This is a genomic window from Acinetobacter sp. YH16038 (assembly GCF_013417275.1).
Classification (GTDB): domain Bacteria; phylum Pseudomonadota; class Gammaproteobacteria; order Pseudomonadales; family Moraxellaceae; genus Acinetobacter.
Genome location: NZ_VPEG01000019.1, coordinates 1 through 57,671 on the forward strand (window position 1 = coordinate 1; position 57,671 = coordinate 57,671).

Below are 57,671 nucleotides of genomic sequence, written 5' to 3' on the forward strand. Positions count from 1 at the left end.
GAGAATTGAGACATCAATATGGCAATAAACTGATCCCACCGGGAAGCCGCTCTAAATTTCTGTCCAACATGGTGTACTTTAGCAAGTTGTTCAAAATCCTGTCGCACAACAGGTTTAATTAGCTCATGAAATACGGTATTCTGATGTGACAAAACCTGAATTCTGGTCGTTAAAGTGTTTGTTTGCACTCATATTTTAACTGTTAGGACTCAGGTTTTTTTATTTAAAGCAAACTATGGGACAGCAGTGAGCTTAAAGCTCCCTTTTTCGACTTCATATAACGTGTATTATGTCAATTTTAGGGAAATTAAAGAGCAGAAATGAACTTAAATCTAAATAATAAAAAATTTGTAAATGCTAAAAATACATCTAATGGAGAAGTATCTCACGAGACTATTTTTAATTATTACCAAGTAGGTGAGCGTATAGAAGCTACCTATTCTGGTGGCAGTATTACCAATGGACATTTACTAGGTTTCATGACTTCTGAAAAAACTTTCACTATGGCATACCACCACATCAATGAGATGAATGAATTACGTATAGGTGAATGTAATACTGAGATTGAGATCCAAGCCAATGGAAAAATTAAGTTAATTGAAAATTGGCAATGGCGTAATGGAGACTGTTCTACAGGCGAATCAATACTTGTTGAAATGTAAGGTAGAAATAAATAAAGCCCAGATCTTAGATCGGGTGTTATTCACCAATTAAAACGGACACCTTTAATTAAGCCCTAGTGCTAAAGCCAGGGTTAAGGAGTGTCTTATGAGTCATATCGAAGTTATCACATTCAACCAGCGCCGCCGTCGCTATACTGCCGAACAAAAAGCCCAGTGTGTTGCCTTGAGCATGCAGGCGGGCTCATCGGTATCAGCAGTTGCACGGCAATATGGTATTGCCCCAAGTTTGTACTAGCTCAAACCTGATCTGACAGTTACCCATTTTTTATTGTGCCTGTCAGGTTAAATTTGAGCTAAATTCTTCTCAGCCCAAATCCGTTTTCCATCAAGTAAAGTTTCAAGTGGTGTACGACCACAGCACATTTTTCCTTGATGAGTCCGTTCAGTATTATAGAATTTCAGCCAATCGTCTAGATCAACTTGTAATTCTTCCAATGAGCTATAAAGCTTCTTCCTAAACGTAATTTGATAGAACTCCTGCAAAATCGTCTTATGGAAACGCTCACATATACCATTTGTTTGCGGGGAAGCTGCTTTTGTCTTCGTGTGATCAATATCATTGACTGCCAAATACAACTCATAGTCATGTTGTTCTACCTTACCGCAATACTCAGTACCTCTGTCTGTGAGAATGCGAAGCATTGGTAAGTCCTGAGATTGATAGAATGGCAACACACGATCATTGAGTAAATCAGCCGCTGTAATCGGTGTTTTTGTTGTATAGAGCTTGCAATGAACGACCTTGTTATAAGTGTCGATGAATGTTTGTTGGTAGATTCGTCCAACACCTTTGAGATTCCCGACATAAAAGGTGTCTTGCGCGCCTAAATAGCCTGGATGAGCTGTTTCGATTTCACCACAAGCAACGTCATCCTCATGCTTACGTTCAAGTGCCGCAATCTGCTGATCATTTAATTCAATACCATCCTGTGCTACTTTAGCCTCAAGTGCTTTTAAACGCTTCTTAAAGTTTTCTAAATCATGACGAAGCCATATAGAGCGAACCCCACTCCCTGAAACGAATACACCCTTCTTGCGTAATTCATTACTAGTACGGTGCTAACCATATGCGGGATATTGAATTGCGAAATCAATAACAGCCTGTTCAGTAGCATCATCTACACGGTTTTTTAAATTTGGTACTCGACGGGACTTATTAATCAGTGCGTCAATATCACCAGACTTCACTAATTCCTGATAGCGATAAAATGTATCTCTTGAAACGCCCATCACTTTGCATGCTCTGGATACATTCTGAAGCTCTTCAGCTAAATTAAGCAGACCTACTTTGTGTTTAATGATTTGATTGTTAGTATGCAACATAAGAAAGTTACCTTTGTTTGATTAAGATTTCGACACCTTTATCAAAACGGGTAACTTTCTCTTTTTCAAGAAGAATGTACGATCAAGTCTGAACTAATACATTTCAGCAGTTTGGATTAATTTGTTAAATGGTTCATCCCATGCATGATTTGCTAGTGAAAAACGCCCAATGTGCATTGGCATCATGGCTTTAGCTTTTAAATCCACCGCAGCCTTTATAGCCTCTTCGGCACTGTTGCAAATATAGATTTGAGCCGATGATGTTCTCGTTAAAAGTGCTTAGAGACCGAAAACTCTATTCACTAGATACACTTCACCCTGAGGTTGACCATAATAAAATAATGAAGCCTGACCTTTACGGAGGAGGGCACGCATCACTTCAATACCTTTGATTGTGGCATAAGCCGTCTTCATCGATTTGAAGCCTAAGGTCGCCTTGATAATTCGCTTTAACTTGCCATGATCACATTCGATCACGTTATTTTTGTATTTAATCTGCCTGTGCTCAAGATCCGGTGGACATTTTCCTTCCCGTTTTAACCGTGACAAAGCACGTCCGTATGTGGGTGCTTTATCCGTATTGATCACTTGTGGCATTTGCCATTTCTTCACATTATTTAAAATTTTTCCAAGAAAACAATAGGCTGATTTGGTATTACGTCTAGAAGAGAGATAAAAATCAATGGTATAGCCACGTTGGTCGACTGCACGATACAGATAAGACCATTGTCCATTCACTTTTACATAAGTTTCATCAATATGCCATGAGCTTAGCTCTTTAGGATTACGCCAATACCAACGTAAACGTTTTTCTATTTCAGGAGCATAACGTTGAACCCAACGATAAATCGTCGTGTGATCAACATTTACACCACGTTCAGCAAGCATTTCCTGAAGTTCACGGTAGCTAATGCCATATTTACAGTACCAACGCACAGCCCAAAGAATAATTTCACCCTGAAAATGCCGACCATGGAAAGGATTCATATACTGAACTTTTAGCTAGAAGGATATTAAGCTTATCATCTATAGCTATTTGCAACAGTGCCGAGCAAGCATTGCACGATCGAGGCATGCCAAAGAATGTGATTCACCATTCCCACAGAGGTATGCAATATCTTTCCATTCGCTATACCAATCGTTTAGAAGCAGCAAATTTACGAGCATCAGTCGGTACGACTGGTGATTCATACGATAATGCTTTGGCTGAAACAGTGAATGGCTTATACAAAACAGAGATGATTGAATATTTAAAAGCAGATTGGCAAAGTTTAGCAGATGTACAACTTGCGACATTAAATTGGGTAGATTGGTTTAATAAAAAGCATGTACACAGTGCACTAGGTTATGTATCGCCTTTTGAGTTTGAAGCAATGTACTATGATAAGATTAACCCGTTAGGTCAGGTGGCCTAACTTAAATAAAAAAATCTCCGATAAATCCGGTAAGGTTCAAAATGCGATTTATGGCTTTTTTATGTAAAAAAAAAGTAATATCTGTTTTATTGTTAAATTATAACAATTAGTATAAATACACCTATGATTTACAGATGAAAAAGGTAGTTAAATGAAATATTTTCTAAGTTTAACTTTGTTAGTTTTAGCAATGACTGGGTGTACTTCGAGTCCAAAGACTGAAACTTTACAAGATAAGGCTACAAGCAATACTTCAGCTGATACGCAGGTCCTTAAATTTTCTGGTCCAAATGGTTTATTAATTTTTCTGAAATCATCGGATAACTTTGAAACTGCTTTAATGACTGATAACTCAGGCATGGTATATCGTTTAAAGCAAACAGTTGCTGGTAGTGGTATTCGTTTAGCTAATAATAATGGAGTTTCAATTCACTTTAAACGTGGTGAAGGGGTTGTTGAATTTGTAAAAGACCAGCCAATCAGCATTACTGAAGTAAAATAATAAGGTTTAAACTTTAAGAGAACCCCACACCATAATCTACATACCGAAAGTTGGACACTATTCCTTGAAATGTGGTCAAACATGATCAAGGACTAATTCGCACTCTGTTAATGGGTGAATTCAAACATGAGGTGCGACAGTTGCAAAAGCCTTATGATAATCTGTGTGATTCATAGACATCACTTCAATATAATGGGTGTCTATGAACAGAGAAATTCAACAAAGACTCGTATGGGTTAAATTATTTGAAGAGACCAATAATGCTGGCCTGGTTTGTCGAAGATGTGGTATTTCTAGACCAACTTTACGCAAGTGGTGGAAATGATATTCTGAACAAGGTATTGATGGATTAAGTAGTCATAGTAAATGTCCCTTGAAATCGCCAAATACTAAAATCAATGCTGAGCTAGAAGCTTTAATATTGGAAATGCGCTCAGCTAGAAATCTTGGTGCTCGACGTTTGCAAACCGAATTAATGAGCTGCACGGAGTCTCGTTGTCCTTGGCGACTATCCATAAAGTACTATCCACCCATTAAGTCAAACCGATTAAAAAATTCCGTCGTAAAGTAGATTACATTTGTTATGAACGTCCATTACCAGGCGATAGAATTCAAATGGATACCTGTAAACTGGGTCCTGGACTATATCAGTACACATCTATCGATGACTGCACACGATATCGCATTTTAAGGATATATAAACGCCGAACAGCTGCGAATACACTCGACTTTTTAACTGTGTAATTGAATAAATGCCTTTTCCCATACAGCGAATACGGACCGATCGTGGACGAGAATTCTTTGCTGAAAAAGTACAGAAAAAATGATGCAGTATGGGATCAAATTTAGGCCGAATAAACCGGGTTCACCTCATCTGAATGGCAAGGTAGCGCTCACAAAAGACTGATGAATCTGAGTTCTACGCTACTGTAGATATCGATTCAGAGGAAATTCAGAGCAAACTGGCAGAATGGCAGCATTACTATAACTGGATGAGACCACATTCAGCTTTGAAAGATAAAACACCGATGGAAAGGTACTTGAATTATGTGAAGAAACTCCTTTCTTAGGTGAAGTCCAGAAGCAATACGACCCCTCAAATGAACGGATTCAACATGCCAATGACAAGATGTATTTAGAGATTGTTAAATTGAAACGATCTCTATGAGTTACGTATCTATATCATTTTTACTAATATAAAAACATATGAATAAAAATCACGCCCCGTTTAACTGGCAATAGTTTTTGAACCCTGTTATAAAAGCTTAAAAAAATCTAGCAAGTCTTTATTTAATGTCAATACTCATCCAGTATTGAGGTTTTTTATCTTTTCTTGCCTGTGATCTAGGTTGTAATACTCTAATTTCATACTCACCTGAAGCAGGTAAAATATAAATACCATTATCATCAAGCTCTGGAGAATATTCTCCAAGATTGATGGAGTCTTTTAATTGATTACCCCATAAGTAAGCTTCAACATTTCCTCCAGTCAACTTCACTTTTAACTTTTGCCCTTTTTTAGCATAAAATTTGTAGGAATCATACTTGTATCCATCTATCCTTCCGTAATAATTTGCAGAGTAAGCTTTTTTAGCAAACTTAACTACAATAGTCTTCCGTATATCATTGTTATCATTTGCAAGTACGACAGGGCTAACTATAGTTAAAGTTAGGGCTATCAAAGCGCCAGCTAGTAATTTCGTATTCGCTATTTCCATAATAAGGTTACCCTAATTCTTGTATCGCTCTTGACATAATAACATAACTAATAAGTAACCATGAATCATGGAGCAGAAATGTGAATAGTCATAACATGGGGTTGCACTTCAAATGCCAATTTAAGACTTGCAAAATCAATGGTTAATTAATTGGTTACTAAGGACTAGCCAATCTAAATATAAATTTTATTTAACAATTACTTATAAAAATATGTGATGCGTATGATACGCATCATATGAATATCGCTTAAATTTGCTATAATTGAATTGAGCAGTGCCATTTGTGGTTAGGTTAAAAATTCATGAGTCTTACTGAAATTAAGGTACGTCAAGCTAAACCAAAGGAAAAAATCTATTTTCTGGCAGATGATGATGGCTTAAGTTTGAAAGTAGAACCAAACGGGCGTAAATCTTGGAGTTACCGCTATTCACTTACAGGGACAAATAAACGTCCTCGCATGAAGTTGGGTGAATATCCTGTAATGTCCTTGAAAGAGGCCAGATCAGTCCGGGATGAATATAAATTTAATAATTATGAAAATAAACCACTGCATAAAAAATACATCAAAACTTTTCAGGATATTTGTGAAGAATGGTTAGAATTTAAAATTAAAAATTCCTTTGAAGATGAACCACGATGCGGTGTAATTCAGCTCGCAAAAAAATGTTTAGATCAGGATGTTTATCCAAATATTGGACTAATGCCATTTATTGAAGTTAAAAGATATGATCTAGTTAAGATTATTAAAAATATAGAATCTAGAAATGTAAAAGAACCTGTAAAGAAAGCCTATAGTTATTTAAATCAGATTTATGATTATGCTGTAGCAATGGGTTACTGCGAATATAATATTGCCCATGGTCTTCATAAAATATTAATCAATAATAAAATTAAAAAAAATTATCCGTATTTAAACTCAGATGAACTATCTAGATTCTTAGCTAGATTAAAGCAGGTTAATACAGATCCTATTATTAAAAAAGCCCTATTATTTAAATTATATACAGGCGTCCGTGGTGGAGAATTATTGCTTTGCGAACCACATCACTTCGATCTAGATAAAAAAATATGGAAAATACCAGCCTTACATATTAAACAATATAGAAGAAAGGTTATTTTAGGTCATGATATCCCTGATTTTTTTGTTCCACTATCTGATCAAGCACTTGAAGTTGTGAAATCAGCACTCGTTTGGTCTCATGGCGAAAAATATGTGTTTTCTAGCCCCCGAAATAATAATAAACCTATTCATTTTAATACCCTGAACTTGATTATCAGAAAAATGGGATATACTAAAAATGAATTAACTTCTCATGGGTTACGATCGACATTTAGTACCATATTAAATGAATCCGGTTTATTTCAATCAAATTGGATTGAAGCACAGCTATCTCATACTGATAAAAATAAAACCCGTGCAAGTTATAATCATGCAGAATATTTTAATCAGCGTATGGAAATGATGCAATGGTGGGGCGATTTTATTGATAGTTGTACTGTAAATTAATGGTTATGAAATCCAAGTTTTAATTAGAATAGGCTTTGTTGCACAAACCTATTCACCGCCATAAATCATTATCTAAAATTGCATCTCGTGGTAAAAGCTCAATGGGCCGGTTCTATGGCTATAAATTACATGTTGTGATGAATCAACTTAGAGAAATAGTCTGTTCACAATAATGATTTCTCTTAACTCGTAAAGTTTATGACGGTGTTGAACGTGTTCGATTGAATCTTAAGCAAGGTAAATGGATAGAAGAGAACTTCATTAAGTCGTATCAAATATTCTTGAAAAATAGGCATTTCATTTCACATTAGAGCGAGAATCTCATGAGAAAGTTGCCTGATTGAATGTAGTGAATAGATTCATTGCATAATTGTTGACTAAAATTTTCTATATCAGCCTGTTTAAGATTAATCGGGCTGATTCTGTTAGGTCGAATATAATAGCGACCTGCTTTAATCATTTTTATTTGAACTTTATTTTATGTCACAGCTTGCTTCCCATTTTAAGCACAATCAGTTTTGTATTTTGTTGGAATATTTAAGTTCTGCTAAGGGCATTGCTGTACCAATGTCTTTAGCAGAATTTCCATGTGCGATCACTTTGGCAGATCGAGTGCATGCCGATAGTGATTTGCCACCACTTGAATGTGCGAAGACATTTCCTTCATCAGTGGAAAAAATCATCCATTATTCAGGGAAAGGTCGGGATATTACTGATTTTGAGACCTTCTTAAAATTAACTCAAGCTTCGGGACAAAAAAATTTACTGCTTCTCACAGGTGATAAGTTAAAAGGGCATACAAATGGTCAAGATGGAACGAATCGCACCCGATATTTAGAGTCTGTAAATGCGGTCATGGCCGCAAAGTGTTATGGTGGATTTCATATTGGTGTAGCTTTTAATCCCTTCAAATATGCTGAAGCTGAACGTGATGCACAATATTTAAAACTTCACAAAAAGATTAAAGCAGGAGCAGACTTTATCGTTACCCAATTGGGTTACGATATGGAGGCTTTAAAACAAGCCAAGGCTTTTTTAAATCGTCATCGATACCCACAAAATATACTTGCTTGTGTTATGCCACTTAGTTTGGCACGTGCCAGTTTTATGGTGAAACATAAGATCGCAGGAATTGTGATTACACCACACATGTTACGAGTGTTGGCTCAGGAAAAACAGGATGGACGAACTGAGAATGCTTATAAACGTTGTGCTATACAAATATTGATGTGTAAGTATTTGGGTTTTGCAGGTGTGCATCTTTCAGCATGCCATAAGCCTGAAGAGCAAAAGCTTTTAGAAAAATATATTGAACAATATCGACATTATGGTTTACAGGAACTCGAAGCACTCTGGAATGCACTGTGGCAAGTGGAGACTAAAAAGGAACTCGTGCCAGAATTAGCTTATTATTCCCGCCAACCATCCTCTAGCCAGCTTATTAAATATCAGCAATTGCATTTCATGCACAAGGCTCTATTTGAGTCCAAAATTGCCAAAGGTGTGGGGCATTTTATTTTTAAAGCCTCACTCTGGGAAAATACTCCTGCAGCAAAAGCATTGTTAAAAACTGAATTTATCTCTAAGCAAGGGGTTGTGGGTTGTGAAAGTTGTGGTCAATGTAGGTTAGGAGATACTTTATATATTTGCCCTGAAACTTGCCCCAAAGGATTGGCGAATGGTCCTTGTGGTGGTACGACATTGGATCGCTGTGAGTTTGGAGATCGTGAATGCATTCATTCTGTGAAAGCCCGACTTGCCAAAGCCGTGGGACAGACTGACGTTCTAAAAGAAAAACTGATTCCAACTGTACCCATTGAAGTCCGTGGAACCAGTTCCTGGAAAAATTGGTATCTGGCGACTGAAGCTTAGCTTTCATCATCCATGGCATTCGAATAAAATTTCACGCCCAATTTGATGCGATCACGACCTTGGCTCATACGCCAACGGTTGGTATCACGTAAGGAGTATACACAGCCACAATATTCTTGTTGGTAGAATTCTTCCTTCTTGCTGATTTCAAGCATACGAACAGCACCACCATTTTTACGCCAGTTGTAGTCCCAATAGGTGATACCTTCATAATGTGAAGCAGAACGATGCCCACAATCATTGATCTGCTTCATATCTTTCCAACGAGAAATACCCAATGAGCTACTAATTAGGCTGAAGCCATTTTCAGCTGCATAAAGGGCAGTCCGTTCAAAGCGCATATCAAAACACATGGTACAGAGAATACCTTTCTCTGGCTCATTTTCCATGCCTTTGGCACGTGCAAACCAATTGTCTGTATCGTAATCACAGTCAATAAAAGGAATATTATGTTTTTCTGCAAAGCGAATATTTTCTTCCTTACGGATTTCATATTCCTTGACAGGGTGAATATTGGGATTATAAAAAAAGATCGAAAAGTCGATGCCTGATTCAATTAGGGTTTCCATCACTTCACCCGAGCATGGTGCACAGCAGGAGTGAAGCAGAAGCTTGTCATGACCTGCTGGGAGAGTCAATTTCTGACGTTCAAGTTTGTTTGACATAGTTATATGGGTTTAAATCTAAACCCTATATTTTAACGATTTAATTAGATAGTAAAGATCTGATATACTGATATTTTCTAAGGTTAAGATGAAAGAAATTCACTAATTGAAATTTAATAAGAACTAAATTATATAAGAGAATAACTACAATAATGCTTTGGAATTAGAACATTGCAAGTTAATCAAGAATCATTGTATGAAGCTTTAAAATTAAGTGAAGAAATTATTAAGGCGTGTCCTCATTTGGCTTTGCACCAAATAAATATGCAGGCTATACGCATAGATTTATGATTGCGTGCTAGTTTATCAAATCGAGTTTGCAATAGCACGGAAATGTTTTGATCTCACAAAAGCGTTTTCAACTAAATATCTTAATTTATATAGATATTTATCAAATTCTTTATTCGATCTCTTACTGTTTGATCTCAATGGAATAATAGGAATCATATTCTTGTTCTTAGCACATATTCGAATGTGCTCAGCATCATATCCCTTGTCAGCAATGAAATATGTTGCCTCGCCTACAATATCAGTCAGTTGTTTTGCAACTTGACTGTCGTGGACGTCACCCCCAGTGATTTTAAAATCAATCGGTAATCCATTCGCGTCGGTTGCAAGATGTATTTTTGTTGTTTGTCCACCGCGTGATTGTCCAATTGCTCTTTCGAAACCATACCGAGCTCCACTTGCATGTTGATGCACGCGTATGTAGCTTCTGTCAATGAATACCCATTCTTGATCCAAGACGCCTCGTAATCTAAAAAAAATTTATCCCATAATCCCTTACTTGCCCAGCGATTAAAGCGATTGTAAGCAGTTTGCCAAGGGCAAAATTCTTGAGGAATATCGCGCCATATGGCGCCTGTGCGCAGTTTCCATAAGATGGCTTCCATGATATTTCTACTGTTTTTTGAACAGTAACAACCATGTAATCGCATAGTATCCTGGATTTGCTGCCAAATATCATCAGTGAGAAGAGTACGTGCCATTGAAAAAATATAGAAATGAAAAGAGCTTAAAAGAGGATTATAAGTATTTAAAACCAATTCTTCAAATGAGGCCACGCCCTAGTAATTTTTTAGAAAGAAAGAGTTTAAGAGATGGTATTAGCACGAACTCTCAATTTCTAATTAAACGACAACCTTTTGTATACGAATATGCGTCTAATAAATATTATGAGCTAAAATATTCAAAAATTACGTCAGATATTTTTTCTAGAACAATAAAGTTTGTAGACGGAAAAATTGGAGATTTAGTACCATTATCAGCACAAAAATTTGCATCTGTTTATGAGAATTTAACGTCCGAAAATTCAGAGGATTGGTCAAATGCTGTTCATAGTTGTAGGCAAATATTTCAAGATACTGCTGATGTGATTTATCCTGCTAGAGAGGATAAGACTATTAATTTAGACAATGATAAAACTAAAATTATTAAATTAGGTGTGGATAATTATATAAATCGAATTATTGCATATGTTGATGAGCAGTCAGACTCTAAAAGATTTGAGGAAATCGTTGGTTCACAGATGAAATATTTAGGCGAGCGGTTAGATACTATTTTCAAAGCTGCTCAGAAAGGTTCTCATGATATTATTACTTCTAGGCAAGAAGCTGATCGTTATGTTATTTACACATACTTGATAGTTGGAGATTTATTATCTTTGGTAGAGTTGTAAAAAACATTATTAATTTCAGATAAAGATTTTAGATAGCCGCTTAACTTACTGAATAACTAAAAATCCTCAGAATCTTTAATTTATTAAGATGAGTATTTCTCATCTTAAGCTGAATTTATATCGTTTTACTCACTTTCTTATTCACGTTTAAATAAAGCCATTCAGAAATTTAGCTTTTTATAAAATTTTTAGGTGGCAATCTCCATGAGTACAGCATTTGAGTGTTCAATTAAACGTATCCGTTTTGATGAGAATTATACACCAGCAGAAAGCACACGTTTAACCACAAACTTTGCCAATTTGGCACGTGGGGAAAGTCGTGAAGAAAACTTGCGTCGTACCCTTGCGATGATCAACAACCGTTTTAATAGCTTGGCAACCGTTGATAACCCGAAAGGTGATCGCTATTCACTTGAGATTGACATCATTTCTGCTGAAATTGATATCGAAGGTAATGGTCAAACTTTCCCATTTATTGAAACACTGAAAAGTGTAGTGATTGACCATAAAACAGGGGAGCGTATTGAAGGCATGATCGGCAATAGCTTCTCATCTTATGTGCGTGATTACGACTTCAGCGTAGTATTGCCTCAATTGGGTTGTGGTGTAGGTGAAAAACCTGAAGATTTTGGAGATCTACATGGTAAATTGTATCAACATTTGGTGAATTCAGATGTATTTAAGGCAGAATTTACCAAGCCACCTGTGATTTGTTTAAGCGTTTCAACCTCTAAAACCTATTACCGTACGGCAAACGTACATCCTATTTTAGGTGAGGAATATACCAATGATGAATATTCACGTACCGATGAATATTTCGCCAAAATGGGCTTACGTGTACGTTACTTCAGACCGGAAGGTGGTAATGCACCATTAGCATTCTATTTCGCTGGCGACTTAGTCCGTGATTATACTGATTTTGAATTGATCAGCGCGATTGCAACCATGGAAAGCTTCCAAAAAATTTATCGTCCTGAAATTTACAACACCAACTCTCCGGCAGGTGTGGAGTATCAACCAAGCTTGAGCTATGGCGATTATTCACTTACACGTGTGGTCTATGACCGTGTGGAACGTGGTGAGTTAGCGGTTAAGCAAGGTAAATGGACAGAAGAAAACTTCATCAAACCATATCAAGATATTTTAAATGAATGGGCAGCAAACTTTAAGGTCGAAACAGCTGCTTAAGACATCGAATTGACACACAGACTGACGAATTTTAGAGAAAGAAGATTAGACATGGCGCTTACACAACCGAAACTTTTACTCCCAACTTCAACTGCGGGTAGCTTGCCAAAACCGTCTTGGTTAGCTGAACCTGAAAAATTATGGTCTGCATGGAAGCTTGAAGGCGAAGAATTATTAGAAGCTAAACGTGATGCTTTGAAATTATCATTACATGAGCAAGTCACTGCAGGTATCGATATCGTGAGTGATGGTGAGCAAACCCGTCAGCACTTTGTAACCACGTTTATTGAACATCTTGAAGGTGTAGATTTCGAAAAGCGTGAAACCATGCGTATTCGTAATCGTTATGATGCAAGTGTACCTTCAGTTGTGGGTGAAGTTTCTCGTAAAAAAGCAGTGTTTGTAGACGATGCGAAATTTTTACGCAGCCAAACCAGTCAGCCAATTAAATGGGCGTTGCCTGGTCCAATGACCATGATTGATACACTTTTTGACGGACACTACAAGAGCCGTGAAAAACTGGCTTGGGAATTTGCCAAAATTTTGAACCAAGAAGCTTTAGAACTTGAAGCAGCAGGCGTAGACATTATTCAATTTGATGAACCTGCGTTTAACGTATTCTTTGATGAAGTGAATGACTGGGGTGTACCAACCTTAGAACGTGCACTTGAAGGTCTAAAGTGTGAAACTGCAGTTCATATTTGCTATGGTTACGGCATTAAAGCCAATACAGATTGGAAACAAACTTTAGGTAATGAATGGCGTCAATACGAAGAGTCATTCCCGAAACTACAACAATCTAAGCTCGATATTATTTCACTTGAATGCCAAAACTCACGTGTACCAATGGATTTAATCGAATTGATCCGTGGTAAGAAAGTGATGGTGGGTGCAATTGATGTGGCAACCACTCAAGTGGAAACTGCAGAGGAAGTAGCAAATACGCTACGCAAAGCATTGCAATTTGTTGATGCAGATAAACTGTATCCTTCAACTAACTGTGGTATGACACCGCTATCTCGCCAAGTGGCACGTGGCAAACTTGAAGCTTTAAGCGCAGGTGCTGCTATTGTTCGTAAAGAGCTAGAAGCTTAATCAAACGTAGTCTCGTGCGAAGCAGAACAAATCATCGCAAGGTCATTTGTCCAGCTTTATGCACGAGCACGTGATATGTACATTTGAGATGAAAGAGATGATTGAAGCAACAGACTTTAGAAATGCAATGTCTTTACTCACCACAGCAGTGAATGTCATTACAACGAAAGGTGAAGCAGGGATGCATGGATTTACTGCATCTGCGGTATGTAGTGTGACCGATACCCCGCCAACCTTATTGGTCTGTATGAATCAATCCTCTCGTTCACATGCACATTTTGTTGAAAATAAAGTCTTGGCTGTAAACGTATTGAGTTCGCAGCATGAACAGCTTTCAAATGCCTTTGCTTCAAGTAAACTCAGTTCTGAACAGCGTTTTCAACTGGGGGAGTGGGGCGGTTTAGAGACAGGCTCGCCGATTTTGCAGAATGCTTTGGTCAGTTTTGACTGTGAGATTCAAGATATTCAGCAAGTCGGTACACACAGTGTTTTCATGTGTCGTGTTCTTAAAGTTCAACAAAGCGATCAAGAAGAAAGTCTGGTGTATTTTAACCGTGCTTATCATCAAGTGGGTCAATTGGAACACGTTTAACCCAATGCCTTAATTCATTCATCTTTTTAAAAGTTAGTCTATTGTGGAACTTATAACCTTTTTAATCATCGGTGCTTTTGCTGGTTTTGCGGCAGGGCTGTTTGGTGTCGGCGGTGGTACGATTATTGTACCACTGCTTTTTATTGTCTTTACCCAAATGGGCTATGACCCCGATGTGGTTATGCACCTCGCATTAGGCACATCTTTGGCAACCATTGTTGTAACCTCGATTAGCTCATTGATAGCGCATCATAAAACTGGTGCTGTGATTTGGCCTGTTTTTAAAAATCTAGCGCCACCTATGGTAATTGGTTGTTTTTTTGGGGCAGGTATTGCTGGTTTGATATCAGGATTACATCTACAAATCATTGTTGGCTTATTTCTGATTTGGGTCGCATATACGATGTTTACAGGTGCCAAAAAAGCAATTGACCCAACGAAAACGTTACCCTCATCAGGTCAACAAGTTGCTGCAGGTAGTGTGATTGGGGTTGCATCAGCAATCTTTGGTATTGGTGGTGGAAGTCTGACGGTTCCATATCTGAATCGCTATGGTGTGGTCATGCAGAAGGCTGTTGGAACATCTGCGGCGTGTGGGTTACCGATTGCGGTTGCAGGTGCATTAGGATTTATGCTTTTTGGCATGAATGCTGAAATCAATGTGCCGAATACTATTGGTTATGTTCATATTTATGCCTTCATTGGCATCAGTATCATGAGTTTCATCACTGCAAAATTTGGTGCGAAGGCTGCACATGCCTTATCGCCAGTAATGTTGAAGAAATGCTTTGCCCTTTTATTGGTCATTGTTGGATGCTTTTTCCTTGTGAAAGGATTCATTTGATATTACGCAATGATCATTCATCATGTTAAATAGCCTGCTTCATGTGGGCTTTTAATCTTTGCTTTTAATGTATCCTTACAAGGACAATGATTTGAGTTTCTCCCAAGATGATCGAATTAAAACACTTAAAAATGCTTTCAGCTTTAAGAGAACATGGTTCTTTAGTCGCAGCTGCGAGCGATCTTTGCATTACACCTTCAGCGGTATCTCATCAGCTACGTGAGCTTGATCAGTGGATGGGTATTGAGGTCGTGAACCGCAAGACTCGGCCTATTACTTTTTCTAATGTTGGTCAACGTCTACTAAAACTAGCAGATGAGATTTTGCCACAAGTACAAATCGCACAAGCTGATATCAGTAGAATTCTGCATGGTCAAACAGGTCGAATCACATTTTCTTCTGAATGCCATAGTTGTTTCGATTGGCTTATGCCACTATTAAATCAGTACCGTATTCAATATCCAGATGTCGATTTAGACTTCGCATCAGGATTTGAAGCGAATCCACATGAGTTATTGCAAAATGGCGAATTTGACTTACTGATTACAGCAGATCCAATCGCTTTAAAAGGTGTTGAATACTTTCCGGTATTTGAATATGAATCGCGACTTGTTTTATCAACAACCCATCCATTGGTACGTGTAGAACAAATTACCGCTCAAGAGTTAGCTGAAGAAACACTGATTACTTATCCAGTGGATAAACATCGTTTAGATATCATGTCGAAACTATTTATTCCTGAAAATATTCAACCTAAAAACATTCGAACCACTGACTTAACCCAAATGCTGATTCAGCTTGTGGCGAGCGGACGTGGTATTGCAGCGCTACCTGATTGGGTAGTGAATGAATATGAAGCGAAAGGCTGGGTCACGTCACGACGTCTAGAATGTGTTTCACCTGAAGGATTACGCCGAACCTTATATGCAGGTTTTAGAACGGATGAAAAACAGAGAGACTATTTTGAAGGGTTCTTAAAGCAGCTTGAACGATTTTCTAAGAAACGAAATAGCTATTATGTTTAAATCTAGGCTTTTTTTCTTTACTTCAGGGTCAAAGGAATGCTAAAAAGTGTACAGTAGATTTGTATGTTATTCACCAATGGCTTTGTTGCACAAAGATTTCATAACTATATGATTTTAAAAGTTTTGATTATTTTTTGATCCAAAATTAAATTTATTTAAATCAGATGCTTACATATTTATGCAACAAAGCCGATTTGAAATTAAAATATGTCTGAGTTTTTGTAGTTCTCAGATTATTTTAAGTCATTTTTAAGGTTCAAATTTTAGGCTAAAGCATATTAAAGTCTTCGAACTTAAAAAATGCTTAAACTGACTTCTTTTCCAAGCCTTCTTCAAATCAAACCAATTCGTTTAGCAAGATTTAATCTGATGCTCGCTATTTGGTTGGGATTAGTTTTGAATTTTTCTTTTTATCAAAACATTCATCAACTGACGCCCCATAGCAATTTCAAAGCATGGGCATTATTAGCTACGACAGTCTTGGTTGTTATTGGCTTTTATTATTTGGTATTACAATGGCTTATCTGGAAGTGGAATGCCAAAATACTAGCCAGTATTCTGATCATTCTGGGTGGCTTTAGTGCTTATTTTGTTAATAGTCTAGGTGTAGTCATTACCCCAGACCAGATCCAGAATATGTTACAAACTGATGTTCGTGAAATTCGGGATCTTTGGTCAATACGATTAATTATCTGGACATTGGTATTTGTCATTTTCCCACTCTTTATCGTGTGGATACTTAAAATTCAGCCTGTATCATTGGGGCGTCAATTGTTGCATAAAAGTTTGAGCAGTGTACTTTCACTCGGATTAATACTCAGCTTATTATTCTGTTTTTATGTCGATTATGCTGCCATCTTTCGTGAGCATCGTGACCTGAAAGGGATGATCTCCCCACAAAACAGTATTGCATCTACATTATCCTATTATAAGAAAAAAGCCCCTAAAGCAAATTTGCCATTGGTGACCTTTGGTGAAGATGCACATCTACTTCAGCAGACTCAAATGCAAAGCAAACCTAAATTGATGGTGCTAGTAGTAGGGGAAACTGCACGTGCTGAGAGCTTTGCTCTAAATGGCTATGCACGTAATACAAATCCTGAACTGAGCAAACTGCAGGTGATAAATTTTAATCAAGTCAGTTCTTGCGGAACTGCCACAGCTGTTTCAGTACCGTGTATGTTTTCAGGGATGACACGTCAAAACTATGATGAACAGTTGGCTAGCCATCGTGAAGGATTACTAGATATTGCTCAGCGTACTGGTTATCAAGTGACTTGGATTGATAATAATTCTGGCTGTAAAGGTGCCTGTAACCGGATTCAAAATTATCAAATTCCCACTCAACTGAAACAAAAGTGGTGTGATGCTGAAGGTGAATGTTTTGATGAAATATTGGTAGATAGTCTGAAAGATTATTTGTCACATCTCGATAAAAATAATCAAAAACCACAGTTGATCGTTCTGCACCAAATGGGCAGCCACGGTCCGGCTTATTTCAAACGCTCCAAATCACCATACCAACCTTTCCAACCAACCTGTAATACCAATGCTATTCAGGGCTGTAGCGCCGATGAGCTAAAAAATAGCTATGATAATTCTATTGTCTATACAGATTATGTCCTTGCTCAGATGATCAAAACGTTGCAGGATCAAAAACAATATCAAACTGGTTTCTGGTATCTGTCTGATCATGGTGAATCTACCGGAGAACATGGTCTATATCTGCACGGTGCCCCTTATGGCATAGCACCAACGCAACAGACCCATGTTCCAATGTTGATGTGGTTTTCAGAGTATTGGCAACAGTACAATACCCAGCAGGTCAACTGTCTAAAAGCACAAACCGGTAAGATGCTCAGTCAGGATAATCTGTTCCCGAGTTTATTGAGTTTGCTGGGTATAAAAACGCAAGTGATTGAAGCTAAAAATGATATGCTTGCACAATGCTCATCATCATTAAAGAACAGAGCTTGAGATGCATAAAATATTGATTATTGAAGATGACTTCATGATTGCCGAGTCAACTAAAACATTGCTCAAGCTCCATCAATTTGATGTGCACTGGGTCAACAATGGCATTGATGGCTTAAAACAGCTACAACAGCAAAATTATAATATTGTCCTGCTAGATCTGGGTTTGCCAATGATGGATGGTATGCTGGTACTTAAAAATATCCGTCAAAAGTTTCCAAGTTTACCTGTCCTGATTATTTCTGCTCGAGATCAGCTACAAAACCGGGTAGATGGACTGAATGATGGGGCAGATGATTACTTAATTAAACCTTATGAATTTGACGAGCTACTGGCACGTATTCACGCTTTAATGCGTCGAAGTGGAAGTATAAATATTGAGAAAGATACTAATAAGAAGTTATTACACAGTGGTTTGGAATTGGATATTGAGCAACACATCGCATTATTTAACGGACAGGCTATCGAATTATCTAATCGAGAATGGTCTATTCTCACCGCACTATTAACGTATCCAAACAAAATTTTTTCTAAAAATGATTTAGAAGACAAACTTTATGATTTCGATAGTGATGTAAGTAGTAATACTGTGGAAGTCTATATTCATCATCTGCGGGCCAAATTAGGGAAAGACTTTATCCGGACGATTCGTGGACTAGGATATCGCTTAGGGTAAAGCATGATGAAAAAACGCTATTCCTTGCAAAAACGTCTAATTATTTATATTTCATTGTTTAGCGTAGTATTAGGCTGTGTACTAATCTTTGCGGCATACCAGATTGCACTTGAAGAAATTAATGAAGTCTTGGACAAACAGATGCAAAGTCTCGCAGAGCGCATTGCAGAAAATCATCCTGAACCGCTACAAAGCGAGATTGATTTAGAAAAACAGTATAGTGAAGAAGATTTATTTGTAGATATTTGGTCTTATACAGATACTACATTACATCCACAGGATGTTTTGGTTGCATCGGTCAAGAAAGCAGGATTCTATACACATCAAACCCCATACGGGACCTGGCTAACTTATATCATTCCTGGAGACCAATTACAGATCCAAGTAAGCCAGCAAAAAAATGTCCGGCAAGATCTAGCATTGGAGCTCGCAGTGAATATGTTTCTCCCTTATGTACTATTTCTTCCTTTTGCTATATTCGGTTTAAGCTGGGTAATTCGGAGAAATTTTCAGCCTCTTATTGATTTTAAAACAGAATTGGCCAGCCGTAAGGCTCAAGAATTAAAACCAATTGAAATGAAAGAATATCCTTTGGAGCTAGAACCGACCATTCAGGAAATGAATTACCTGTTTGGCCGTATTTCCTTAGCCCAACAAGAGCAGCGTCAATTTGTAGCAGACTCTGCACATGAACTACGTACACCACTGACAGCTTTGAATTTACAGTTGCAGATCTTATTACAGCAATTTCCACAAAGTGATGCCTTGCACAACTTGAGTCTGGGCATCTTAAGGATGCAACATCTGGTAAATCAACTGTTAAGTCTGGCTAAACAGGATGTCACAGAAGGTTTAACTGAGCCTGTACAATCCCTGTCTCTGAATCAAATGACAGTCGCCTGCATTGAGCAGTTGATCCAGCTGGCACTACAAAAAGAAATTGATTTAGGAGTAGAACAACAGCAAGAATTGTTGATTCAGGGCCAGGCCTCAACCCTACACTCGATTATTTATAACCTGATTGATAATGCAATTAAATACAGCCCAGAGCATGGCGTGATCAATGTATCGATATTGCAGCAAGGTCAACAGGCGATTCTACAGATAGAAGATAGTGGAGCAGGGATTGATCCAGCGCAATTTAACCAAATTCGTCAGAGATTCTATCGGGTTCATAACCATGCTGAAATTGGTAGTGGCTTAGGTTTATCAATTGTGGATAAAGCAACTGAACGTTTGGGCGGTACTTTAGAATTTTCAAAAAGTAGCAGCTTAGGTGGTCTGTGTGTACAAGTGAAATTTGCCTTGGTCGAAGCCTAAATAGATAGACTTTTGTCTTTTAGGTATTAAGGCTGTTTGATGCTAGCGAGCAAGGAAGCGTTTTTTTCAACTGGCATTTTGTGGCTAAATAAAACATAACCAATGATATTAATGCACCAAATCACCCAGCCAGTCCACAGGTTGTGACTCAGGAAATGTGCCCCCCGCATCATTTGTGCCCAGCCCATAGCGAAGCCTAAGATCGCTGCAGCGATTAGAAAAAAATAAGCCCGCTGACGGTTTACAGTGCGATAAACAAAATAGCCTGTCATTAATGCAAAACCACTAGATGCATGTCCACCAGGAAAACAATGTCCAGCGGTAGCACTGAAATCCCATAAAAATCCATTAGATGTAGGTGTTACCATATCCCAAGGACAGGCATGAACTGACTGGGATTTGATAATTCCGATTATCCCAGTTGTAAGCACTACCATTATAAAGAAATAACCTAATTCCCAACGTCTCTTATGCCAAGATTGCCATTTTAGTGCGACCATCCAACCAATGAATAGCACTATATAAACTAGAATTAACAGATCTTTGATATAACGATGATTCAACTCTGCCAGTGCCCAATCTTGCCGGAGGGGAAATTGTCCCTGACCATCGATAAATGGATAGATTAGTTTTAAATCAATGACTCCACCCACATCAAAAAAATTCCAGAGAAGCAAAAAACTGAAACTCAGTAGCAATATTTGATTCAGTAAAAAACGAGATCGTTCGGACGACATTTTAAATATTCCATTCTTGTCGTTGTAGCAGAAATGAGATCAAAACGAATGACCGATTAAAATGATGCCCCAAGTTACGGTAATTAAACTGAGTGCGACAAACTGGGCGGCACTGCCCATATCCTTAGCATTTTTGGATAACTCATGCTGTTCTATGGAAATACGATCCACTACTGCCTCAATTGCTGAGTTAATCAGTTCAACAATCAGTGCTAGCAGGCACACAGCCACCATGAGTGCTTGCTCAGCTAGACTCTGTGATATCCAAAAACTAAGAGGAATCAAAATCAGGTTAATCAGCACGATCTGCCGAAAGGCTGCTTCAGTTCGGAAGGCTGTTTTAAGGCCGGCCGCGGAATAACGAGTAGCATTGAAAATACGTTGTGTTCCGGAAGTACCTTTGTAGAGTGAACGATCGGGGGACATAGAAGTGATTCAGTTAAGACGAGATTTGATTAATTTAAATTTTTAACCTTAAAACTCCCTTAAAAATGGATGTTTATTTGATTGTTTTGGGGCAAAAAATGGCTTAACCCACTTCAATGGTTTTTAATGTCTTGAAATGCTCTAAGGTATCCCTCATTACACATCTTCTTAAAAATCATCAAAATTAGTAACTAATATCATGATTAGACTTCTTGCATTAGTCAAAATTTAAACAGCCCAAAGCTACATTTTATAAGGTTTTAGCCAATTCAAAAATTAGGTAAAAAGATACTTTCGCAAGAGGTCTATTGTTCAAGGAGTAGGTCAGCTATTTGGTTAAGGTACTCGAGTATTTTTTTCATTCAGAATCGACTCATTAATGCTTTGTTTTTCCCTGTCATTTTCTATCTTAATGGCTAAAGCTAATATAATTATTATTATGATAAGAATGCTTATTTTGCCCTTCATTTGTATACTTCTATTAGAAATAACTTAATAAATATTAGCATCTCAGCTCGAGACCTTAAAGTAGGATTCAAACCATATTTTAAATCGAGTCACTTTGTACTTAATATAATACGATTCTTGAAAAATTCTAATAATTAAAAATTTAATCAAACGAGTGATTTGAAAGTCAAAAGATTTAAAAATTCTACAGCATAGACTTGAATAATGCGATGATCTCGAACGTCTTGCAGAACTGCAAGACATTGAATTTCTTTGTCAAAATAGTGATCAGCATCTATATTTCATATCCAGTCCATGATGTTTAAACCACCATAAACTAGACATTTTTATTGGTGAGAATATAGACACTTTAAATGGTTTCTAACAGATTCATTTCGTATAATATTGATTATGTTAAATAGACGAATTTCGGTATTAAATTCATTAATATTGATATAAATTAAATTATACATTATGTGTTGTCAATTTCTTCTTAAAAAATAGAGTTTTCCAATCACTATTATGAGAATGAGTTTGTAAATACAGACTCATTTCCTATCGCTATAAATATTAAAAATAGCTACATAGAGTTTATCTCTAGCTTATTCAAATTTGTCTTTGAAATTAGGCGTTACTACGGATGAACAATAATTTTTACAGCAGACTCATTATTATGAATCAATGTTTCAAAGCCTTTAGAAACAAGATCATCTAATGCAATCCGTTGGGTAATAAAAGGTTCTAGATTAATCTTACCTTGCTCAACCAAACGAATAGTTTCCTGATGGTCATTGACGTAAGCTATCGTGCCACGAATATCTAGCTCTTTCATCACCACACTATGCACATTAATTGTGGCAGGATGGCTCCAAATAGAAACGATAACGACTACACCAGTTGGTTTCATTGCTGCAACGAGTGTATCCATGACTTTATTGACACTACTACATTCAAAAGCGACATCTACACCGCGGTCTTCTGTAATTTTCATTACCTCAGCAACTACATCAACCTTAGATGGGTCTAGTACATAATCGGCAACACCCGCTTCTATCGCTTTTTCTTTACGTTTTGCACTCAGTTCAGTAATGATGACCGTGAGACCTTTAGCCTTTAAAATAGCAGATAAAAGTAAGCCTATTGGGCCTGCTCCACCAACCAGTGCGATATCGCCAGCTTTTGCGCCACTTCTGACATAGGCATGATGACCGACAGATAAAGGTTCTATCAATGCTGCTTGGTCTAAAGGAATATCATTTGAAATAGGATGCACCCAACGCCGCTGAACTGCAATTTTTTCAGAAAGACCACCACCGCGTCCGCCTAAACCAATAAAGTTCATATTTTTTGATAAATGATACTTATCATTGGGGCCAGTCGGGACATCATCCGCAATAATATAGGGTTCAACTACGACATGTTGTCCAATTTGGATATCGTCTACACCCTCACCAACTGCATAAACTACGCCTGAAAATTCATGTCCCATTGTTACAGGTGCAGATTCTCCCGAAATTGGATGTGGATGACCACAAGGTGGAATAAAAATAGGGCCTTCCATGAATTCATGTAAATCTGTACCGCAAATACCGCACCATGCAACTTGAATTCCAACTGTGCCTGGAAGTACTTTCGGTTCAGGGATATCTTCAATTCGAATATCCCCTCGGTCATAAAAACGAGCTGCTTTCATTGTGTATTCCTTATGTTGATATTAACGGTAAACCATTCCACCATCTGTCAAAATAGACTGACCTGTAATATAGTTTGCATCCTCGCTGGCTAAAAATGCAACTAATGCAGCCACGTCATCTGGTGTTTCAGCACGTCCTAAAGCAATACCATCTACATATTTTTTATACGTTTGACCAATTGGTGCACCTGTAATTTCAGAGAACCGCTGATCTATTTCGACCCACATGTCTGTACCAACAACACCCGGACAATAACTATTTACAGTAATTTTAGCACTGGCATATTCTTTAGCCGCAGCTTGCGTCAATGCACGAACTGCAAATTTCGTTGCCGAATAAACACCGAGTAAAGCAAAGCCTTCATGACCTGCTATTGAGCATGCATTAATAATTTTTCCAGCCTGTTGGCGTTGTTTAAATTTATTTGCTGCGGCTTGAATCCCCCAAAGTACACCACCGACATTGATGTTCATAATTTGGGTAAATTCACTCGGCGTTACTTCTGCCAAAGCTTTGACTTGTGCAATACCTGCATTATTAATCATGATATCAAAGCCATTAAGTGTCGATTCTGCATGATTAATAGCGTCACTGATTTGTATTGGATCTGAAATATCCGCAATAAATGTGGTGGCTTTTACGCCAAAGGCTTCAACCTCTTGTTGAACAGTATTTAACTTTTCTTGATGAAGATCGACCAAGGCAATATGTACACCTTCTTGTGCTAAACGTAAGGCAATACCACGTCCAATGCCTTGTGCCGCACCCGTAATTAAAGCAACTTTGTTGTTTAAACCTCTAGGCATGTTGCGACTCCTTAAATATGGATTGCACGTTGCATCGCCGACAAGACCGACTCATGCATCGCCTCAGACAAAGTAGGATGAGGGAAAATGACCTGCGCTAAGCTTTCATCCGTCGCTTCTAGGTATTTTGCGATGGCAAAACCCTGAATATGTTCGGTAACTTCATGTCCAACCATGTGAGCACCTAACAATTCACCCGTTTCCTGACTAAAAATAGTTTTAATGAATCCTGCGCTATCACCCAAAGCCAATGCCTTACCATTGGCTTGCAAAGGAAACTTACCCACATTGATATTCAAGCCCGCAGCTTTCGCTTTCTGTTCTGTCAAACCAATACTGGCCACTTGCGGATGGGTAAAAATACAGCCCGGAATTTGTGTACGATCTAAAGCATGTACATGATCTAAACCTGCAATTTTCTCCACACAAAGAATAGCCTCGTGACTGGCCTTGTGTGCCAAACACGGTGCGCCTGCAACATCGCCAATTGCATATACGCCCACAATATTAGTTTTGCACCATGAGTCGACTTTAATAAAACCATTCTCTAATTCGACACCTAAAGCTTCTAGGCCAAGATTTTCAGCATTTGGTTTCACGCCAATAGCTGAAAGCACCTTTTCAACAGTAATGATTTGTACACCTGTGGCAGTTTCAATATGACAATGTACTTGAGCCTGATCAGTTTCTATTTTTTTTACAGTCGCTTCGGTTAAAACCTGCATACCCTGCTGTTCAAATTGCTTTTGTACATACTTCGCAACTTCAATGTCTTCGCTAGGAAGAATCTGCTTTGCAATATCAACCAAGGTGACTTGGCAGCCTAAGTCTTGGTATAGGCTTGCAAACTCACTGCCTATAGCACCCGAACCAATGACCAGTAAAGATTTTGGTAATTGTTCTGGAACTAAAGCCTCTTTATAACTCCAGACCTGATGGCCATCTACAGGAATATGAGGCAAATTGGCCGCACGTGCGCCTGTTGCGACAATAATATGCGGTGCAGAAATCTGCTGTTTTTGACCATTCGCATCTGTAAGCTCTAATTGCTCTTTGGCAATAAACTGGGCTGCTGCGTTAAAAACAGTGATTTGATTTTTTTTCAATAGTTGACCGATACCTTGCACCAGTTGCTCAGAAACCTGTCTGCTATGATGGACCAGTTTTTGAATATCAAAATCAATCGCGTTAAGCGTAAAGCCAAACTGCCCTGCATGTTTGAACTGCTGCGCAAGCACAGCCCCGCTCAATAATGCCTTGGTTGGAATGCATCCCCAATTAAGACATACTCCGCCTAAGTGTTGTTTTTCAACGATTGCCGTTTTTAATCCCAGTTGCGCTGCGCGAATCGCAGCGACATATCCTCCAGGACCAGCACCAATAACCACAAGATCAAATTGTGTATCTGACATGACTATTCCTCCTACACCAAAATTAATGCAGGATTTTCGACAAACTGCTTAAATGCCGATAAGAATTGAGCACCCAACGCACCATCAATGACACGATGATCACAAGACAATGTTGCGGTCACCATTTCACGAACAACAATCTCATCATTTTCAACGACAGCACGTTTCTCTGCTGCACCTAAGGCTAGAATTGCACCTTGAGGCGGGTTAATAATGGCATCAAACTGTTGAATACCAAGCATGCCCAAATTGGAAATACTGAAACTGCCCCCTTGAAACTCATCAGGTGCCAATTTTCCAGTTTTGGCACGTGTCGCCAGATCACGCATATCATTGGAAATTTGCGCCAAAGATTTACGGTTCGCTGCTTTAATAATTGGCGTGATCAGTCCATTTTCGATGGCTACAGCAACCGAAATATCAGCCTGTTCAAACTGTAAAATCTGCTGATTCTCTTCATCAAACTGAACATTAACTTGTGGAACTTTAATCAGTGCAGCAGCAGCAGCTTTAATCAGCATATCGTTAATGGACAGTTTGACTTGCGGTACAGTACTGTTAATTTGCTGACGCAAAGCCTGAACCGACTCAACATTTAAGTCTATCGTTAAGCGAAAATGTGGTGCATTGCGTTTTGCCGCTTGTAGCCGTGCAGCGATTGCTTTACGCATACCATTCATAGCTACGGTGGTGAATTTTGCTGACTCTGTTGGATGCGCATACTCAGTATGTTGAGCCTGTACAGGATTTTCCCGTTGATATACAGCTTCAACATCTTCCTTACAGACTCGTCCACGTGAACCCGATGCACGACAATCATGCAAATTAATGCCCCATTGTTTTGCCAAACGGCGAGCAACAGGTGTTGCTAGAACATCACTATCATCTGCTTTAGATTTCGCGGCTTTCGTACTAGCTTGATGACGTACATCTGGCCAAGAACCACCAGCAGCTTGAACTGCGGCCTGAATATCTTGAACACTGATACGGCCTTCACGTCCAGAACCCGTAATCTGAGCCAAGTTTACATTATGCTTTTCAGCCAATTTCAAGGCATGTGGCGTTGCAAAAATATCATCCCTTTGTTGGTAGCCTTGTAACTCATCAGGAATAGAATATCCGCCCTGAGTCACCGCTTTTGATCCATTACCAACACTGTTCTGTTTAGGAGCAGCTTGTACTTTGGTTTCAACTTGAGCCACATCGACTTTTTCAGGAACCGCTGCTACCGCTTTATTTCCAGTTACAGCAGGTGTTCCACCTAAAGACTGTGCAAATGCTTCAACTTCTGCATCGGAAACTTGGGCGTCTGCACAAATTGCAATGATTCCACCTACGACCAGTGTGTCACCATCGTTAGCAATAATTTTTCGTAGCAGGCCATCAAAAGGTGCCTCCAATACATTGACGATTTTTGTGGTTTCAATTTCACAAATTTCCTGTCCTTTACTAAATTGGGTACCTTCCTGAATCAGCCATTGGGCAATCGTACCCTCTTCCATGGACAAACCCCATTTTGGGATTTCTAAAGTTTTAATTTCGCTCATCCTAAGCCTCCAACGTCTTGCGTACAGCCTGTTCGATGCGTTCTACACTAGGTAGCCATTCTTTTTCTAGTACTGGTGAAAATGGTACGGGTGAGTGTGGTGGAGTGACTAATTCGATTGGTGCTTTAAGATAATGAAAGCCTTTCTGGGCAATAAGCGCAGCCACATCATGTCCGAAACCACAACGTGCTGCTGATTCATCTACAATCACCACACGACCTGTTGAAGCTACTGACTCTAAAATGCCATCTTCGTCTAATGGTGAAATGGTTCTAGGGTCAACCACTTCAACCGAAATGCCTTCTTTTGCGAGCTTATCAGCGACTTCATTGGCACGATGCACCATCAAACTTAAGGCAATAATGGTGATATCTGTGCCTTCACGGGTGTAATTTGCGACACCAAAAGGAATAGTGTAGGCCTCATCTGGCACTTCGCCCTTAATGTCGTACAACAACTTGTGTTCACAAAAGACTACTGGGTCGTCATCTCGAATGGCTTGAATCAACAACCCTTTTACATCATAGGCACTTGAAGGCACCACCACTTTTAAACCAGGCACTGAGGCAAACACGTTATATGGCGACTGAGAATGCTGCGCTGCTGCGGAAAAACCTGCACCAATCATGCCACGTACAACGAGTGGCGCTTTGGCTTTGCCGCCAAACATGTAGCGAAATTTAGCTGCTTGGTTATACAGCATGTCATAACACACGCCGTAAAAATCCATAAACATTAAATCTGCCACAGGTCTTAAACCCGTTGCAGCAGCACCTGCCGCCATACCAATAATCGCTGATTCTGTAATTGGAGTATCAATGACTCGTTCAGAACCAAATTCAGTCCATAAGCCTTTGGTTACACCAAGTACACCGCCAAAACCTTCCAGCTTATTATCATCGGTATTTTTACCACCATGTCCACCACGAACATCTTCACCGACCACAATGACACTTGGGTCTCGGCGCATTTCTAATTCAATTGCTTCTTTAATCGCGTTTCGATAACTTTTATTTGGCATTGTTCTACTATTCCTTTAGTAAGAGACGTATACATCGGTAAGTAACTGAGAAACTTCTGGGTACTTAGCTGCACGTGCCTTTGCAACAGCATCGTCTACATTGGCTTTAGACTGAGCGTCAATCGCATCGAGCTTGGCTTCGTCAATTTTGTCTTTGACTTTTTCGCGGAATATTTTCAATGGATCTTTATGTTCTTTGACATAATCCAGTTCTTCTTTAGAACGGATAAGCCCTGGATCACCTTCAAAATGTCCATAAAATCGGTTGGTTACCGTTTCAATCACACTCGGACCTTCACCACGGCGGGCACGTTCAATGGCTTTTTGTGCAACTTCATACACAGCAAAAAAGTCTGTTCCATCTACTTTTTCAGCGGGTAAGCCAAAACCTGCTGCTCGGCCTGCAATATCTTTACTGCCTACGGCATAATCATGTGCAGTACCTTCACCAAAACCGTTATTTTCAAAAACAAAAATGACAGGAAGCTTTAACACAACAGCCATATTAATGGCTTCAAAAGTTAAGCCCTGATTTGAACCGCCATCACCGGTAAAAGATAGACCAATCCCCCCATTTTTGAGTGTTTTAGCACTTAAAGCTGCCCCAATAGCCAAAGGTGGACCACCACCCACAATACCGTTTGCACCGAGCATGCCTTTATCTAAGTCCGCAATGTGCATTGAGCCGCCTTTACCACGACACAAACCATCATCTTTGCCAAAAATTTCTAGCATCATGGCGTGAATGTCACAGCCCTTTGCAATACAATGTCCGTGACCACGATGTGTTGAGGTAATGAAGTCCTTATCTGTTAAATTTTCACAGATCCCTACGGCAACAGCTTCCTCACCGCTATAAAGATGGATGAAACCTGGGATATCACCTGTATTGTTTTCATCGTGAAGTCGATCCTCAAATTCACGAATGTCGCGCATTCTTTTGTATGCTGCTAGCAATTGCTCTTCCGTTAATTGCATATATTTATTCCTTATTAACTACGCTTAAAAGAAAATCCCAAATTGAATAACTGGATTTTTAAATCGTATATTTATATAAGAATATTTTTATTTAATTTCATATTAGACTAAAAAAATATAATGCATAAAAACATAAGATAAACATTAAAAACAATGGTTTATAAAATTAAGAAATTTGTAAATTTTTTAATATTATTCAGCTATATACAAAAACAAACTTTTAACCAACCTTTGTTTTATATGATAAGTTTTTTGCCCTGTTTTAATATTATTAATACATTTAAAGCAGCTTATTTAATATCAGGCTCAATATTAATTATTTTAAACGACGGAGTGTTTGAAATGGATTTAAATAACCCAGTATTAACTGGAAAGAAGCTACGTGGCGCTAAAAAAATGGCGCGTATTCCAATTAAAGTTGTTCCAACGGAAACGATACCGAAAAAGCCAGAATGGATCCGGACTAAAATTAGTCGACCTGAGGAAGTCCAAATCATTAAGGATTTATTAAGACAACAAAAACTACATACCGTTTGCGAAGAAGCAGCTTGTCCTAACTTGCCGCAATGTTTCGGTAGTGGAACAGCAACATTCATGATTATGGGAGATATCTGTACTCGACGCTGTCCATTCTGTGATGTCTCGCATGGCCGTCCTAATGCCTTAGATATTAACGAGCCACTGCATTTGGCTGAAACAGTGAAGAATCTAAACTTAAAGTATGTTGTGATTACTTCCGTTGACCGAGATGATTTAAAAGATGGCGGTGCACAGCATTTTGCAGATTGCATTCGAGAAATTCGTCAAACTAGTCCAGACACTTTGATTGAAGTTTTGGTTCCTGATTTTCGTGGTCGCGCAGATATTGCACTTAAAATTCTGAGCAAAAATCCACCTGATGTCTTTAATCACAATATTGAAACCGTGCCACGCCTGTATAAAGCCATGCGACCAGGCGCTGACTATCAGCATTCATTGAATTTACTTAAGAAATTTAAACACTACTGCCCTGATATCCCAACGAAATGTGGTTTGATGGTGGGTTTAGGAGAGATTGAAGCTGAGGTTATTGCGTTATTAAATGATTTGAAAGATTATCAAATTGATTATGTCACAATCGGCCAATACCTACAGCCATCCAAATCACATGCGCCAATTCATCGTTTTGTTACATTGCAAGAGTTTAAACATTATCAAACTCATGGAGAGCACTTAGAGTTTAAGAATATTTGGAGTGCACCATTAGTGCGATCGAGTTATTTTGCTGACCGCCAGTATTATGGTGAGGCTGTACCTGTGCCCTACGTGCGTGAATGACATTTTCATCATTTAAAGGATCCTATTTATCAACATAATGGTTACTTTTATTAACACTTCAGATAAAAATAGTCATTTCCAGTCCATAACAACACTTTTAAAGTAGCTAAAAGGCTGGTAAAACCCAAAAAAGGTTATTTAACGAATCCAAGAAAAAATGATTTGGTACACGTAAGAAAAGATTGAATGAGTATAGATCTGGAAATTGATTTCTGAAGTTTAAAGATATTACAGTCTAATCATAAAGGAATATGATATGAACCTGTTCAATACAGCACCAGCAAAAAAGCTGCAAACAACACATTTAATTAATCAGCATATTGTTCAGGCTGCACCCGTTTTGGCTTTGCCTCAAGAAGATCAGACTTCCCTATTCCGCCGCTCTATTCAGCATAATTATGCCGATTTATTAAGAATTGCTGATGATTCCGATATGGCAATTGGTCTTACAGATCACCATGGTACTCTGTTATGGACCTGGAGTAGTTCCGCGATGCTTTCTTCTGCTGAACAGGTACATTTTATTGAAGGTGGCCATTGGTCAACGCAGGCGGTTGGGACCAATGCGATTGGTATGACATTAAATAGCCAAACATCAAGTTGTGTATATTCTCATGAAAACCAAATGGACAGCGTTCGTGATTGGGTTTGTTATGCAGCACCTATCTGGGATCCGACTTCAGGTCAATTTCATGGCATTATCAATCTTTCCACAAAATATAAAAAACATACCCCTCTAGGCATTCTTGCTGTGGAACGCTGTGCAGACTTAATACAGCGAGCAATAAAATTTGAACAGAAAAATTTTTTATACATTAAAGCGCTAGGTTCGCCCTGGGTTCAATTTAATGGGCATACTTTGAACTTGACTCACCGTCAAATTGAAATACTTTGCATTTTAGCTTTGTATCCGTACGGGATTGGTTTAGAAGAGTTACACTATGCCCTTTATGGTGAGCGTAATGTCAGCCTAAAAACCCTAAAGGCTGAGCTTTCACAACTTCGTAGCCTATTACCTCATTCAATTGAGGCTCGGATTTATAGGCTTACCTGTGAAGTCCAATGTGATTTTTTACGTGCTGAACAATCATTAAATGCAAATCTTATTTCGAGTACATTCTCGCTATATAAAGGTAGCTTTTTATCTAAATCAGAAAGCCCTTTACTCAGTACTTGGAGACATTGTTTTGATGCCCGTTTAAGCCAGTTGATTTATCAAATAAAGGATACCGATCAATTATTACGGATTATTGGGCAAACACATGATCGTATTGATGCGGTACAGCGTTTATTAGAATTATTACCACAGGACAGCAACTACCGTAATTATTTTTCAAATCTGATTTAAATTTGATTTGTTGCTTCAACTCTAAAGTTTTATTGAATAAGGTTTTATTGTGTAGCAGATAGAAATTGTTCATCTAAAGATCTTTATTGTGTTTGAATTGGCCAGTTTGAAATAATGGCTCACTGAAAGCCCAGCCTGACCACCATCGACAATAACGATATTAAAATGTGATTTTAAGCATGTTGATTTAAATTTGCATAGTAGGTTCATAAACTTGCACAAGTAAAATTGCGGATTTTATTAAGATAACTATTTAATATTAATATTAATTATTTATTAAAAAAATTATGAACTAGACTTTAGGTGAACATAAGTTAAACACATAACAAATGATAATAAATTCATTGATATAGATAAATGACTGAGAGCTTTAATAGAGGTGGATCAGGAAATTTGAACAACACTTATAAGTGATATTTTGCTTCCCAAATGATGTTATAAACATCAATATATGGAGTATTTTATGACACGTAGACCAAGAAGAAATCATTCAAATGACTTTAAAGCTAAGGTAGCACTTGCTGCGATTAAAGCAGAAAAAACACTTGCTGAATTGAGTGCTGAATTTGATGTTCATCAAAACCAAATTATTGACTGGAAAAATCAACTGATTTCAGCTTCCTCGCAAGCTTTCGATCAATCAAAAGCTCCAACAGAACCACCCATCGATCTAAAAAAACTACATGCAAAAATCGGTGAGCAGGCATTAGAAATTGATTTTTTAGAAGGTGTGTTGAAGAAACTGGGCCGCTTCAACCACAAAAGTTAATCGATGACTCACTTCAGATTTCAGTATCTAAGCAAGCTAAGCTGCTGAAAGTCTCCCGTGGTTGTTATTACTATCGCCCAAAACCTGTGAGTGAATCAGATCTGAAGCTGATGCGCTGTATGGATGAGTTACATATGCAATACCCTTTTGCAGGTAGCCGTATGATGCGTGATTTATTGAATCGTCAAGGACATCATATAGGACGACGTCATACACGTACTTTAATGAAGAAAATGGGCATTAATGCGTTATATCGTAAACCAAATCTAAGTCAGGCCAATCAAGCTCACCGTAAATATCCATATCTGCTCAAAGGATTGGCTATTCAGCGCAGTAATCAAGTGTGGTGTACGGATATAACGTATATCCCTATGGCAAAAGGCTTTGTTTATTTATGTGCTGTGATTGATTGGCATAGCCGCAAGGTACTTGCGCATAGGGTATCGATTAGTATGGAGGTGGATTTTTGTATTTCGGCTTTAAATGAAGCGATTGAAAAATATGGATCACCTGAAATATTTAATACAGACCAGGGCAGTCAGTTCACCAGTGATGCATTTATTGATGTATTGAAATCAAATGGCATTCAAATCAGTATGGATGGTAAAGGTCGATGGATTGATAATGTGATGGTTGAACGGTTATGGAGAAGCGTTAAATATGAAGAGGTGTATCTCAAAGCTTATAGCAGTGTCACCGATGCGAAAAAGCAATTGAGTGCATATTTTGAATTTTATAATTTGAAACGACCTCATTCGAGTCTGGACAAAATGACTCCAGATGAGTTTTACTATGACCAGCTACCACAACAAAATAAGGTAGCTTAACTAGAGCAGAATATCACTTATAAATAAGCTTTTAGTTGTTCAAACAAGTGGGACCACCTCTAATTGCAAGTTTTCTTAAATTATTAAGCTAGATATAGCTGGCTAACTATTTGATTGAATGAATTAAAAATAATACTTTAACAGAATCAATCCGGTACTAACTTTGTACTGGTTGTTAGTACCTCATTGTAAATTTCCCTTCTCCATTCTTGTCTTTAAATTGACATCAAATCTTCATAGCTCTGTCATTTGTTAGTGTTGATATAAGCCAATAAATTTAAAAAGATTAAATGAGGATAAAATATGGCAGGGTTATCCATCTGGCATGTACTAATTTTTGCAATTGTAGTGATCTTACTGTTTGGTACTTCTAAACTAAAAAATCTAGGAAAAGATGTAGGGGGTGCAATCAAGGACTTTAAGAAATCTGTCCGTGAAGAAGAAGAAGCTGAGGCAGCTCAACTTCAGTACCCTCGAACGATTGATGCGAAAGTTAAAGCCAGTGAGAGTTCAATCAAGAATTGAGGTATTGCTATGCTCAATATTGGAATGACTGAGCTGTTGGTCTTTGGGGCAATTGCCTTGCTCATTCTTGGACCAGATAAACTCCCTGAAGCGATACGTTTTATAGGTAAATGGTCAGCCAAAATCAAAAGGATCGCCAGCAATATACAAAATGATCTTGACCGTGAATTGCGACTATCGGAACTACGGGAACAAATGCAAAGCGAGCTGAAACGTATTCAGGAATTAGAAATCAAAATGCAGGCACAAATGGATAATATAAATGTAATCCATCAGCCCATCATTAGAAATCCGGAACAACATCTTTTGAACTATGAGCTGACTTACCAATTAATTAATGAATCAGTTTCACCTGTTCATTTACCGCCAATCCAGCTGAATAAAGTGACAAAACAAGAAAAAATTTATGCTGATATAAAGGTGGCCGTATGAGTATTTTGCCTTCGACTCAAACCAACAACGATACCCGGCAAATCCCGTTAGAAGAAATGCCAATTACCAGGCATCTAGTGATTCTGCGAAAGCACCTTTTCAAAATTGTGGGCGTATTATTAGGACTATTCTTATGTTTACTGCCTTTTGCAAGCCAAACTTATCAGCTTTTATCAAAGCCTTTACGCGCTCAGTTACCTGAAAGCTCTAGCATGATTGCAACAGATGTGACTGCGACTTTCATGGCTCCATTTAAGTTGAACTTCTTTATTGCTTTACTTATCGCCATGCCTTTTATTTTGTATCAACTTTGGGCCTTCATTAGACCAGCATTGTACCTAAAAGAAAAAAAGTTAGCTTTACCACTATTAATCAGCAGTATTGTACTGTTTTATGCAGGTATTGCTTTTGCCTATTTAATCGCTTTACCTTCTATCCTTCATTTTTTTATCAGCGTATCACCTGACACTGTTGCACCGATGACCGATATCAATAGTTATCTGGCTTTTTGTTTAAAACTATTTTTAGTTTTCGGATTTACGTTTGAAATCCCTATTATCACGCTCCTGCTTATTATAATTGGTGTTGTCAGCACACAGACCTTGGTGGAAAAAAGACGATTTATTGTGGTGGGATGTTTTTTTATTGCCATGTTTGTGACACCACCCGATGCCCTATCAATGATTATGTTAGCTGTTCCAATGTGGCTGTTATTTGAACTAGGCTTAGCGGCAGGAAAATGGATAGAAAAATGATGACCGGACATAACTGAATAATAATAAAAAGAACATAAAAGAAGAAAATACTCTATGAGCAGCTTAAGCTGCTTTTATTTTTAATATATAAATCAATATTATATTTAATAAATCCGCAATATTAGCTTCACCTGACTGTCATATTCAACCGCTAATTTATTCCTGACTTTAAAACAACCAGACCTTAGTTATGGGAATAAAAGAATGACAGATTACTTACCTTATGATGAAAATCAGGAATTGGATAATAATACATCAGATAATCATCATTTTCGGGATATTTTAGAACAATCCATATCGCGTCGTGACTTGATTGCCAAAACTGCAAGTGGGGCTGCAGCATTGGCTCTTGCCTCTTCTTTGACTGGATGTGGGGACAACGATAATGATTCTATTGTACCGCCAACCGAGACCGCACCAAACCCGCCTGCTATTGATCCCAATACAAAACCAGAGCAACTCAACTTCACGCCAGTGGCCAAAAACTTAAATGACATCGTTACTGTGCCAGACGGTTATGAAGCCAATGTCCTGTATGCACTTGGAGATTCAATTAACCCTGCCTATCCAGATTGGGATGATAACAATATCCCGAACGGACCAAGCTTTCAGTTCCGTTCCGGTGACTGCCATGATGGAATGAGTTTTTTTGGCTTGAACATCGCTACTGGCCGCTATGACCCGACTGTGTCTGAGCACGGTCTGCTGGTCATGAACCACGAATATATCGGCAGAGTAAAACTTGAAGTGCGACATAAACCACCTAATTAATTTAAAGGGTTTATGGAGTATATAAAATTGTCATACCATCATCTTAACTTTGAAGATCGTACTGCATTAATGCTTGAGTCAAGAAAAGAAGGCTTTTCAGCCAGAAAATTTGCTGAACTCATTAAAAGACATCCTAGTACGATCTATCGTGAGCTTAAAAGAAATAGCATCAATGACGTTTATCAAGCTCAATATGCTTCTGATAACACCTTCGCTAGACGTAGACGCGGTCACAGAAAACTCAAAATCGACTCAATTCTCTGGAGATTTATTGTTGAAGCGATCCGTTGTTTATGGTCTCCTCAGCAAATAGCAAAGCGTTTAAAGACATTTCCTGATTTGGATCAAACAATGAATGTAAGCCATACAACGATTTATTCAACTATACGAGCATTACCAAAGGGTGAGTTGAAAAAAGACTTATTATCCTGTCTGCGTCATGAAAATAAAAAGCGAAAAGCTAACGGTGAACCTAAAAAAGATTCTATATTACAGGATATTAAAACTATTCATGAGCGCCCAGCCGAAGTTCAAGAAAGAAAAATACCGGGTCATTGGGAAGCCGATTTAATTAAAGGTAAAGACAATAAAAGTTCGATAGCAACACTTATTGAACGAAATACACGGCTCTGTATCTTGGCAACATTACCTGATGCAAAGGCAGAATCAGTGCGCAAGGCTTTAACTGAAGCTCTGAAATATTTACCTGCAGAACTACGTAAAACGTTGACCTATGACCGTGGACGTGAGATGTCAGAACATAAAATCCTCGAAGAAGATTTAGGCATAGATGTATATTTCTGTGACCCACATTCGCCATGGCAGAAAGGTACATGCGAAAATATGAATGGTTTAATTAGGCAATATTTACCTAAAGGGATTGATTTAAATCAGGCAGATCAGCATTATTTAAATCAAGTCGCCATGTCACTGAATACTCGTCCTAGAAAAGCGTTAGATTGGCTTACACCATTAGAGAAATTTGCTCAGCTTGTTGATTATCATAAGGCTTTTGAAACTGTCGCACCTCATGTTTGAATTCGCCCTTCTTTACTTAATTCAGCGCTTAACCATACTTTCATCAATACAACCCATTAATATTATAATAATAAAAAACCCCGACATCCTAATCTGCACCCCGAAAGTTGGACACTCTTAGTCTAATTTGAAGGGTGCTTTTTAATGGCTAAATGAACCGTACCGGGTTTGTCGGAGACCAACTTTCCTGAGAGAATGCCCCGATGAAAAAAGTAAAATATACCCCTGAAATCAGAGATAGAGCGGTTCATCTTGTGATTGAATCCGAAAAAGATTATCCATCGAATTGGGCTGCAATCACAGCAATTGCACCCAAGATAGGTTGTACTCCTGAAACACTACGTGTTTGGTATTTAAAACATCTCGATCAACAAAATCCAGTTAAAGTACAGCAACTTTCAGATCAAGAACGGATTAAACAACTCGAACGTGAAAATAAAGAACTGCAACGTGCTAACGAAATTCTACGTAAAGCAGCTGCTTTTTTCGCCCAGGCGGAGCTCGACCGCCCACACAAATAATGGTGGATTTTATCCATCATAATAAAGAGCTGTACGGAGTCGAGGCGATTTGTAGAATTTTACCTATCGCACCTTCAACCTATTACCGGACTTTAGATCTCTGTGAAAATCCAGAACATTGAGCGAAACGAGATCTACATGATGTGCATCATGCTGAACAAATTAAACGAATTTGGAAAGAAAGTTCGAGGCGGTATGGCGTTCGTAAAGTCTGGCAAAAACTGAAACGTGAAGGTTATATTATTGCACGCTGTACAGTTGCTCGATTGATGCAGAAGCTAGGTATACAAGGTGTTTGGCGTGGTAAGAATAAACAAACCACCCGTAGCCGAGATGATCAAAAAAGAGCAGATGATTTAGTGAAACGTAATTTTAGGGCTGATCATCAAAACCCTTGCGAAGCAATGCTTCTCAGGTGGGGGACTTCACGTATATTCAAACTCATTCAGGTTGGGTCTAAACCGCATTTATTATTGATGTGTTTTCATGTGCAATTGTTGGCTAGAAAGTATCGACACGTAAGAATACAGATATGGTGCTTGATGCACTGGCTAAAACGGTGAATGGCTGATACAAAACAGAGGTGATTGAATATTTAAATGCAGATTGGCAAGGTTTAGTAGATGTACAACTTATGACATTAAATTGGGTGGATTGGTTTAATAAAGAACGTGTACCTAGTGCGCTAGGTTATGTGCCACCTTTTGAGTTTGAAACAATGTTCGATGATAAGATTAACCTGTTAGGTCAGGTGGCTTAACTTAAATAAAAAAGTCTCCGACAAACCCGGTACGGTTCACCTGTAGGTGCACCAAATTATGAGATTTATAGTTTTTTCAGTATTTGGCTCGGCAGCTTCATTCTGGCATGTTTAACACCGCAGCAATATTTATGGAAAATTCAGCTTAAAATCCTGATTGGTACTGCTTTTATGCTGCCGCTGATCAATATTTATTATCTCATTTTCCATGATTATATTGATTCTTTTACGACTTACTGGCCATTTCTGCGAATCGATCTGATGCTGTGGAACTTGGCACTTCTCGCCCTATTGTTACACCAGAAAATTACCCCTATTCAGCAAAAGGCGGTCAATAAAATTCACGCCAAACTAAAAATTACGCAACAGGAATCATCAACATGATATGGATTGCAGTGATCGGTCTGCTTTGGCTGAGCTGTTTTGGTTTTTATGCGGTAAGTGCAAAGCAGATCCTAAAAACCCGAAAATCTCGGTACGCTTTTTTAGCGAATTTTCCTACGTACACTAAATTCACAGCAGGTATTTTCTTATTCGTCGCAATGGTTCTATTACGGACCCGGTTTAGCTACAGTATCAGCTTTGTGGCTCTATGGGTATTTCTAAGCCCTGTACTGTTTATTTTTATCTTAAAAATGAATAAAGCATTTTAGTATTTATTTAAAATCAGAAAGTAGCAAACAGCCTAGTGCGCTACTTACATGCCTTCTATTGAACCAATCTACCCAGTATCTGCTAAACCTTGCCAACCTACTTTTAAATATTTCAGATTCATTATTTTGGCTAGAATCAAAAATTTAAATTGGTAGGTATTTGGTAGGTAGGATTCTTTTTAACTTCATCCAATACTCATATTACGGTGAGGGTCACCGATAAAATAATCAATGAATGGTAGAAGGAATCAAGCCATGGCTTTTAAAAATATTTCAGATCAAACTAACGGTTTTTATATTCCCTGTGTTTCACTTTTTGGTCCCGGCTGTGCTAAAGAAATCGGGATAAAAGCACAAAATTTAGGTGCCAAGAAAGCGCTGATTGTAACTGATGCGGGGCTGTTTAAATTTGGTGTTGCAGATGAGATTGCAAATTATTTGAAAGAGGCGGGTGTTGACAGTTATATTTTCCCAGGCGCGGAACCCAATCCAACTGATATTAACGTGCATCATGGAGTTACAGCTTATAATGAAAATGCCTGTGATTTTATTGTATCGTTAGGTGGGGGTTCATCACATGACTGTGCCAAAGGCATTGGCCTAGTCACTGCAGGTGGCGGACATATCCGTGATTATGAAGGGATTGATAAAAGTACCGTCCCGATGACACCACTGATTGCAATCAATACTACGGCAGGGACAGCTTCGGAGATGACACGTTTCTGTATTATTACCAATACCGATACCCATGTGAAAATGGCGATTGTAGATTGGCGTTGTACACCACTCATTGCGATTGATGACCCTAAACTTATGTTGGCCAAACCTGCAGGGCTGACTGCGGCAACAGGTATGGATGCCTTGACGCATGCAGTAGAAGCCTATGTGTCTACAGCAGCAAATCCAATCACTGATGCCTGTGCAGAAAAGGCGATTACCATGATCAGCGAATGGCTTAGCCCGGCAGTGGCGAATGGGGATAATCTGGAAGCACGGGATGCCATGAGCTATGCCCAATATCTTGCCGGAATGGCCTTTAACAACGCCTCTTTAGGATATGTGCATGCGATGGCACATCAGCTCGGAGGCTTCTACAACTTGCCGCATGGTGTTTGTAATGCAATTCTGCTCCCCCATGTTTGTGAATTTAACCTGATTGCTTGTCCTGAACGTTATGCCAAAATTGCGCAATTGATGGGGGTGAATACAGAAGGCTTAACCGTAACTGAAGCAGCTTATGAAGCGATTGGCGCCATTCGTCAGCTTTCGGCTTCAATTGGTATTCCATCTGGGCTGACGGAATTGAATGTAAAAGAAGCTGACTTGGCCATCATGGCGGAAAATGCACAAAAAGATGCCTGCATGTTGACCAATCCACGTAAGGCCAATCATGCTCAAGTGGTGGATATTTTTAAAGCGGCAATGTAATGCCTTCCTGTAAGTCATCTCTCCAATCATCTGACTTACATTTTTAGCAGCCCCTGTTTCGCTTTCTAAGGAAGTATGCCAAGAGAAAGAACCCATTTTTCTGCTCTTGGCTGATCCTTCCCCCTTCTTGACATCCTCTCCCCCTTAAAAGAAGGAGATTCCTACTGCTAGACGCTTATGCCCAAGCGCAAGAATGTTCAATGCGGAATTTAAATCCCGCTGCCAGACTGTACCGCAACTCTGGCATGTCCATTCTCTTATTCCAAGATCAACCCTACCTTGCGGACTACTGCTTGATATTTGCTTGCAGCACGAGCAGATCTGGGTGGTATAGGCTTCATTGACTTCCTCAAACATTACCCCTGCGTTCTCGCATTTATACTTGAGCATTGTTTTAAGTTTTGAAAACCCTGTATCTAAAACCGATTTTGCCATTTTAGTTTTTACAAGCTTTTTAGCACTCAGGTCACCTACAACAATCAGTGCATTTTCCCTCACAAGTTGGGTACTGGCCTTGTGCAAATGGTCTTTACGACAGTTTGCAATTTTGGCGTGTAATGCACGAACACGCTTTTTATTTCTCGCTCGTTGAGCAATTCCTAATTTCTGCTCGTACTTGCGATAGAACTTGGGATTGGAAATGACTGTACCATCAGAACAGGTCGCAATATCTTTTAAGCCAAGATCAATACCAATCGCTTTCGTTACGGTTGGTTTGGCTTGCTTAGGTGAATCCACCACCAGGCAGACATACCAGCGACCACGACTATCCTCAACAAATGAGCCTGTTTTAATGCGGTATTGGCTTAATCCGTAGCTGTCCCATAACTTGAATTGGTGCTTACCGTATTGAACAGATCCATCAGCAGATTTGATGGCTACCTTTTTAAAGGGTATCCAACCAAGAGAGCGCCTTGCTGATTTCTTGTTACTTACACGCCATTTTAGCTTTGCTTTTTTGAATTGCTTGCGTCTTGTTACTAATTCTTCTGTCACAGCCTGAATGGTTTGACTATGTAGGTTGCATTCTTTAGATGCGCCTTTTGTGTATTTCGCTACATCGTAAGCTGATAGAAATTCACCTTTTCTTTTTAAATGTTTAAACCCTAAATCATTGACATAATTCCAGACAAAGTTTACCTCAGATGCTAATTGGTCTAGCATCTTGCAATGTTTGTCTCTTATACGTAATTTAAGTGTTTTCATGGGCTTATATTAGCTCATGTTAAATTAAAGGTGTTGATTTAAAAAAAATCCAACGACATTTCATGTCGTGTCGCTTATCTCTCTGCCCTGAAGGACAGCACTTTACACTCCATTTGATAAAATTTTAAAATCGGATTCAGGCTAAATTGATAAGCTAACCCGCAGTAAGCAAAGATGATGCTCCATATTCCAGGATTTTGCTGTTTTAGCCTTCTACCGATCGATGCTCCGGCTTTTAAAGATTTTTATATTTTAACAGGGTTTGATGGACAGGATGGGTTTTGGGCATCAGCTCAATCAGGCGTTCTACCGCATCAATCGCTTCAGGGAAATGTGCCACATGTTTCAGCAACACATCGGTTTCATTTGCTTTGAAAATAGCATCACTTAAACGTGATTCCAGACAATCGCGCCAAGCACATAAAAATGGACTTTCTGTTTTGGCCAGAAATACACCGGTACAAAACTTCAAGGCGGAATCAATATATCCAGCATCCAGAGATTGCTCTGTCAGTAAAAAGTCAGCCTCTACATGCGCCAGTAATCGATAAGGTCTAGAGCCAAGCATGCCACCCAATATATCGCGCAGCTGCGACATTTCTGCTTTTAGAGTACCGATACTGACTTTACGTTCACCATATAAGGCTTGATGCAAGGTGTCCAGACTCAGACCCTGCGGGCATAAGGCTAGAATAGTCAGAATTTCAATCTGGCGAGGAGTAAGTACTAAAACTTTACCATTAAACAGTACTTGTGGCACTGTAAAAGCCCGGATAAATAAGCGCTGTTTTTGACATTCCTGCAAGGCAGACTGAATGATTGTGGCACAGCGCTCAGCAGCCAACAGTGCCAAACTATTATGCTTTTGCCAAGTGGTAGAAAGGTCAATGACACCTAAAACCTGTTTTGAATAGGGATCAATAATCGGAGCGGCGTAACAAACCCAATCATGAATCGAGGACATGTAATGTTCACTGGAAAAGACACAGCTAGATTGTTGAGTTTTTAAGGACAATGCCAGTGCATTAGTTCCGACTAGCTCTTCACGCCATTGCCCTCCTTCAATAAAGTGTACACTTTCTGCAGCACTTTGCATTTGTGGGCTAGAGGCTGCCCAAATGATGGTACTGCCGATATCTCCAACCGCCAGCACCATAGATGACTGTTCAGCAATATGTTTTAAATCCTGTGCACAATGGCGAAGTGCGTGGGCTAAAGTTGAAGAAGAGGCAGTCTTTTTTACATCTGTCAGCGGTGCTGCTAAACGACTCTTAGGGATTTCGGCCGAAGATGAACGTTGCCAAGAGCTGGCAATACTTTGTTCCAGTTGCTCTGCATGCAAGGGAGACAAACTGCTGCTTTGCCGAAACTGATCAGCATCGCGCCTTTTCTGCATCAAATCTTGTTTTGTCATCATTCCTTATTCTCACAACAATTCATGATTTACATCCGCTGTAATCGTTATTTTTTAGATGGATCGAAAAGAGTGTAAACCTGCTTCACTCCAACCTTTCTCCAACCTTATACCAGTTATGTTAATCAAATAGCGTACATAAGTACCTTATACCAAAGCTGTAGAAGCAGTTTGGTCACACGAAAATAAGCAAAGGAAATACATATGCGTTACGTCGATCCTAATCAACCTGATTCAAAAGTTCATTTTAAAGCACAATACGATAATTTCATTGGTGGCGAATGGGTCACTCCGGTCAAAGGTGAATACTTTGACAACATCTCTCCGGTAGATGGCAAAGTCTTTACCAAGGTTCCGCGTTCTTCTGTAGAAGACATTGAATTGGCCCTGGATGCAGCGCACAAAGCCAAAGAACAATGGAACAGAGCATCGCCGACCACCCGCTCCAATATTCTGTTGAAAATTGCCGACCGTCTGGAACAAAATCTGGAAATGTTGGCTGTAGCAGAAACCTGGGACAATGGAAAACCGATCCGTGAAACGCTGGCTGCCGATATTCCACTGGCCATTGACCATTTCCGTTATTTTGCCGGCTGTATCCGGGCTCAGGAAGGTGGCATTTCCGAAATTGATGAAGATACTATCGCCTACCATTTTCATGAACCGCTTGGTGTAGTCGGACAAATCATTCCCTGGAACTTCCCGATTCTGATGGCCGCCTGGAAACTCGCGCCAGCCTTGGCTGCAGGCAACTGTATTGTGCTGAAACCTGCAGAACAGACTCCGGTCAGTATTCTGGTGCTAGCTGAACTGATTCAGGACATTTTGCCGCCGGGCGTATTGAATATCGTCAATGGCTATGGGGTCGAAGTCGGCCGTCCACTGGCGACCAATCCACGCATTGCCAAGATTGCCTTTACCGGTTCAACCGCCGTGGGTCAGATGATCATGCAATATGCGACTGAAAATATTATTCCAGTGACTCTGGAACTTGGCGGTAAATCACCAAACTTGTTCTTTGCCGACATTATGGATCAGGAAGACGATTATCTGGACAAAGCTCTGGAAGGCTTTGCCATGTTTGCCCTGAACCAGGGTGAAATCTGTACCTGCCCTTCCCGGGCCTTGGTACAGGAAAGTATTGCCGATGAGTTTTTAGCGCGTGCAGTAGAACGGGTACAACGCATTAAAACCGGTCATCCACTGGATACTGATACTATGATTGGCGCGCAAGCTTCTCAGGAACAGCAGGACAAGATTCTGGGCTGTATTGCCACTGGCCGTGAAGAAGGTGCACAGATCCTGACTGGTGGTGAAGCACGTCAGGAAGTCGGTCAAGGTTTCTATATTGAACCGACCATCTTTAAAGGCACCAATGACATGAAGACCTTCCAGGAAGAAATCTTCGGGCCTGTACTGGCTGTGACCACCTTCAAAGACTTCGATGATGCGATCAAGATCGCCAATGATACGATTTATGGACTTGGTGCCGGTGTCTGGTCACGCTCAGCGCATACCTCTTACCGTGCAGGCCGTGCTATTCAAGCAGGTCGGGTCTGGACTAACTGTTATCACATCTACCCTGCCCATGCGGCTTTCGGTGGTTATAAAAAATCAGGGATTGGGCGTGAGAATCATAGAATGATGCTGGATCATTATCAGCAGACTAAAAACTTGCTAGTCAGCTATTCGACCAAACCAGCCGGGTTCTTTTAAGAAGTGAAATAAAAGCGAACTTCGGTTCGCTTTGAATGTATGCTAGCTAGCTCTCACAAAATATCAGCAACATCTTTTAAGGGGGAGAGGATGTCAAGTTGCGATTGCTAAGACCATACCATTATTAGAAAATTAAATTATTAAGCTTTTATTTTGCTTAGGCTATTTTTTAAACACATTAAGGTCAAGCCTGGAATAATGCTGACAAAGCAATACGGGCAGGTTTAATGGAATGGCAAGTAAAAACTTCCACTTTTAACCTCAGTTATTTATGAGAGAATTAACGACGCAATTATTCATGTATTTGTCGCTATTTTACTGATTTTCTCCGTAGCCTTCTTACAGACACAAAAAAACCCGGCAGGTGTCGGGTCTTTTCATCATTCAATTCAGGAAGCGAGCAAATTGCGCAAGACATAGTGCAAGATCCCACCAGCCTTAAAGTATTGCACCTCATTCAAGGTATCAATACGACACAACACCTGAAAATGGCTATATGTACCATCGGTATGTTGCACTTCTACATCCAACATTTGATGCGGATGAATATCATCCGACAAGCCTAGAATTGATAGGGTTTCATGCCCGCTGAGGTTCAAGATCTGCCGGTTCTGACCCTCCACAAACTGTAATGGTAACACTCCCATACCGACCAGATTGGAACGGTGAATCCGCTCAAAACTTTCAGCAATCACTGCTTTTATCCCTAACAGGTTGGTACCTTTGGCCGCCCAGTCACGTGAGGAACCGGTGCCATATTCTTTCCCGGCAATAATCAGAAGTGGGGTTTGTTCTGCCTGATAGCGCATTGCCACATCATAAATCGAGAGTTTTTCTGCACTTGGAATATGCAGGGTATTGCCACCCTCCTCGCCACCCAGCATTTCGTTTTTGATACGGATATTAGCAAAGGTACCTCGCATCATCACTTCATGATTACCACGACGGGAGCCATAAGAGTTAAAGTCTTTTACATCAACCCCCTGTTGCTGCAAATATCTTCCGGCCGGACTATCTTGTTTGATATTGCCCGCCGGGGAAATATGGTCCGTCGTGACGGAATCACCTAGTACCGCCAAAATCCTTGCCTGGCTGATCGGCTGAATTGGTCGCACCGGCTGATCAATTTCTGCAAAAAAGGGAGGATGCCGGATATAGGTGGATTGTTCATCCCAAGCATAAGTTTGACTTTGGGGAATCTGGATTGCTTTCCACTTGGCATCTCCTTCAAAAACTTCTGCATATTCTTTATGGAACATCTCGGTATTCACATTCTGCAGTGCGGCATCGATTTCTCCCTGTGTCGGCCAGATATCTTTTAAATAAACCGCCTGGCCATCAAAACCCTCACCTATCGGCTCAGTCGTGAGATCAGTTCGAATATTCCCGACCAGACCATAGGCAACCACCAAAGGTGGTGAGGCGAGCCAATTGGTTTTCACCAGAGGATGCACCCGTCCTTCAAAATTACGGTTGCCGGAGAGTACTGAGGCTACATTCAAATCAAAACATTGCACAGCTTCTTCAATCACTTCAGGTAAAGGCCCCGAATTACCAATACAGGTGGTACAACCATAATCCACCAGGTTATAACCCAGTTGATTCCAATAAGGTATCAACCCTGCAGCGTCAAGATAATCACTGACCACTTTGGAACCTGGAGCCAGTGAACTTTTCACCCAGGGTTTTCGCCGCAAACCTTTTTCGATTGCTTTTTTGGCCAATAGCCCTGCTGCCAACATGACACTGGGATTCGAGGTATTAGTACAAGAGGTAATGGCTGAAATCACCACATCACCATGCTGCAACGGATATTTTTTACCCTCAATCATACAAAAAACATTTTCATGGGGCAGGTTGGCCTGTTTAGCTTCAACCGCCGTACCTCCCCCTCCTTCATTTTCCAGACGATCTTTTTCTTCCTTGACCGGTTTTAAGGTCAGATCCATGAAGGCATGAAAGGTTTGTGGCACTTGTGACAAGAGTACACGATCCTGCGGGCGCTTCGGACCTGCCAGACTGGCTTCTACCGTCGACATATCTAAAGCCAGCATGTCGGTAAAGACGGGCTCATCTCCCGGATTGCGCCATAATCCTTGCAACTTGCTATAGGCCTCTACAAAGGCAATTCTTTCCGGCTGACGTCCGGTTAAACGTAAATAGGAAAGCGTCACCTCATCAACAGGGAAAAAGCCACAGGTAGCGCCATATTCGGGTGCCATATTCGCAATCGTGGCACGATCCGCCAGGGGTAAATCTGCTAGGCCATCGCCATAAAATTCGACAAATTTTCCAACTACGCCTTTTTGGCGCAGCATCTGGGTAATGGTCAGCACCAGATCAGTTGCTGTAATCCCTTCTTTGAGTTTACCGGTAAGCTTAAAGCCGATTACTTCTGGAATCAGCATGGAGATCGGTTGACCCAACATGGCCGCTTCCGCCTCAATACCGCCTACGCCCCAACCTAACACGCCTAAGCCATTGATCATGGTGGTATGTGAATCAGTACCGACCAAGGTATCAGGATAGGCAAAGCGCTGCCCATCAATCTCATTGCTCCATACCACTTGTGCCAGATATTCCAGATTGACCTGATGGCAAATCCCGGTTCCTGGCGGCACCACGCGAAACTGATTGAGCGCCGCCTGCCCCCAGCGCAGAAACTGGTAGCGCTCACCGTTGCGTTGCATCTCAATGGCGACATTCTGCTCAAAAGCTTACGGGCTGGCAAAGTAATCGACCATCACCGAGTGATCAATAATCAAATCCACGGGTGACAGCGGATTAATTTTTTCCGGATCACCGCCGGCTTTGGCCACCGCTGTACGCATCGCAGCAAGATCAACCACTGCGGGAACACCGGTAAAACCCTGCATCAGTACCCGTGCCGGACGATACTGGATTTCCTGTTCTGAAGTTCGTTTATTTAACCAGCCTGCCAAGGCATAAATATGCTCAGTTTTCACCGTGAGTTGATCTTCGAAACGTAGTAAATTTTCCAGGAAGACTTTTAAGGACTTGGGAAGCCGGGACAGGTCACCTAATTGCACTTGCAATTTGGACAGGTTGAAAATCTGATAGTGTTTTGAACCGACGGTTAATGTTTCTAAGGTATTAAAACTATTGATATCACTATACTTGGCCATCTAGCTTCCCTCCGGCTTGAGCTGTTATTTTTATGATCACAGTCAACTACTTCTTTACTTACTATATGCTAACTGAGCGGTGGGTTTGTTATTATTTATTATAGGATTGCGCTAGCCAGTTAAATGCAGGGCTGCCAGGGCATTTTTCCAGAGAATTGCCGACAGTTCAAATCTGGCATCAACAACGTTTCTGCCCATCCCCTAAGGACATAAGCTAAATTGACCAGCGTATTACTTTGTTCAGTGTCATCAACGTCGAAGTTTCTCTAATTCTTCGATTAAATCCAACATCATAGCTACAGCAGTAAAACTTGCATCAAAATCACGCTGTAAACGATACGCTTTTTGTGCACGTGCCACATCATCCACTAAAAAATATAAATCTGATGCATTTACACGATTCGGCAAAATATCGTATTCAATCAGTTGCAGAATCCATTCAGGACTTTGACCACAAAGTTGAGCAAAACTATTTAAATCATAATATTGTTGCTCATCTATAACTTCTACCTGTTGGATATCTTCTAAGACCACCTCATAATATTTAACTGTCGTCATAATTTTACTCCTTATGATGATCTCGGCTTAAAGTTTGGAAATGCTGCTGCAAATGCTTCATAAGCTTGTTGTTCTTGTTCGGTTTGCGCAGTTGGTTGCACAATATCGAGGATGAGAAATAAATGCCCTGCATCTTTAGCAGGAATCCCCTGATTTTTTAAACGTAATTGTTGACCTGTTTTGGCATTTTTTGGAATTTGAATATTGAGTTGTTTACCATTGGGTAAGCTTGCCGTAATCGATTGTCCAAGTGCTGCTTCCCATGGACTAATCTTCAGATGATGATAGACATCCGAGTTTTCAACATAAGTTGAATCTGTAGCTTTATATTGAATTTCAATATACAGATCGCCATTCTCACCCCCATGAATACCCGGTTGTCCCTGGCCGGTTAAACGAATTTTTTGCCCTGCTTTCATGCCTTTTGGAATTTTAATTTTTAAGACTTTACGCTGTACTTCTGCTTGCCCGTACGCATTGATAGTTGGAATCTGTAAAGTGACATTTTGCGTTGCGCCATGGAATGCAACATCCAAATCTACTTCTAGAGTCGCGTGTTGATCATCACCTCTATAGGATGCTCGCCCCTGATAACGCTGTTCATTGAAACCACCAAAACCACCACCAAAGCGACCAAACAAGTCTTCAAACCCTGAAAAATCCTGTCCGCCCATATTTGAATAATATTGATGAGCATCCCTACCCTGGCTATTCTGTGGATGGTCTAATTCAAAATCATATTCTGCTTTTTTTTCATCATTACTTAACACATCGTAGGCAATGTTTAACTCTTGCATACGCTCTTCTGCATCAGCTTCTTTACTAATATCAGGATGATATTTTCTGGCAAGTTTACGATAAGCTTTTTTAATTTGCTCAACAGTTGCATCTCGAGATACACCTAATATTTCATAATAATTCTTGGTCATCTCTGCCCTATTGGTGGTTTATGTTTTATTCATTATTCATTTTTTTTATAGATAAAAAAACCTTTTAAAGATTTTTGTTGTTATAAATTATTTCTTTTACGAAAATAATAATTATTTAAAAATCATAGCATAACCTTGGTTTTTGTGAAGAAAACTACTAATTCAGAATTACGCATTCACCTCCTTTTCCTGGCTCAACTAAAAAGTGTAGCAACTTGCTACACTTTTTCACTTTTCTGGATCAGCTCTTTTAACAGGCTTTCTAGCTGGGACAGACTTGTTTCATCAATATGGGAAATATTGAGCGAGACCTTAAGCTGCTTCTGGTTAAGTTTGATATTTCCTGCAATCTTACCATCGTATTCGATTTTTCTTACGACTGAGGTGGTCGTCAGTTTTTCCGGGTCCTGACTTAATAATTTTTCCGCATAAGCTGTCACTTTGGTCTGCTCAAGCTTTTTGTCTTTTACTTTCTCCCAGCCTTGAAGCAAGGCAGCTTCCGCCGCAGATAGTTCCTGTATATGATCCGACAAAAATTTTTTAAATGCTGTTGCCGCAGTACGACCCAGTAAGCCAGGATTGAGCTCAAGATCATTTAAAATAACTTGTGGCAACTTTTCATAGGCCAGATATTTGTACATATCTTCGCGGTTCAATCCCAGAGAATTGGCCAAACGCTGCTTGTTTTTCTTTAATTTTTCATCCAATGCGCTCAGGCCAACAAAAACTTCATAATCTGTCAGATCTTGGCGTTTTAGATTTTCTGCCAAAGTTAATAATGAAGCTTCTTCATTATTGGCATCCACAATGATCGCTTCAATCACCGATTTACCCAGTAACTGATGTGCACGCAAGCGTCGCTCGCCTGCAATGAGCTCATATTTCAAGTTATCCAGTTTACGGACAGTAATCGGCTGCAAAAGACCGACTTCTTCAATAGAATCAGCCAGTTCTTTTAATTCCGATTCCTCGAATATTTTGCGCGGCTGGTTTGGACTTCGGCTAATGTCCTCAATTGGAACATTACGCCTAAACTCCTTTAGCTCTTTAATATTATCTTTTTGTGCCTGTTGGTGTTTCTCAGTATTCAGTTTCAATTTCTGAGCTAAAAGCTCTTTGGTGCTTGCCATAACGACCTCAATTTATACTTTAGCTACAATTTCAGTGGCTAGGCTTTCAAAGGCCTTACGTACTTTTGAATTTTTTTCTACTTTGAGTAAGGGTTGCTGCAAAATTGCTGCCTGATTGACCTTAGTACTTTGAGGGATCGTAGTTTCTAAAATTTTACCAACCTGTTTTAATGCCTCATCCCGAATCAGTTTACATACATTTTGGCGCTCATCATGCTTAATCAGCAAGGCGCCTAAGAGCGCCAAGTCTGGATTAATACGCTTGATCTTTTCCAGATGATTTAAAAGATCTGTAACCCCGTACAAGCCATATTGTGATCCAGATTCGATCGGGATAATGACATGGGTTGAAGATGCCAGTGCATTACTGGTTAAAAGTTTCAAGCTTGGTGGGCAGTCAATCAGTATGAAGTCATAAAGGTCTTTTAAGAGTTCTAGCTTGATATTAAGTTCTTCAGAAGGACGTGGTGCTTCTTCTTTCAGCTGGTCTTCTGTTTTTCCTAAATTTAATGATCCGTAAATTAATGATACTTTTTCGAAGTTCGTTTCTTCTTGTAATGCATCAGCTAATAATGAAATATCACCGACCAATAATTCTGCTGTGGTGACAGAAATTTCACTTGGATGCTGAATCCCAATATGTAAACTTGCGTTTGCCTGAGGATCTAAATCAATCACTAGAACTTTATTGCCCAAGTTGGCAAGTTCTGAGGCTAGGTGTACAACAGTCGTTGTTTTGCCACATCCGCCTTTATGGTTAGCAACAGTAATAATTTTTGCAGACATGCGTGTCAGATGCTTCCGTATTTGAATGTCTAGTAATATAAATAACTTTCGTTCATCTTACTATAGTTTTTAAATTTATAAATCCTGTTTGTTCAGATGTAAAACAGCTTAAAAAATAAATCTTTAACTAAGCTAGCTTAATTAATAATTAGAATAATTAGTTATTTAGCTAATTAATAATTAGGAGCATATTTTTGGTATATAAAACAAATGCTTGTGGTTTTAAAAGTGGAAGGTTTGTCACCGTAAAGTGGAAGGTTTGTCACTGTAAGGTGGAAGGTTTGTCACCGTAAAGTGGAAGGTTTGTCACCGTAAAGTGGAAGGTTTGTCACCGTAAAGTGGAAGGTTTGTCACTATGGTGGAAGGTTTGTCACTGCTATTTTTTAAAATGCTATTTTTATTTAAAAATAATTTATAAAACAAATATTTAAGATGTTAATAAAGTCTCATAACTAAGCTTTAAAGGTGGAGAGGTTGTCACTGTATATTCTTGACCTGTGGATAATCTGTTTTTATTGGATATTTCCTGATGATTATATGTGCAGTTATACCTTTAAAATCTAACTGAAAGGTGGAAGCCTTGTCACATCAGGGTTTCTATCTGACTTAACCTACCTGAATCTGGATGAAAAAAAGTAAAAATAGGCATTCTGGACTGTAATCTTGCGGCTAAAGGTGGAAGATCTGTCACTATAGAGTGGAAATATTATATTTAATTCCACTTTAAAAACAAAAAAACGGCTAAAAGGCTTTTTTCTGATGACAAACCTTCCACTTTTAGAATCTCGTGGTGAAAGTCTTGAAAGTTTTTCCACTTTTGTATATAAAAACTAAGTCAAATTATAAATATCACGGTTATGACAGAATCTGAACCATTGCAAGAAGAATCGAATTATATTCCTTACTGTATAGGCAACATTCGCCATAATGGTGTTGTCAGTACCAGTAACCGTTTAATTCGCCCAATCGAGTTATCAGCCAATGAATATAAGGCGCTTCTATATGCAATGGCAGTTGCGAATTATAGTGAGAAAAATAGGATAAATGGTGAAATCACCGAACAAACCTATATTTATTTGTATAAGGATGATCTAGCAGATTTACTAGGATTGAATAAACGCAATTCAATTAATGTTGCAATAGACCGGATCTATAAAGAACTTTCATCTCGGGTAGCTCATTTTATTATTGAGGAGCCTGCTGATGATAAGAAGAGAAAAACGAAAAAAGTGCATTCTGTTGTTCCCATCATCCGTGAATTAAGATGGGAAGATGACTCTAAAAATGCAATTCAGATCCGTTTTACCAGTGAAGTATTACCGTATTTTACTCAACTAGCTGGGGGAAATTTTACTACCTATCAGCTAAAACATCTTTTCGCCCTTGATTCTGTTGCCAGTATGAGTCTTTATACGTATTTCATTAAAAACGAATTCAAGTATGCCAACCAGAAGAGTTATGAAGTTCCATTACTTTTAGAAAATTTGAAAGCACTGATTGATATTAATGAAACAAAATATGATCGTTGGGTAGATTTCAGGCGCTATGTATTAGACAAAATAGTGGCAGAAATTAACGAAAATACAGATCTACAATTAGAGTATGAAACTGTTAAGAAAGGCCGTCCAATTGTGGGTGTGAATTTTAAACTGCATCATCGGATTGCTGATAAAGCACCGGATGAAATGGCAGTAATTGAAAAAATCTATCTTGATGTTCCATTTGAAGACAATGCATTCGTAAAAGAGTTAGGTGCTAAATTCGATATGAATGTACGTTCCTGGTATATTTTTAATAATGATGAAAATTATCAGCAGTTCAAGAAGTGGTTTAAAAAAGTAGGGTGTCTCACTGACTCTCAAGCAAATATTGTCATTAATGACACTTTATTCCAAATGGATTTTGCTGAAATTGGTATAGGGCTGAATGACTTTAAACGAAACATGAAGCATAAACTTAAAAATAATCCGGAATTCGTTCAAAGTATTCGTGAAAGACTGAATGATATTTTTGGTAAAGACCTTATTTAGAAAAAAGTGTAGCAACTTGCTACACTTTTGGAGATATATGTTCTTAAAAAATACAAGTGGTAAGGACTATAGAAGAAAAACGGCTCTATTGCATATAGGCTTTAGAGATAGATCCTTCCTAAGTTAGGTGTTTAGTCCCAGATTTTAATGGTGCAATATTCTCAGATAAATGGAAGGAAGCACTATGGGACAAGTTCTACACAGCAGCGCCACAACGACACAGACAGTGCGTCGAGCAATACAAAATAGTCAAGAGAGCTTAAGAACGCTAGCCAAGCGTTACGGCATCAATCAAAAGACCGTCGCAAAATGGAAGAAACGTACTTCTGAACCGTATCGGGTTTGTCGGAGACTTTTTTATTTAAGTTAGGCCACCTGACCTAACGGGTTAATCTTATCATAGTACATTGCTTCAAACTCAAAAGGCGATACATAACCCAGTGCACTGTGTACACGCTTTTTATTGAACCAATCTACCCAGTTTAGTGTCGCAAGTTGTACATCTGCTAACCCTTGTCAATCTGCTTTTAAATATTCAATCACCTCTGTTTTGTATAAGCCATTCACCGTTTCAGTCAGAGCATTATCGTATGAATCACCAGTCGTACCGAATGATGCTCGTAAATTTGCAGCTTCTAAACGATTGGTATAGCGAATAGAAAGATATTGAACACCTCTATCGGAATGATGAATCACATTCTTAGGCATACCTCGATCGTGCAATGCTTGCTCTAATGCATCGAGCACTATATCTGTATTCATCCGTGTAGATACTTTCCATCCAACAATTGCTCGTGAGAACACATCAATAATAAAGGCGGTATAGACCCAGCCTGAATGAGTTTGAATATAGGTAAAGTCAGCAACCCACAAGTGATTAGGCTGATCAGCTCTAAAATTACGTTTCACTAAATCATCTGCTCTTTTTTGATCATCTCGGCTACGGGTGGTTTGTTTATTCTTACCACGCCAAACACCTTGTATACCTAGCTTCTGCATCAATCGAGCAACTGTATAACGTGCAATAACATAACCTTCACGTTTCAATTGTTGCCAGACCTTACGCACACCATATCGACCTGAACTTTCCTTCCAAATTCGTTGAATTTGTTCAGCATGATGCTCATCATGTAGATCTCGTTTCGCTCGATGTTCTGGATTGTCAGCGAGATCTAAAGTTCGGTAATAGGTTGAAGCTGCGATCGGTAAAATCCTACAAATCGCATCAACACCATATAAGTCTTTATTGTTATGGATGAAATCCACCATTATTTGTGTGGGCGGTCGAGCTCCGCCTGGGCGAAAAAAGCGGCTGCTTTACGTAGAATTTCATTGGCACGCTTTACTTCTTTAATTTCACGTTCCATTTGCTTCATTTTTTCTTGATCAGATATCTGTTGTACTTTAATAGGATTTTGCTGATCTAAATGCTTTTGATGCCAGGCACGAAGTGTTTCAGGAGTACAACCAATCTTAGGCGCAATTGCTGTGATTGCAGCCCAAGTAGAAGGATAATCTTTTTCAGATTCAATCAATAATTGAACCGCTCTTTCTCTGATTTCAGGGGTATATTTTAATTTTGTCATCGGGATAGTCTCTCAGAATATTGACTCTCCGACAAACCCGGTACGGTTCAATGGGTGGTGGTCCCTAAACGTGCAGCAACTTCAGCTACACTATGACCTTTCTCAGTAACTTGCTTTACTGCTTCAATTTTGAATTCTTCAGGGGTATATTTGGGTTCTTTCATCGGAACACTACAATTTATACCAGAATGACAACCTCGATAACTAAGAGCATGATCACCAATAAACTGACGCTTGCAGTTTTTGCATTGATAGTTTTGCTTGCCATATATTTTGAGGCCATTTTTCTTTACACCCTCACTTAGACAGGTTGGACATTTGATTTCTAGTGTTATTTGCATCTCACTATCTTATCAAAAGCCAACCTGTTTTTTTCAGCATACTTTTTGAAACACCACCGAAGATGATTAGGTTGTTATCTTGCTGAATACCGTTGGAAAACGAGCTGATAGCATAGTTTATGACGAAGCGAAAAAGCGAATTAAAGACTAAAATGAGAGGTATAAGCTCGCATTTTTGCATTCATATAATCACCACTATGTTGAATGTAGCTAAATTCCTTAATACGACAGAACCAAACTATACAAGCAGATGAACCAGAAAAGGACCTACCAAAACCATAAAAATACCAGCAAGTACCATTGTTAAGCTGGCAATCACCCCTTCTTCTTTATCACGACTATAGGCTTTAGTCGTTCCAAATCCATGTGCTGCGTTGCCCAAAGATGCACCCATGACAAAATGAGATTTTAACGGTAAGGCGCCTAGCACAATATCACCAATGATCATACCTATAACACCAGTAATCATGGTAAACAAAATAACCAGTTCGACAGAGCCACCTATATGACTGCTCAACTCCATTGCAAAAGGTGTCGAAATGGAACGCGCCATTAAGCTGTAGGTTGTTGACTGATCAAAATTAAACAGCTTAGCCAAATAAAATGAACTGATCATTCCTGCTAGCATCCCCATCACCACGCCCATACTGATAGAAAGTAGATGTGTTTTGATTATTTCACGGTATTCATAAATTGGAATGGCAAAGGCGACTGTTGCAGGGCCTAACATCCAGACAATCCATTGGTTATCTTGCATATACGTATCATAGGATATATTCAAAGATAAGATTAAAATAATCAGAAGGATAGGGGGTAGTATCGCTGGTGATAAAATCAGATAAGGATATTTTTGATGGATTTTTTTTACGACAGTATAAAAAAGTAAAGTTGAAATCAGACAAACAATGGCGATTAAAGTCATGATTATTTTCCATCCTGATCTATATTACGCAGAGATTGGGAGCGATTATTCTTGATTTTATTTTCAAACTGAAAGCCAAGATGTACACTATATGCTGTAACCACCATGACACAAATGGTGCCCAGAATAACAGCAAAGACTAATTGCCAGCCTTCTGTTAAAAAAAGATGTTTATATTTAATTAGTCCAACAAAACAGGGAATAAAGAATAAAACCAACTCACCTAAAATAAAATCGGAGCCACTCTTGATCCATTCGAGTTTAAAAAATCCAGTCAATAAACCTGTTAAAACAATAAAAAGCCCGATCACTGCACCCGATACTCGAAGTTTAAATAAGGATTGAAGTATGCTGCCAATCCACCAGAAAGCAAGTAATAAACTGATTTGCAAAATGATTTTACTGATATATTTAAATCGGGTCGGATGTTCGATTTGTACAGGCATTGATATCACAGCTTGATTTTGAAGATAAGGTAAATTTTATATGCTGTACATATGCGAAATCATGAATAATTTTATAAATATTATTCTATATTGGAATAATTTATGGATCTAAAATCACTTAAAATTTTTGTTGAAACTGTTAATAGCCAGAGTTTTAGTTTAGCTGCAGTACGCTTGTTTATGACGCAACCGACTTTAAGCAAGATCATTAAAAGCTTAGAAGAAGAGTTGGGAACAGCACTATTTAAAAAAGGTGAAGCAGGAAGAAAACGTGAAGTCGTACTGACTTATACAGGTGAACTGATTTATCAGCATGCATTAAACATACTGTCAGAACATGAAAAAATTTATAACACGATTGAGCAAGTTAAGTTACTTAAAAAGGGTAAACTGACTTTAGGTTTACCACCATTAGGTTCTGTCTTATTTAGTTCACTTATTGCCTTATTTCATAAGCAACATCCGGATATACAGCTTAGTTTTTTAGAGGTAGGCTCAAATAGTATTGAGGAAGCAATTGCAGATAAACGTATTGATGTTGGTATTTTACTTGGTAATATTCGACCGACTTTTGCGTCAATCCCAGTTGTTGATTCAACAATGTGCTTACTATCCATAAAAGATTCACAGTGGAGAAATAGGAAAACTGTCAATTTGATTGAATTAAAAGAAGAATCCTTTCTATTATTTTCTGATACCTTTACTTTGAATAGTATGATTATTAAAGCAGCAAATACAGTAGGTTTTGAACCTAAAGTTGTTTGTAAAAGCAGTCAATGGGACTTTATTGCAAAAATGGTTGAATCAAATATGGGAATCGCATTACTTCCTCAAATATATTGCCAGCAATTAGATCAGGAAAAATTCAACACTGCCGTATTGGAAAATCCAGGTTTAAATTGGACTTTAAGTATGGCCTGGAATACGACTATAGCAATGAGTCCTGCAACTAGAGCATGGCTAAATATTGTAAAAGATCATAAACAGAAAATTCACTTTTAGTTCAATGCTTTTACAACCAGTTTTTGATTTAGTATAAAAACAAAGTTAGTAAATAAATCATATAAATCAAATATTTTTTTATTAAATATAAAATCTATTTGAAATAATTTTGTTAGTTTTGGGACTGTGTTATTCTATTATTGTAACGCTAAAAATAATTTACCTGTGC

45 protein-coding genes, 17 pseudogenes and 2 other annotated features are annotated in these 57,671 nt (G+C 39.0%); of the genes and pseudogenes, 35 read left to right on the forward strand and 27 right to left on the reverse strand.

What is annotated here, in order from left to right; genetic code table 11:
- Positions 1-152 (reverse strand): DUF4372 domain-containing protein (locus tag FTV34_RS09725; protein WP_141214591.1); only part of this gene is annotated, 152 nt, incomplete at its 3' end.
- Between the two features lie 168 nt (positions 153-320).
- On the opposite strand from FTV34_RS09725, the gene FTV34_RS09730 reads away from it, so the two are divergent.
- Entirely contained in the window at positions 321-662 is a 342-nt protein-coding gene (locus FTV34_RS09730; protein ID WP_104472901.1) for a hypothetical protein, read from the forward strand.
- A gap of 106 nt (positions 663-768) precedes the next feature.
- Positions 769-912: pseudogene (locus tag FTV34_RS09735) on the forward strand (transposase); the annotation flags it as partial.
- Between the two features lie 53 nt (positions 913-965).
- Here the strand turns inward: FTV34_RS09735 and FTV34_RS09740 are convergent.
- Together FTV34_RS09740 and FTV34_RS09745 are read right to left on the reverse strand one after the other, a co-directional pair.
- Positions 966-2,006, reverse strand: a pseudogene (locus FTV34_RS09740) (IS481 family transposase).
- A 279-nt stretch (positions 2,007-2,285) separates the two neighbouring features.
- A complete protein-coding gene (locus FTV34_RS09745; protein ID WP_180032295.1) occupies positions 2,286-2,993 on the reverse strand; it encodes an IS6 family transposase in 708 nt (235 codons plus the stop codon).
- Positions 2,994-3,025: 32 nt separating this feature from the next.
- Here FTV34_RS09745 and FTV34_RS09750 point away from each other — a divergent pair.
- From FTV34_RS09750 to FTV34_RS09760, 3 genes and pseudogenes are all read left to right on the forward strand, one after another.
- Positions 3,026-3,421, forward strand: a pseudogene (locus FTV34_RS09750) (integrase core domain-containing protein); the annotation flags it as partial.
- Positions 3,422-3,572: 151 nt separating this feature from the next.
- Positions 3,573-3,923: a hypothetical protein gene (locus FTV34_RS09755; RefSeq protein WP_004281821.1), complete on the forward strand. Its 351-nt coding sequence runs from the start codon at positions 3,573-3,575 to the stop codon at positions 3,921-3,923.
- Between the two features lie 202 nt (positions 3,924-4,125).
- A pseudogene (locus FTV34_RS09760) lies at positions 4,126-5,091 on the forward strand (IS481 family transposase).
- A 118-nt stretch (positions 5,092-5,209) separates the two neighbouring features.
- Here FTV34_RS09760 and FTV34_RS09765 read toward each other — a convergent pair.
- Entirely contained in the window at positions 5,210-5,641 is a 432-nt protein-coding gene (locus tag FTV34_RS09765) for a PPC domain-containing protein (protein WP_004780041.1), read from the reverse strand.
- A 302-nt stretch (positions 5,642-5,943) separates the two neighbouring features.
- On the opposite strand from FTV34_RS09765, the gene FTV34_RS09770 reads away from it, so the two are divergent.
- The 4 genes and pseudogenes from FTV34_RS09770 to FTV34_RS09785 all read left to right on the forward strand — a co-directional run bounded on the left by FTV34_RS09770 (position 5,944) and on the right by FTV34_RS09785 (position 9,021).
- Entirely contained in the window at positions 5,944-7,149 is a 1,206-nt protein-coding gene (locus tag FTV34_RS09770) for an integrase arm-type DNA-binding domain-containing protein (RefSeq protein ID WP_180032293.1), read from the forward strand.
- Between the two features lie 41 nt (positions 7,150-7,190).
- Positions 7,191-7,316 (forward strand): annotated as a pseudogene (locus FTV34_RS09775) (transposase); the annotation flags it as partial.
- Between the two features lie 9 nt (positions 7,317-7,325).
- Positions 7,326-7,441 (forward strand): annotated as a pseudogene (locus FTV34_RS09780) (putative oxygenase MesX); the annotation flags it as partial.
- A gap of 188 nt (positions 7,442-7,629) precedes the next feature.
- Positions 7,630-9,021 carry a methylenetetrahydrofolate reductase C-terminal domain-containing protein gene (locus tag FTV34_RS09785; RefSeq protein WP_180032291.1) on the forward strand — a complete coding sequence of 464 codons (1,392 nt, stop codon included), beginning with the start codon at positions 7,630-7,632 and terminating at the stop codon, positions 9,019-9,021.
- On the opposite strand, the gene FTV34_RS09790 is transcribed toward FTV34_RS09785, so the two are convergent.
- Together FTV34_RS09790 and FTV34_RS09795 are read right to left on the reverse strand one after the other, a co-directional pair.
- Positions 9,018-9,686: an epoxyqueuosine reductase QueH gene (locus FTV34_RS09790; RefSeq protein WP_180070061.1), complete on the reverse strand. Its 669-nt coding sequence runs from the start codon at positions 9,684-9,686 to the stop codon at positions 9,018-9,020. The two genes, FTV34_RS09785 and FTV34_RS09790, sit on opposite strands and share 4 nt — an antisense overlap.
- Positions 9,687-9,925: 239 nt before the next feature.
- Positions 9,926-10,675 (reverse strand): annotated as a pseudogene (locus FTV34_RS09795) (IS5 family transposase).
- Between FTV34_RS09795 and FTV34_RS17925 the strand changes: the two are divergent.
- The 9 genes from FTV34_RS17925 to FTV34_RS09840 all read left to right on the forward strand — a co-directional run bounded on the left by FTV34_RS17925 (position 10,669) and on the right by FTV34_RS09840 (position 20,078).
- Complete coding sequence (locus FTV34_RS17925; RefSeq protein ID WP_257226149.1) at positions 10,669-11,364, forward strand: hypothetical protein; 696 nt, start codon at positions 10,669-10,671, stop codon at positions 11,362-11,364. The pseudogene FTV34_RS09795 and the gene FTV34_RS17925 overlap by 7 nt on opposite strands.
- A 204-nt stretch (positions 11,365-11,568) precedes the next feature.
- Positions 11,569-12,552, forward strand: a complete 984-nt coding sequence (locus FTV34_RS09805) for a putative oxygenase MesX (protein ID WP_034705603.1) — start codon at positions 11,569-11,571, stop codon at positions 12,550-12,552.
- Positions 12,553-12,603: 51 nt separating this feature from the next.
- Complete coding sequence (locus tag FTV34_RS09810; protein ID WP_004281804.1) at positions 12,604-13,647, forward strand: methionine synthase; 1,044 nt, start codon at positions 12,604-12,606, stop codon at positions 13,645-13,647.
- Positions 13,648-13,744: 97 nt separating this feature from the next.
- A complete protein-coding gene (locus tag FTV34_RS09815; protein WP_034705604.1) occupies positions 13,745-14,239 on the forward strand; it encodes a flavin reductase in 495 nt (164 codons plus the stop codon).
- A gap of 43 nt (positions 14,240-14,282) precedes the next feature.
- On the forward strand, positions 14,283-15,083 hold the full coding sequence (locus tag FTV34_RS09820; RefSeq protein WP_034705600.1) for a sulfite exporter TauE/SafE family protein: 801 nt from the start codon (positions 14,283-14,285) through the stop codon (positions 15,081-15,083).
- Between the two features lie 107 nt (positions 15,084-15,190).
- Positions 15,191-16,108, forward strand: a complete 918-nt coding sequence (locus FTV34_RS09825) for a LysR family transcriptional regulator (RefSeq protein WP_034705598.1) — start codon at positions 15,191-15,193, stop codon at positions 16,106-16,108.
- Between the two features lie 300 nt (positions 16,109-16,408).
- A complete protein-coding gene (locus tag FTV34_RS09830; protein WP_034705596.1) occupies positions 16,409-18,085 on the forward strand; it encodes a phosphoethanolamine transferase in 1,677 nt (558 codons plus the stop codon).
- A 1-nt stretch (position 18,086) separates the two neighbouring features.
- A complete protein-coding gene (locus tag FTV34_RS09835) occupies positions 18,087-18,758 on the forward strand; it encodes a response regulator transcription factor (protein WP_004780026.1) in 672 nt (223 codons plus the stop codon).
- 6 nt (positions 18,759-18,764) lie between these two features.
- Entirely contained in the window at positions 18,765-20,078 is a 1,314-nt protein-coding gene (locus tag FTV34_RS09840; RefSeq protein WP_171505583.1) for an ATP-binding protein, read from the forward strand.
- 26 nt (positions 20,079-20,104) lie between these two features.
- On the opposite strand, the gene FTV34_RS09845 is transcribed toward FTV34_RS09840, so the two are convergent.
- The 9 genes and pseudogenes from FTV34_RS09845 to FTV34_RS09880 all read right to left on the reverse strand — a co-directional run bounded on the left by FTV34_RS09845 (position 20,105) and on the right by FTV34_RS09880 (position 29,146).
- On the reverse strand, positions 20,105-20,815 hold the full coding sequence (locus FTV34_RS09845; RefSeq protein WP_004780023.1) for a phosphatase PAP2 family protein: 711 nt from the start codon (positions 20,813-20,815) through the stop codon (positions 20,105-20,107).
- Positions 20,816-20,854: 39 nt separating this feature from the next.
- A complete protein-coding gene (locus FTV34_RS09850; RefSeq protein WP_180031424.1) occupies positions 20,855-21,241 on the reverse strand; it encodes a diacylglycerol kinase in 387 nt (128 codons plus the stop codon).
- A 609-nt stretch (positions 21,242-21,850) separates the two neighbouring features.
- A pseudogene (locus tag FTV34_RS17930) lies at positions 21,851-21,983 on the reverse strand (ISNCY family transposase); the annotation flags it as partial.
- A gap of 339 nt (positions 21,984-22,322) precedes the next feature.
- Positions 22,323-23,381 carry a 2,3-butanediol dehydrogenase gene (locus FTV34_RS09855; protein ID WP_004281883.1) on the reverse strand — a complete coding sequence of 353 codons (1,059 nt, stop codon included), beginning with the start codon at positions 23,379-23,381 and terminating at the stop codon, positions 22,323-22,325.
- A 21-nt stretch (positions 23,382-23,402) separates the two neighbouring features.
- Positions 23,403-24,188, reverse strand: a complete 786-nt coding sequence (locus tag FTV34_RS09860; RefSeq protein WP_180031423.1) for an acetoin reductase — start codon at positions 24,186-24,188, stop codon at positions 23,403-23,405.
- 11 nt (positions 24,189-24,199) lie between these two features.
- Positions 24,200-25,600: a dihydrolipoyl dehydrogenase gene (gene lpdA, locus FTV34_RS09865; RefSeq protein WP_166139586.1), complete on the reverse strand. Its 1,401-nt coding sequence runs from the start codon at positions 25,598-25,600 to the stop codon at positions 24,200-24,202.
- 11 nt (positions 25,601-25,611) lie between these two features.
- Positions 25,612-27,147 carry a 2-oxo acid dehydrogenase subunit E2 gene (locus FTV34_RS09870; RefSeq protein WP_180031422.1) on the reverse strand — a complete coding sequence of 512 codons (1,536 nt, stop codon included), beginning with the start codon at positions 27,145-27,147 and terminating at the stop codon, positions 25,612-25,614.
- A gap of 1 nt (position 27,148) precedes the next feature.
- Positions 27,149-28,168, reverse strand: a complete 1,020-nt coding sequence (locus FTV34_RS09875) for an alpha-ketoacid dehydrogenase subunit beta (protein WP_004979604.1) — start codon at positions 28,166-28,168, stop codon at positions 27,149-27,151.
- A gap of 15 nt (positions 28,169-28,183) precedes the next feature.
- Positions 28,184-29,146: a thiamine pyrophosphate-dependent dehydrogenase E1 component subunit alpha gene (locus tag FTV34_RS09880; protein ID WP_075166713.1), complete on the reverse strand. Its 963-nt coding sequence runs from the start codon at positions 29,144-29,146 to the stop codon at positions 28,184-28,186.
- Between the two features lie 342 nt (positions 29,147-29,488).
- Here FTV34_RS09880 and lipA point away from each other — a divergent pair, with 342 nt between their 5' ends.
- The 12 genes and pseudogenes from lipA (at position 29,489) to FTV34_RS09935 (ending at position 40,290) form a co-directional block, all read left to right on the forward strand.
- A complete protein-coding gene (lipA, locus tag FTV34_RS09885) occupies positions 29,489-30,463 on the forward strand; it encodes a lipoyl synthase (protein WP_075166809.1) in 975 nt (324 codons plus the stop codon).
- A gap of 256 nt (positions 30,464-30,719) precedes the next feature.
- A complete protein-coding gene (locus FTV34_RS09890) occupies positions 30,720-31,811 on the forward strand; it encodes a hypothetical protein (protein WP_048881925.1) in 1,092 nt (363 codons plus the stop codon).
- A gap of 463 nt (positions 31,812-32,274) precedes the next feature.
- Positions 32,275-33,407 (forward strand): IS3 family transposase gene (locus FTV34_RS09895; RefSeq protein WP_227554019.1). Its coding sequence is split into 2 segments (ribosomal slippage): positions 32,275-32,527 and positions 32,527-33,407, totalling 1,134 coding nucleotides; the frame shifts between segments, so codons are not numbered across the junction.
- Between the two features lie 303 nt (positions 33,408-33,710).
- Positions 33,711-33,932: a Sec-independent protein translocase subunit TatA gene (locus FTV34_RS09900; protein WP_034171713.1), complete on the forward strand. Its 222-nt coding sequence runs from the start codon at positions 33,711-33,713 to the stop codon at positions 33,930-33,932.
- A gap of 9 nt (positions 33,933-33,941) precedes the next feature.
- Positions 33,942-34,364, forward strand: a complete 423-nt coding sequence (tatB, locus tag FTV34_RS09905; RefSeq protein WP_166134692.1) for a Sec-independent protein translocase protein TatB — start codon at positions 33,942-33,944, stop codon at positions 34,362-34,364.
- Positions 34,361-35,119, forward strand: a complete 759-nt coding sequence (gene tatC / locus FTV34_RS09910) for a twin-arginine translocase subunit TatC (RefSeq protein WP_004812200.1) — start codon at positions 34,361-34,363, stop codon at positions 35,117-35,119. Before tatB ends, tatC begins: the two co-directional genes overlap by 4 nt.
- Before the next feature lie 204 nt (positions 35,120-35,323).
- Positions 35,324-35,854 (forward strand): annotated as a pseudogene (locus tag FTV34_RS09915) (alkaline phosphatase PhoX); the annotation flags it as partial.
- A 105-nt stretch (positions 35,855-35,959) separates the two neighbouring features.
- A complete protein-coding gene (locus FTV34_RS09920; protein ID WP_253105210.1) occupies positions 35,960-36,928 on the forward strand; it encodes an IS30 family transposase in 969 nt (322 codons plus the stop codon).
- A 203-nt stretch (positions 36,929-37,131) separates the two neighbouring features.
- Positions 37,132-38,209 (forward strand): annotated as a pseudogene (locus tag FTV34_RS09925) (IS3 family transposase).
- Positions 37,407-37,523, forward strand: a sequence feature (AL1L pseudoknot). Its footprint overlaps the pseudogene before it by 117 nt.
- A 27-nt stretch (positions 38,210-38,236) precedes the next feature.
- Positions 38,237-38,593, forward strand: a pseudogene (locus FTV34_RS18085) (PepSY domain-containing protein); the annotation flags it as partial.
- Entirely contained in the window at positions 38,590-38,862 is a 273-nt protein-coding gene (locus FTV34_RS18090; RefSeq protein WP_166134682.1) for a hypothetical protein, read from the forward strand. The pseudogene FTV34_RS18085 and the gene FTV34_RS18090, both read left to right, overlap by 4 nt.
- A 255-nt stretch (positions 38,863-39,117) precedes the next feature.
- Positions 39,118-40,290 carry an iron-containing alcohol dehydrogenase gene (locus FTV34_RS09935; protein WP_159123511.1) on the forward strand — a complete coding sequence of 391 codons (1,173 nt, stop codon included), beginning with the start codon at positions 39,118-39,120 and terminating at the stop codon, positions 40,288-40,290.
- A 144-nt stretch (positions 40,291-40,434) separates the two neighbouring features.
- On the opposite strand, the gene FTV34_RS09940 is transcribed toward FTV34_RS09935, so the two are convergent.
- Entirely contained in the window at positions 40,435-41,496 is a 1,062-nt protein-coding gene (locus FTV34_RS09940; RefSeq protein ID WP_166134679.1) for an RNA-guided endonuclease TnpB family protein, read from the reverse strand.
- Between the two features lie 235 nt (positions 41,497-41,731).
- Positions 41,732-42,913, reverse strand: coding sequence for a transcriptional regulator (locus FTV34_RS09945; RefSeq protein ID WP_180070063.1), 1,182 nt, complete (start codon positions 42,911-42,913; stop codon positions 41,732-41,734).
- 201 nt (positions 42,914-43,114) lie between these two features.
- Here FTV34_RS09945 and FTV34_RS09950 point away from each other — a divergent pair, with 201 nt between their 5' ends.
- The gene (locus FTV34_RS09950; RefSeq protein WP_166134673.1) at positions 43,115-44,626 is read left to right on the forward strand and encodes an aldehyde dehydrogenase family protein; all 1,512 of its coding nucleotides are present in this window, start codon (positions 43,115-43,117) and stop codon (positions 44,624-44,626) included.
- A 389-nt stretch (positions 44,627-45,015) separates the two neighbouring features.
- Here the strand turns inward: FTV34_RS09950 and acnA are convergent.
- From acnA to FTV34_RS09975, 5 genes and pseudogenes are all read right to left on the reverse strand, one after another.
- Positions 45,016-47,772, reverse strand: a pseudogene (acnA, locus tag FTV34_RS09955) (aconitate hydratase AcnA).
- Between the two features lie 249 nt (positions 47,773-48,021).
- On the reverse strand, positions 48,022-48,330 hold the full coding sequence (locus tag FTV34_RS09960) for a chaperone modulator CbpM (RefSeq protein WP_166134667.1): 309 nt from the start codon (positions 48,328-48,330) through the stop codon (positions 48,022-48,024).
- 11 nt (positions 48,331-48,341) lie between these two features.
- On the reverse strand, positions 48,342-49,259 hold the full coding sequence (locus tag FTV34_RS09965; RefSeq protein WP_180031418.1) for a DnaJ C-terminal domain-containing protein: 918 nt from the start codon (positions 49,257-49,259) through the stop codon (positions 48,342-48,344).
- Between the two features lie 218 nt (positions 49,260-49,477).
- Complete coding sequence (locus FTV34_RS09970) at positions 49,478-50,389, reverse strand: ParB/RepB/Spo0J family partition protein (RefSeq protein ID WP_166134662.1); 912 nt, start codon at positions 50,387-50,389, stop codon at positions 49,478-49,480.
- A gap of 12 nt (positions 50,390-50,401) precedes the next feature.
- Positions 50,402-51,175: a ParA family protein gene (locus tag FTV34_RS09975; RefSeq protein ID WP_166134659.1), complete on the reverse strand. Its 774-nt coding sequence runs from the start codon at positions 51,173-51,175 to the stop codon at positions 50,402-50,404.
- Between the two features lie 857 nt (positions 51,176-52,032).
- Between FTV34_RS09975 and FTV34_RS09980 the strand changes: the two genes are divergently transcribed.
- Both FTV34_RS09980 and FTV34_RS09985 read left to right on the forward strand, forming a co-directional pair.
- Positions 52,033-53,205 (forward strand): replication initiation protein, encoded by a 1,173-nt coding sequence (locus tag FTV34_RS09980; protein WP_180031416.1) that lies wholly within the window; start codon positions 52,033-52,035, stop codon positions 53,203-53,205.
- A gap of 184 nt (positions 53,206-53,389) precedes the next feature.
- Positions 53,390-53,533, forward strand: a pseudogene (locus tag FTV34_RS09985) (IS481 family transposase); the annotation flags it as partial.
- A gap of 38 nt (positions 53,534-53,571) precedes the next feature.
- Here the strand turns inward: FTV34_RS09985 and FTV34_RS09990 are convergent.
- The 3 pseudogenes from FTV34_RS09990 to FTV34_RS10000 form a co-directional block, all read right to left on the reverse strand.
- Positions 53,572-54,791: pseudogene (locus FTV34_RS09990) on the reverse strand (IS3 family transposase).
- Positions 54,400-54,516, reverse strand: a sequence feature (AL1L pseudoknot). It overlaps the preceding pseudogene by 117 nt.
- Before the next feature lie 50 nt (positions 54,792-54,841).
- Positions 54,842-54,955, reverse strand: a pseudogene (locus FTV34_RS09995) (transposase); the annotation flags it as partial.
- 15 nt (positions 54,956-54,970) lie between these two features.
- Positions 54,971-55,132: pseudogene (locus tag FTV34_RS10000) on the reverse strand (IS1 family transposase); the annotation flags it as partial.
- Between the two features lie 58 nt (positions 55,133-55,190).
- On the opposite strand from FTV34_RS10000, the pseudogene FTV34_RS10005 reads away from it, so the two are divergent.
- Positions 55,191-55,283: pseudogene (locus FTV34_RS10005) on the forward strand (type II toxin-antitoxin system RelE/ParE family toxin); the annotation flags it as partial.
- A gap of 87 nt (positions 55,284-55,370) precedes the next feature.
- Here the strand turns inward: FTV34_RS10005 and FTV34_RS10010 are convergent.
- Together FTV34_RS10010 and FTV34_RS10015 are read right to left on the reverse strand one after the other, a co-directional pair.
- Positions 55,371-56,054, reverse strand: coding sequence for an LrgB family protein (locus FTV34_RS10010; RefSeq protein ID WP_166137095.1), 684 nt, complete (start codon positions 56,052-56,054; stop codon positions 55,371-55,373).
- A 2-nt stretch (positions 56,055-56,056) separates the two neighbouring features.
- Positions 56,057-56,500: a CidA/LrgA family protein gene (locus FTV34_RS10015; protein WP_180031415.1), complete on the reverse strand. Its 444-nt coding sequence runs from the start codon at positions 56,498-56,500 to the stop codon at positions 56,057-56,059.
- Positions 56,501-56,602: 102 nt separating this feature from the next.
- Between FTV34_RS10015 and FTV34_RS10020 the strand changes: the two genes are divergently transcribed.
- The gene (locus FTV34_RS10020) at positions 56,603-57,502 is read left to right on the forward strand and encodes a LysR family transcriptional regulator (RefSeq protein ID WP_180031414.1); all 900 of its coding nucleotides are present in this window, start codon (positions 56,603-56,605) and stop codon (positions 57,500-57,502) included.
- Positions 57,503-57,671: the final 169 nt, after the last annotated feature.

What these genes read in the sequence shown, in the direction of transcription:
- FTV34_RS09960 (WP_166134667.1), bottom strand. Translation starts at nt 48,330, where the DNA reads ATGACGACAGTTAAATATTATGAGGTGGTCTTAGAAGATATCCAACAG.
- FTV34_RS09965 (WP_180031418.1), bottom strand. Translation starts at nt 49,259, where the DNA reads ATGACCAAGAATTATTATGAAATATTAGGTGTATCTCGAGATGCAACT.
- FTV34_RS09940 (WP_166134679.1), bottom strand. Translation starts at nt 41,496, where the DNA reads ATGAAAACACTTAAATTACGTATAAGAGACAAACATTGCAAGATGCTA.
- FTV34_RS09825 (WP_034705598.1), top strand. Translation starts at nt 15,191, where the DNA reads ATGATCGAATTAAAACACTTAAAAATGCTTTCAGCTTTAAGAGAACAT.
- tatC (WP_004812200.1), top strand. Translation starts at nt 34,361, where the DNA reads ATGAGTATTTTGCCTTCGACTCAAACCAACAACGATACCCGGCAAATC.
- FTV34_RS09875 (WP_004979604.1), bottom strand. Translation starts at nt 28,168, where the DNA reads ATGCCAAATAAAAGTTATCGAAACGCGATTAAAGAAGCAATTGAATTA.
- FTV34_RS09890 (WP_048881925.1), top strand. Translation starts at nt 30,720, where the DNA reads ATGAACCTGTTCAATACAGCACCAGCAAAAAAGCTGCAAACAACACAT.
- FTV34_RS09920 (WP_253105210.1), top strand. Translation starts at nt 35,960, where the DNA reads ATGCTTGAGTCAAGAAAAGAAGGCTTTTCAGCCAGAAAATTTGCTGAA.
- FTV34_RS09975 (WP_166134659.1), bottom strand. Translation starts at nt 51,175, where the DNA reads ATGTCTGCAAAAATTATTACTGTTGCTAACCATAAAGGCGGATGTGGC.
- FTV34_RS09880 (WP_075166713.1), bottom strand. Translation starts at nt 29,146, where the DNA reads ATGCAATTAACGGAAGAGCAATTGCTAGCAGCATACAAAAGAATGCGC.
- FTV34_RS09755 (WP_004281821.1), top strand. Translation starts at nt 3,573, where the DNA reads ATGAAATATTTTCTAAGTTTAACTTTGTTAGTTTTAGCAATGACTGGG.
- FTV34_RS10015 (WP_180031415.1), bottom strand. Translation starts at nt 56,500, where the DNA reads ATGCCTGTACAAATCGAACATCCGACCCGATTTAAATATATCAGTAAA.
- FTV34_RS09745 (WP_180032295.1), bottom strand. Translation starts at nt 2,993, where the DNA reads ATGAATCCTTTCCATGGTCGGCATTTTCAGGGTGAAATTATTCTTTGG.
- FTV34_RS10020 (WP_180031414.1), top strand. Translation starts at nt 56,603, where the DNA reads ATGGATCTAAAATCACTTAAAATTTTTGTTGAAACTGTTAATAGCCAG.
- FTV34_RS09770 (WP_180032293.1), top strand. Translation starts at nt 5,944, where the DNA reads ATGAGTCTTACTGAAATTAAGGTACGTCAAGCTAAACCAAAGGAAAAA.
- FTV34_RS09810 (WP_004281804.1), top strand. Translation starts at nt 12,604, where the DNA reads ATGGCGCTTACACAACCGAAACTTTTACTCCCAACTTCAACTGCGGGT.
- FTV34_RS09815 (WP_034705604.1), top strand. Translation starts at nt 13,745, where the DNA reads ATGATTGAAGCAACAGACTTTAGAAATGCAATGTCTTTACTCACCACA.
- lipA (WP_075166809.1), top strand. Translation starts at nt 29,489, where the DNA reads ATGGATTTAAATAACCCAGTATTAACTGGAAAGAAGCTACGTGGCGCT.
- tatB (WP_166134692.1), top strand. Translation starts at nt 33,942, where the DNA reads ATGCTCAATATTGGAATGACTGAGCTGTTGGTCTTTGGGGCAATTGCC.
- FTV34_RS09900 (WP_034171713.1), top strand. Translation starts at nt 33,711, where the DNA reads ATGGCAGGGTTATCCATCTGGCATGTACTAATTTTTGCAATTGTAGTG.
- FTV34_RS09950 (WP_166134673.1), top strand. Translation starts at nt 43,115, where the DNA reads ATGCGTTACGTCGATCCTAATCAACCTGATTCAAAAGTTCATTTTAAA.
- FTV34_RS09845 (WP_004780023.1), bottom strand. Translation starts at nt 20,815, where the DNA reads ATGTCGTCCGAACGATCTCGTTTTTTACTGAATCAAATATTGCTACTG.
- FTV34_RS09855 (WP_004281883.1), bottom strand. Translation starts at nt 23,381, where the DNA reads ATGAAAGCAGCTCGTTTTTATGACCGAGGGGATATTCGAATTGAAGAT.
- FTV34_RS09850 (WP_180031424.1), bottom strand. Translation starts at nt 21,241, where the DNA reads ATGTCCCCCGATCGTTCACTCTACAAAGGTACTTCCGGAACACAACGT.
- FTV34_RS09840 (WP_171505583.1), top strand. Translation starts at nt 18,765, where the DNA reads ATGAAAAAACGCTATTCCTTGCAAAAACGTCTAATTATTTATATTTCA.
- FTV34_RS09790 (WP_180070061.1), bottom strand. Translation starts at nt 9,686, where the DNA reads ATGTCAAACAAACTTGAACGTCAGAAATTGACTCTCCCAGCAGGTCAT.
- FTV34_RS09980 (WP_180031416.1), top strand. Translation starts at nt 52,033, where the DNA reads ATGACAGAATCTGAACCATTGCAAGAAGAATCGAATTATATTCCTTAC.
- FTV34_RS09765 (WP_004780041.1), bottom strand. Translation starts at nt 5,641, where the DNA reads ATGGAAATAGCGAATACGAAATTACTAGCTGGCGCTTTGATAGCCCTA.
- FTV34_RS09805 (WP_034705603.1), top strand. Translation starts at nt 11,569, where the DNA reads ATGAGTACAGCATTTGAGTGTTCAATTAAACGTATCCGTTTTGATGAG.
- FTV34_RS18090 (WP_166134682.1), top strand. Translation starts at nt 38,590, where the DNA reads ATGATATGGATTGCAGTGATCGGTCTGCTTTGGCTGAGCTGTTTTGGT.
- FTV34_RS09730 (WP_104472901.1), top strand. Translation starts at nt 321, where the DNA reads ATGAACTTAAATCTAAATAATAAAAAATTTGTAAATGCTAAAAATACA.
- FTV34_RS09935 (WP_159123511.1), top strand. Translation starts at nt 39,118, where the DNA reads ATGGCTTTTAAAAATATTTCAGATCAAACTAACGGTTTTTATATTCCC.
- FTV34_RS09945 (WP_180070063.1), bottom strand. Translation starts at nt 42,913, where the DNA reads ATGATGACAAAACAAGATTTGATGCAGAAAAGGCGCGATGCTGATCAG.
- FTV34_RS09835 (WP_004780026.1), top strand. Translation starts at nt 18,087, where the DNA reads ATGCATAAAATATTGATTATTGAAGATGACTTCATGATTGCCGAGTCA.
- FTV34_RS09830 (WP_034705596.1), top strand. Translation starts at nt 16,409, where the DNA reads ATGCTTAAACTGACTTCTTTTCCAAGCCTTCTTCAAATCAAACCAATT.
- FTV34_RS09785 (WP_180032291.1), top strand. Translation starts at nt 7,630, where the DNA reads ATGTCACAGCTTGCTTCCCATTTTAAGCACAATCAGTTTTGTATTTTG.
- FTV34_RS10010 (WP_166137095.1), bottom strand. Translation starts at nt 56,054, where the DNA reads ATGACTTTAATCGCCATTGTTTGTCTGATTTCAACTTTACTTTTTTAT.
- FTV34_RS09970 (WP_166134662.1), bottom strand. Translation starts at nt 50,389, where the DNA reads ATGGCAAGCACCAAAGAGCTTTTAGCTCAGAAATTGAAACTGAATACT.
- lpdA (WP_166139586.1), bottom strand. Translation starts at nt 25,600, where the DNA reads ATGTCAGATACACAATTTGATCTTGTGGTTATTGGTGCTGGTCCTGGA.
- FTV34_RS09860 (WP_180031423.1), bottom strand. Translation starts at nt 24,188, where the DNA reads ATGCCTAGAGGTTTAAACAACAAAGTTGCTTTAATTACGGGTGCGGCA.
- FTV34_RS09870 (WP_180031422.1), bottom strand. Translation starts at nt 27,147, where the DNA reads ATGAGCGAAATTAAAACTTTAGAAATCCCAAAATGGGGTTTGTCCATG.